The sequence below is a fragment of the Pseudomonas sp. LP_7_YM genome (genome assembly GCF_004364435.1).
In the GTDB taxonomy this organism is placed as follows: domain Bacteria; phylum Pseudomonadota; class Gammaproteobacteria; order Pseudomonadales; family Pseudomonadaceae; genus Aquipseudomonas.
In genome coordinates this window covers 115,344-173,014 of sequence record NZ_SOCT01000007.1, presented here as the reverse complement: position 1 = coordinate 173,014, position 57,671 = coordinate 115,344, and the positions used below count along the sequence as shown (strand labels likewise).

The 57,671-nt window shown below is 57.6% G+C and carries 52 protein-coding genes, 2 tRNA genes and 1 pseudogene (2 of these 55 cut by a window edge); 20 read left to right on the top strand and 35 right to left on the bottom strand.

Features of this window, described 5'->3' with window-relative positions:
• The 7 genes from ruvB to EC915_RS17545 form a co-directional block, all read right to left on the bottom strand.
• Positions 1-312, bottom strand: partial view of a Holliday junction branch migration DNA helicase RuvB gene (ruvB, locus tag EC915_RS17575; protein ID WP_133751796.1) — the 5' end (the start) only. 744 nt of this gene lie to the left of the window's left edge; the window shows 312 of its 1,056 coding nt (coding positions 1-312); it begins with the start codon at positions 310-312; its stop codon lies beyond the left edge, outside the window.
• Positions 313-921 (bottom strand): Holliday junction branch migration protein RuvA, encoded by a 609-nt coding sequence (gene ruvA, locus EC915_RS17570; RefSeq protein ID WP_133751795.1) that lies wholly within the window; start codon positions 919-921, stop codon positions 313-315.
• A gap of 115 nt (positions 922-1,036) precedes the next feature.
• Positions 1,037-1,561: a crossover junction endodeoxyribonuclease RuvC gene (gene ruvC, locus EC915_RS17565; RefSeq protein ID WP_133751794.1), complete on the bottom strand. Its 525-nt coding sequence runs from the start codon at positions 1,559-1,561 to the stop codon at positions 1,037-1,039.
• A 126-nt stretch (positions 1,562-1,687) separates the two neighbouring features.
• The gene (locus EC915_RS17560; protein WP_133751793.1) at positions 1,688-2,434 is read right to left on the bottom strand and encodes a YebC/PmpR family DNA-binding transcriptional regulator; all 747 of its coding nucleotides are present in this window, start codon (positions 2,432-2,434) and stop codon (positions 1,688-1,690) included.
• A 129-nt stretch (positions 2,435-2,563) separates the two neighbouring features.
• Entirely contained in the window at positions 2,564-4,339 is a 1,776-nt protein-coding gene (gene aspS / locus EC915_RS17555; RefSeq protein WP_133751792.1) for an aspartate--tRNA ligase, read from the bottom strand.
• Positions 4,340-4,618: 279 nt separating this feature from the next.
• On the bottom strand, positions 4,619-4,960 hold the full coding sequence (locus EC915_RS17550; RefSeq protein ID WP_133751791.1) for a ribbon-helix-helix domain-containing protein: 342 nt from the start codon (positions 4,958-4,960) through the stop codon (positions 4,619-4,621).
• Between the two features lie 422 nt (positions 4,961-5,382).
• Entirely contained in the window at positions 5,383-5,856 is a 474-nt protein-coding gene (locus tag EC915_RS17545; protein ID WP_133751790.1) for a Dps family protein, read from the bottom strand.
• A 459-nt stretch (positions 5,857-6,315) separates the two neighbouring features.
• Here EC915_RS17545 and EC915_RS25475 point away from each other — a divergent pair.
• A pseudogene (locus EC915_RS25475) lies at positions 6,316-6,591 on the top strand (cold shock domain-containing protein membrane protein); the annotation flags it as partial.
• 90 nt (positions 6,592-6,681) lie between these two features.
• On the top strand, positions 6,682-6,921 hold the full coding sequence (locus EC915_RS24995; RefSeq protein ID WP_177413394.1) for a cold-shock protein: 240 nt from the start codon (positions 6,682-6,684) through the stop codon (positions 6,919-6,921).
• 65 nt (positions 6,922-6,986) lie between these two features.
• Here EC915_RS24995 and EC915_RS17535 read toward each other — a convergent pair whose 3' ends face one another.
• The gene (locus EC915_RS17535) at positions 6,987-7,193 is read right to left on the bottom strand and encodes a SlyX family protein (RefSeq protein WP_133751788.1); all 207 of its coding nucleotides are present in this window, start codon (positions 7,191-7,193) and stop codon (positions 6,987-6,989) included.
• A complete protein-coding gene (locus tag EC915_RS17530; protein WP_133751787.1) occupies positions 7,190-7,621 on the bottom strand; it encodes an HIT domain-containing protein in 432 nt (143 codons plus the stop codon). The genes EC915_RS17535 and EC915_RS17530 overlap by 4 nt, the downstream gene beginning before the upstream one ends.
• Positions 7,622-8,615: 994 nt before the next feature.
• On the opposite strand from EC915_RS17530, the gene EC915_RS17525 reads away from it, so the two are divergent.
• The 3 genes from EC915_RS17525 to EC915_RS17515 all read left to right on the top strand — a co-directional run bounded on the left by EC915_RS17525 (position 8,616) and on the right by EC915_RS17515 (position 12,861).
• Positions 8,616-9,941, top strand: coding sequence for an OprD family porin (locus EC915_RS17525; RefSeq protein ID WP_133751786.1), 1,326 nt, complete (start codon positions 8,616-8,618; stop codon positions 9,939-9,941).
• 172 nt (positions 9,942-10,113) lie between these two features.
• Positions 10,114-11,829 carry a proline--tRNA ligase gene (locus EC915_RS17520; protein WP_133751785.1) on the top strand — a complete coding sequence of 572 codons (1,716 nt, stop codon included), beginning with the start codon at positions 10,114-10,116 and terminating at the stop codon, positions 11,827-11,829.
• Between the two features lie 75 nt (positions 11,830-11,904).
• A complete protein-coding gene (locus EC915_RS17515) occupies positions 11,905-12,861 on the top strand; it encodes a hypothetical protein (RefSeq protein ID WP_133751784.1) in 957 nt (318 codons plus the stop codon).
• Between the two features lie 8 nt (positions 12,862-12,869).
• Here EC915_RS17515 and dinB read toward each other — a convergent pair whose 3' ends face one another.
• Entirely contained in the window at positions 12,870-13,928 is a 1,059-nt protein-coding gene (gene dinB / locus EC915_RS17510) for a DNA polymerase IV (RefSeq protein WP_133751783.1), read from the bottom strand.
• Positions 13,929-14,161: 233 nt separating this feature from the next.
• Between dinB and EC915_RS17505 the strand changes: the two genes are divergently transcribed.
• From EC915_RS17505 to EC915_RS17490, 4 genes are all read left to right on the top strand, one after another.
• A tRNA-Met gene (locus EC915_RS17505) sits at positions 14,162-14,238 on the top strand.
• Positions 14,239-14,475: 237 nt separating this feature from the next.
• A tRNA-Met gene (locus EC915_RS17500) sits at positions 14,476-14,552 on the top strand.
• 322 nt (positions 14,553-14,874) lie between these two features.
• Positions 14,875-17,517, top strand: a complete 2,643-nt coding sequence (mprF, locus tag EC915_RS17495; protein WP_133751782.1) for a bifunctional lysylphosphatidylglycerol flippase/synthetase MprF — start codon at positions 14,875-14,877, stop codon at positions 17,515-17,517.
• The gene (locus tag EC915_RS17490; RefSeq protein WP_133751781.1) at positions 17,517-18,818 is read left to right on the top strand and encodes a virulence factor family protein; all 1,302 of its coding nucleotides are present in this window, start codon (positions 17,517-17,519) and stop codon (positions 18,816-18,818) included. Before mprF ends, EC915_RS17490 begins: the two co-directional genes overlap by 1 nt.
• Positions 18,819-18,910: 92 nt before the next feature.
• Here EC915_RS17490 and EC915_RS17485 read toward each other — a convergent pair whose 3' ends face one another.
• Positions 18,911-20,809, bottom strand: a complete 1,899-nt coding sequence (locus tag EC915_RS17485) for a potassium transporter Kup (protein ID WP_133751780.1) — start codon at positions 20,807-20,809, stop codon at positions 18,911-18,913.
• Positions 20,810-21,079: 270 nt separating this feature from the next.
• On the opposite strand from EC915_RS17485, the gene rimO reads away from it, so the two are divergent.
• Together rimO and EC915_RS17475 are read left to right on the top strand one after the other, a co-directional pair.
• Entirely contained in the window at positions 21,080-22,417 is a 1,338-nt protein-coding gene (rimO, locus tag EC915_RS17480) for a 30S ribosomal protein S12 methylthiotransferase RimO (protein WP_133751779.1), read from the top strand.
• Positions 22,418-22,546: 129 nt separating this feature from the next.
• Positions 22,547-23,002, top strand: coding sequence for a GNAT family N-acetyltransferase (locus tag EC915_RS17475; protein ID WP_133751778.1), 456 nt, complete (start codon positions 22,547-22,549; stop codon positions 23,000-23,002).
• Positions 23,003-23,059: 57 nt separating this feature from the next.
• Here EC915_RS17475 and EC915_RS17470 read toward each other — a convergent pair whose 3' ends face one another.
• Positions 23,060-24,028, bottom strand: coding sequence for an alpha/beta fold hydrolase (locus tag EC915_RS17470; protein ID WP_133751864.1), 969 nt, complete (start codon positions 24,026-24,028; stop codon positions 23,060-23,062).
• A 189-nt stretch (positions 24,029-24,217) separates the two neighbouring features.
• Between EC915_RS17470 and EC915_RS17465 the strand changes: the two genes are divergently transcribed.
• The 3 genes from EC915_RS17465 to tsaA all read left to right on the top strand — a co-directional run bounded on the left by EC915_RS17465 (position 24,218) and on the right by tsaA (position 26,191).
• Positions 24,218-24,928 carry an rRNA pseudouridine synthase gene (locus EC915_RS17465; protein WP_133751777.1) on the top strand — a complete coding sequence of 237 codons (711 nt, stop codon included), beginning with the start codon at positions 24,218-24,220 and terminating at the stop codon, positions 24,926-24,928.
• A gap of 66 nt (positions 24,929-24,994) precedes the next feature.
• The gene (locus EC915_RS17460; protein WP_133751776.1) at positions 24,995-25,456 is read left to right on the top strand and encodes a DUF1456 family protein; all 462 of its coding nucleotides are present in this window, start codon (positions 24,995-24,997) and stop codon (positions 25,454-25,456) included.
• A gap of 30 nt (positions 25,457-25,486) precedes the next feature.
• Positions 25,487-26,191, top strand: a complete 705-nt coding sequence (gene tsaA, locus EC915_RS17455; RefSeq protein WP_133751775.1) for a tRNA (N6-threonylcarbamoyladenosine(37)-N6)-methyltransferase TrmO — start codon at positions 25,487-25,489, stop codon at positions 26,189-26,191.
• 251 nt (positions 26,192-26,442) lie between these two features.
• Here tsaA and EC915_RS17450 read toward each other — a convergent pair whose 3' ends face one another.
• Positions 26,443-27,222, bottom strand: a complete 780-nt coding sequence (locus EC915_RS17450; RefSeq protein ID WP_133751774.1) for a ferredoxin--NADP reductase — start codon at positions 27,220-27,222, stop codon at positions 26,443-26,445.
• A gap of 120 nt (positions 27,223-27,342) precedes the next feature.
• Here EC915_RS17450 and EC915_RS17445 point away from each other — a divergent pair, with 120 nt between their 5' ends.
• Positions 27,343-28,269, top strand: coding sequence for a LysR family transcriptional regulator (locus tag EC915_RS17445; RefSeq protein WP_166651015.1), 927 nt, complete (start codon positions 27,343-27,345; stop codon positions 28,267-28,269).
• A 23-nt stretch (positions 28,270-28,292) separates the two neighbouring features.
• On the opposite strand, the gene EC915_RS17440 is transcribed toward EC915_RS17445, so the two are convergent.
• The 3 genes from EC915_RS17440 to EC915_RS17430 all read right to left on the bottom strand — a co-directional run bounded on the left by EC915_RS17440 (position 28,293) and on the right by EC915_RS17430 (position 30,250).
• Positions 28,293-28,661 carry a diacylglycerol kinase gene (locus EC915_RS17440; protein ID WP_133751773.1) on the bottom strand — a complete coding sequence of 123 codons (369 nt, stop codon included), beginning with the start codon at positions 28,659-28,661 and terminating at the stop codon, positions 28,293-28,295.
• 107 nt (positions 28,662-28,768) lie between these two features.
• Positions 28,769-29,416 carry a response regulator transcription factor ErdR gene (erdR, locus tag EC915_RS17435; RefSeq protein WP_133751772.1) on the bottom strand — a complete coding sequence of 216 codons (648 nt, stop codon included), beginning with the start codon at positions 29,414-29,416 and terminating at the stop codon, positions 28,769-28,771.
• 123 nt (positions 29,417-29,539) lie between these two features.
• Complete coding sequence (locus tag EC915_RS17430) at positions 29,540-30,250, bottom strand: tRNA-uridine aminocarboxypropyltransferase (RefSeq protein ID WP_133751771.1); 711 nt, start codon at positions 30,248-30,250, stop codon at positions 29,540-29,542.
• 217 nt (positions 30,251-30,467) lie between these two features.
• Between EC915_RS17430 and EC915_RS17425 the strand changes: the two genes are divergently transcribed.
• Together EC915_RS17425 and EC915_RS17420 are read left to right on the top strand one after the other, a co-directional pair.
• Complete coding sequence (locus EC915_RS17425; RefSeq protein WP_133751770.1) at positions 30,468-30,893, top strand: PA3611 family quorum-sensing-regulated virulence factor; 426 nt, start codon at positions 30,468-30,470, stop codon at positions 30,891-30,893.
• Between the two features lie 466 nt (positions 30,894-31,359).
• Positions 31,360-32,430 (top strand): LOG family protein, encoded by a 1,071-nt coding sequence (locus EC915_RS17420; RefSeq protein ID WP_133751769.1) that lies wholly within the window; start codon positions 31,360-31,362, stop codon positions 32,428-32,430.
• Positions 32,431-32,527: 97 nt separating this feature from the next.
• Here EC915_RS17420 and recX read toward each other — a convergent pair whose 3' ends face one another.
• The 3 genes from recX to EC915_RS17405 all read right to left on the bottom strand — a co-directional run bounded on the left by recX (position 32,528) and on the right by EC915_RS17405 (position 34,651).
• Complete coding sequence (gene recX / locus EC915_RS17415; protein ID WP_133751768.1) at positions 32,528-32,995, bottom strand: recombination regulator RecX; 468 nt, start codon at positions 32,993-32,995, stop codon at positions 32,528-32,530.
• Positions 32,996-33,003: 8 nt separating this feature from the next.
• Positions 33,004-34,065, bottom strand: a complete 1,062-nt coding sequence (recA, locus tag EC915_RS17410; protein WP_133751767.1) for a recombinase RecA — start codon at positions 34,063-34,065, stop codon at positions 33,004-33,006.
• A gap of 85 nt (positions 34,066-34,150) precedes the next feature.
• Positions 34,151-34,651, bottom strand: a complete 501-nt coding sequence (locus tag EC915_RS17405) for a CinA family protein (RefSeq protein WP_177413391.1) — start codon at positions 34,649-34,651, stop codon at positions 34,151-34,153.
• Between the two features lie 518 nt (positions 34,652-35,169).
• Here EC915_RS17405 and mutS point away from each other — a divergent pair.
• Positions 35,170-37,737, top strand: coding sequence for a DNA mismatch repair protein MutS (gene mutS, locus EC915_RS17400; RefSeq protein ID WP_166651019.1), 2,568 nt, complete (start codon positions 35,170-35,172; stop codon positions 37,735-37,737).
• 230 nt (positions 37,738-37,967) lie between these two features.
• The gene (gene fdxA / locus EC915_RS17395; RefSeq protein ID WP_133751764.1) at positions 37,968-38,291 is read left to right on the top strand and encodes a ferredoxin FdxA; all 324 of its coding nucleotides are present in this window, start codon (positions 37,968-37,970) and stop codon (positions 38,289-38,291) included.
• 584 nt (positions 38,292-38,875) lie between these two features.
• Here the strand turns inward: fdxA and rpoS are convergent.
• The 8 genes from rpoS to EC915_RS17355 all read right to left on the bottom strand — a co-directional run bounded on the left by rpoS (position 38,876) and on the right by EC915_RS17355 (position 46,296).
• Entirely contained in the window at positions 38,876-39,880 is a 1,005-nt protein-coding gene (gene rpoS / locus EC915_RS17390) for an RNA polymerase sigma factor RpoS (protein WP_133751763.1), read from the bottom strand.
• Positions 39,881-39,984: 104 nt separating this feature from the next.
• Positions 39,985-40,881, bottom strand: coding sequence for a peptidoglycan DD-metalloendopeptidase family protein (locus tag EC915_RS17385; protein WP_133751762.1), 897 nt, complete (start codon positions 40,879-40,881; stop codon positions 39,985-39,987).
• Positions 40,882-41,072: 191 nt separating this feature from the next.
• Positions 41,073-41,750, bottom strand: coding sequence for a protein-L-isoaspartate(D-aspartate) O-methyltransferase (locus EC915_RS17380; protein ID WP_133751761.1), 678 nt, complete (start codon positions 41,748-41,750; stop codon positions 41,073-41,075).
• Entirely contained in the window at positions 41,750-42,499 is a 750-nt protein-coding gene (gene surE / locus EC915_RS17375; protein ID WP_133751760.1) for a 5'/3'-nucleotidase SurE, read from the bottom strand. Before surE ends, EC915_RS17380 begins: the two co-directional genes overlap by 1 nt.
• Entirely contained in the window at positions 42,487-43,545 is a 1,059-nt protein-coding gene (gene truD / locus EC915_RS17370; protein WP_133751759.1) for a tRNA pseudouridine(13) synthase TruD, read from the bottom strand. Before truD ends, surE begins: the two co-directional genes overlap by 13 nt.
• Positions 43,542-44,015 carry a 2-C-methyl-D-erythritol 2,4-cyclodiphosphate synthase gene (gene ispF, locus EC915_RS17365; RefSeq protein ID WP_133751758.1) on the bottom strand — a complete coding sequence of 158 codons (474 nt, stop codon included), beginning with the start codon at positions 44,013-44,015 and terminating at the stop codon, positions 43,542-43,544. The genes truD and ispF overlap by 4 nt, the downstream gene beginning before the upstream one ends.
• A gap of 203 nt (positions 44,016-44,218) precedes the next feature.
• The gene (gene fghA, locus EC915_RS17360) at positions 44,219-45,067 is read right to left on the bottom strand and encodes an S-formylglutathione hydrolase (RefSeq protein ID WP_133751757.1); all 849 of its coding nucleotides are present in this window, start codon (positions 45,065-45,067) and stop codon (positions 44,219-44,221) included.
• A 116-nt stretch (positions 45,068-45,183) separates the two neighbouring features.
• Positions 45,184-46,296, bottom strand: coding sequence for an S-(hydroxymethyl)glutathione dehydrogenase/class III alcohol dehydrogenase (locus EC915_RS17355; RefSeq protein ID WP_133751756.1), 1,113 nt, complete (start codon positions 46,294-46,296; stop codon positions 45,184-45,186).
• Positions 46,297-46,399: 103 nt separating this feature from the next.
• On the opposite strand from EC915_RS17355, the gene EC915_RS17350 reads away from it, so the two are divergent.
• Positions 46,400-47,296, top strand: a complete 897-nt coding sequence (locus EC915_RS17350) for a LysR substrate-binding domain-containing protein (RefSeq protein WP_133751755.1) — start codon at positions 46,400-46,402, stop codon at positions 47,294-47,296.
• Between the two features lie 125 nt (positions 47,297-47,421).
• Here EC915_RS17350 and ispD read toward each other — a convergent pair whose 3' ends face one another.
• The 8 genes from ispD to dnaE form a co-directional block, all read right to left on the bottom strand.
• Positions 47,422-48,132 carry a 2-C-methyl-D-erythritol 4-phosphate cytidylyltransferase gene (gene ispD, locus EC915_RS17345; protein WP_133751754.1) on the bottom strand — a complete coding sequence of 237 codons (711 nt, stop codon included), beginning with the start codon at positions 48,130-48,132 and terminating at the stop codon, positions 47,422-47,424.
• Positions 48,133-48,143: 11 nt separating this feature from the next.
• Positions 48,144-48,422 (bottom strand): cell division protein FtsB, encoded by a 279-nt coding sequence (gene ftsB / locus EC915_RS17340; RefSeq protein ID WP_074752716.1) that lies wholly within the window; start codon positions 48,420-48,422, stop codon positions 48,144-48,146.
• Positions 48,423-48,578: 156 nt separating this feature from the next.
• Positions 48,579-49,865, bottom strand: a complete 1,287-nt coding sequence (eno, locus tag EC915_RS17335; RefSeq protein ID WP_133751753.1) for a phosphopyruvate hydratase — start codon at positions 49,863-49,865, stop codon at positions 48,579-48,581.
• A 168-nt stretch (positions 49,866-50,033) separates the two neighbouring features.
• Entirely contained in the window at positions 50,034-50,879 is an 846-nt protein-coding gene (kdsA, locus tag EC915_RS17330) for a 3-deoxy-8-phosphooctulonate synthase (protein WP_133751752.1), read from the bottom strand.
• Positions 50,880-50,894: 15 nt separating this feature from the next.
• A complete protein-coding gene (locus EC915_RS17325) occupies positions 50,895-52,526 on the bottom strand; it encodes a CTP synthase (RefSeq protein WP_133751751.1) in 1,632 nt (543 codons plus the stop codon).
• Positions 52,527-52,793: 267 nt separating this feature from the next.
• Positions 52,794-54,131, bottom strand: coding sequence for a tRNA lysidine(34) synthetase TilS (tilS, locus tag EC915_RS17320; protein WP_133751750.1), 1,338 nt, complete (start codon positions 54,129-54,131; stop codon positions 52,794-52,796).
• Positions 54,132-54,183: 52 nt separating this feature from the next.
• Positions 54,184-55,131, bottom strand: coding sequence for an acetyl-CoA carboxylase carboxyl transferase subunit alpha (gene accA / locus EC915_RS17315; RefSeq protein WP_133751749.1), 948 nt, complete (start codon positions 55,129-55,131; stop codon positions 54,184-54,186).
• 113 nt (positions 55,132-55,244) lie between these two features.
• Positions 55,245-57,671, bottom strand: partial view of a DNA polymerase III subunit alpha gene (dnaE, locus tag EC915_RS17310; protein ID WP_133751748.1) — the 3' portion only. It continues 1,095 nt past the right edge of the window; the window shows 2,427 of its 3,522 coding nt (coding positions 1,096-3,522); the start codon falls outside the window, past its right edge; it ends in the stop codon at positions 55,245-55,247.

Sequence of the window (57,671 nt, the reverse complement as noted above, 5' to 3'; positions counted from 1 at the left end):
GAGATTGGTCAGAATCGCCGCCAGATCACCGGGACGTTCAAGCACCGGCCCCGAGGTACTCTTGATCGAAACCGACATCTCTTGCGCGATGATGTTGGCCAGCGTCGTTTTACCCAGCCCCGGTGGGCCGAAGATCAGCGTGTGGTCAAGCGCTTCGTTGCGCCCGCGAGCGGCCTGGATGAACAGCTCCATCTGCTCCCGGACGGGAGGCTGGCCGATGTAGTCCGCAAGACTCAACGGCCGGATGGCTCGATCCAGTTGCTCGTCACGGTCGCGGCCGGTAGCGGCGATCAGGCGGTCGGCTTCGATCACTTACATCATCCCCTTGAGTGCGCGGCGAATCAGATCTTCACTGCTCAAATTCTTGTCTTTTATGGCGGTTACAGCCTTGCTGGCCTCCTGAGGTTTATAGCCCAGGGAGATCAGTGCACTGACCGCGTCGTCCTCGGCAGTCGCCACTGGCACCGCGCCACCCGGACCTTCGGAAACCAGCGCAAATGTGCCGGGCAGCGCGTCCCAGGCCTTGAACCGGTCCTTGAGTTCGACCAACAGACGTTCTGCGGTCTTTTTGCCGACGCCCGGTACGCGCGTCAGCGCCGAAGTGTCCTGCGCCTGAACGCAGCGCACCAGTTCATCGACTTCCAGCGTAGACATCAGCGCCAGCGCCAGCTTGGGTCCGACCCCGTTGAGACGGATCAGCTCGCGAAACATCTGGCGGTCACGCTTCTCGTAGAAGCCGAACAGCAGATGCGCGTCTTCCCTAACCACCAGATGAGTGTGCAGAGTCACCGCCTCGCCCAAGTGTGGCAGGCGATAAAGCGTTGTCATGGGGACTTCTATCTCATAGCCCACACCATTGACATCGAGCACCAGGTACGGAGGCTGCTTTTCGACCAGCGCACCGCGCAAACGTCCAATCACGTATCAGATCCTTTCAAATAACCTGGCACTGCCAGAAACACGGTCAAAACCCTGGTCGCCATGTTTGCAGGACTCACATGAGCTGCAAGTGAAAACTTATAAGCGAATGATGCTATCAGAGCCGCAGGCGACCACCACGGCTGCGCGCAGTCGTCAGACCGTGGGGAATCAGACTGGAGCGGGTATGAGCGTGACACAAGGCAATTGCCAGTGCGTCAGAGGCGTCGATCTGCGGCTTCTTGGTCAACTTAAGAAGGTGCATGACCATCATCATCACCTGATCCTTGTTCGCCCCGCCCGTTCCCGCGACAGCCTGCTTGACTTGCGTCGCTGTGTACTCTGCGATCTCCAGACTTTCTTCCGCACCTGCGACGATCGCTGCGCCTCGCGCCTGACCCAGCTTGAGCGCCGAATCTGGGTTACGCGCCATGAACACTTTCTCGATCCCCATGGTCACCGGGCCGTAAGTCTGGATCACCTCGCGCACACCGCGATAGACAATCTGCAACCGTTCATGCAACAAACCGCTGCCGGTGCGAATACAACCCGAGGCCACGTATTCGCAACCACGCCCGGTGTCGCGTACAACGCCAAAGCCGGTAATTCGCGAACCGGGGTCGATACCTAAAATAAGAGTCATAACGCCTGCAGCTTGAGAAGTGACGCGCACAATTGAACGCAGCATAAAGGCAGAAGCCGGAGGCCGATAGCGCTGATCGAATCAGCGCTTCGTACCCCCGGCCTCAGGTCCTGACGAGAATGAGTGTCAGCCAAGCTGCTCCATCACCTCATCCGGGATATCCGCATTGGAATAAACGTTTTGTACGTCATCCAGGTCCTCGAGCATATCGATCAGCTTGAGTACCTTTTCCGCCATCTCAAGATCAAGCACGGCACTGGTGGTGGGCTGCATGACAATTTCCGCGTCCGCCGCCTTGAAACCTGCAAGTTCCAAGGCATTGCGCACGGCATAGAAACCGGCGAACGATGTAAAGACGTCGATGGACCCATCTTCATGGGTCACGACATCATCGGCATCCGCCTCCATTGCCGCTTCCATGAGTGCGTCTTCATCAGTGCCGGTCGCGAAGGATATCTGCCCCCTGCGCTCGAACAGATACGATACCGACCCATCGGTCCCCAGGTTGCCGCCACACTTGCTGAACGCATGGCGAATGGCAGCTGCAGTGCGATTGCGGTTATCCGTCATCGCCTCGACCATGACCGCCACGCCCCCAGGGCCATAACCTTCATAGCCCAGCTCGACCATATCGTCGGCATCGGCGGCACCCGCACCGCGAGCAATGGCCCGGTCGATGATGTCGCGGCTCATGTTCGCAGCAAGCGCCTTGTCCTGAGCCAGACGCAAGCGCGGATTCGATGCAGGATCACCGCCACCCTGGCGGGCAGCGACGGTCAGCTCACGAATCCACTTGGTGAAAATCTTGCCCTTCTTGGCATCCTGACGCTCTTTGCGATGCTTGATGTTCGCCCACTTGGAATGACCAGCCATAACACGCTCCAAACTTTGAAACACGCACGTCACGCTCGATCAATAGACCGTAACGCTTCACTCGAATCTTTACTCGGCCAGATGAAGGGGCAGAGCGAATCGCCCTGCCCCCTTTGCGCAAAAGCTGTATTACTCGGCCTTCGGCGTTTCACGCAGGCGAATGTGCAATTCGCGCAGCTGCTTGGCATCGACCAGTCCCGGCGCCTGAGTCATGACGTCCGCAGCGCTCTGGGTTTTCGGGAAGGCAATGACTTCGCGAATCGACTGAGCACCCGTCATCAGCATGACCAGACGGTCCAGACCGAATGCCAGACCGCCGTGCGGCGGCGCACCATACTTCAGGGCATCAAGCAGGAAGCCGAATTTCTCCTGTTGCTCACCTTCGGAGATGCCCAACAGACGGAATACCGCCTGCTGCATTTCCTTGCGGTGGATACGGATCGAACCGCCCCCCAGCTCAGTGCCGTTCAAAACCATGTCGTAAGCGCGCGACAAAGCGGTAGCCGGGTTGGCTTCCAGTTCTTCGGGCGAGCACTTGGGTGCCGTGAACGGATGGTGCAATGCGGTGAAGCTGCCGTCCTCGTTCTCTTCGAACATCGGGAAGTCAACAACCCACATCGGCGCCCACTCACAGGTAAGCAGATTGAGATCGTGACCGAGCTTGATACGCAGCGCACCCAGCGCTTCGCTGACGACCTTGAACTTGTCGGCACCGAAGAACACGATATCGCCGTCCACTGCACCAACGCGATCCAGGATCACGTTCAGGTTGGCTTCCGGAATGTTCTTGACGATAGGCGACTGCAGGCCTTCGACGCCTTTGGTGCGCTCGTTGACCTTTATGTAGGCCAGCCCTCTGGCGCCGTAGATGCCGACGAACTTGGTGTAGTCGTCGATCTTGCTGCGAGGCATGCTCGCGCCGCCCGGAACGCGCAATGCAGTCACACGGCATTTAGGATCATTGGCCGGGCCACTGAATACCTTGAATTCCACGTCCTTGAGCTGGTCGGCGACGTCTACCAGTTCCAGAGGGTTGCGCAGGTCTGGCTTGTCGGACCCGTAACGGCGCATGGCTTCTTCGAAGGTCATGTGCGGGAAGTCGCCGAACTCCAGGTCCAGAACTTCCTTGAACAGCTTGCGAATCATGCTCTCGGTGAGACCCATGATGTCGGATTCGTTAAGGAAGCTGGTCTCGATGTCGATCTGAGTGAATTCAGGCTGACGGTCGGCACGCAGGTCTTCATCCCGGAAGCATTTGGCAATCTGGTAATAGCGGTCAAAACCGGCAACCATCAACAGCTGCTTGAACAGTTGAGGTGACTGCGGCAGAGCGAAGAAACTGCCTGCATGCGTACGGCTCGGTACCAGATAGTCGCGAGCACCTTCCGGGGTGGCCCGAGTCAGGATCGGGGTTTCGACATCAAGGAAACCGTGGCCATCCAGGAAGCCACGGATGCTGGAAGTGATGCGCGAGCGCAAACGCAGCTTCTCGGCCATTTCAGGACGACGCAGATCGATGAAGCGATAGCGCAGGCGCGTTTCTTCACCAACGTCGGAGTATTCGTTCAAAGGGAACGGCGGAGTTTCCGACTCGTTCAGGACTTCGAGTTCATAACCCAGGACCTCAATGGCACCAGAAGCCATGTTCGGGTTGACGGCGCCAGCCGGGCGAGCGCGGACCTTGCCGGTCAGTTTGACGACGTATTCACTGCGGACACGGTCAGCAATGGCAAAAGTATCAGCGCGATCCGGATCGAAGACCACTTGAGCCAAACCCTCACGATCGCGTATGTCGAGGAAAATCACACCCCCGTGATCACGACGGCGGTGGACCCATCCGCAAAGGGTAATTTCCTGACCTTCCAGGCTTTCGTTCAGTTGGCCGCAATAATGGCTGCGCATCATGATCGTGTATTCACTTCTCTTAATTCGGAATTCAGTGGAGCTCTCGCCCGTCGCCAGTGCGCAATGGTGCAGGAGCCTTGGCGTGCAGTTCAACCCGACGGTCAGTTCCTGCGCTCCATAGTTAGGCGGGGGATTATATAGGGTTAATCAAGGCTGTGCAGCCGCACCGGGCGCCAGGGATGAAGAAGTCGCCCGCAGCGGGTATTTCCCGCTCCCGGACGACCGCCGTGTTACACGGGCCCGCCGTTCGCGTACCCGCAAGAATGAGCGCCTTCGAGTTCAGGCAGACGAGAGTCGAAAGCCTTCGGCCTTCAAAAGGTGCGTGACGCACACCACACGAATCAACCCGCTGAAATTCTTCACACCGCCGTAACGCAGGTGCACTTCTCGATCAACGTAGGACAAAACCGCATTAATCGAACAACTATTACAACTTGCGATCTCCGACAGGATATTCCAGTAGACCCCCTCCAGGCGCAAACAGGTAGCCAGGCCGTTGAGCCTTACCGAGCGCGACTGTGGCTGAGCCAGGTCCATATTGAAGTTCTCGACGAACGGATCACTGAGAATTTTGCTACATCGGTGTACATCCTTGACCTCCCTTGCGGCATTTTGACTCATAAAAACCCCCTTGATGCAATTTCTAGCAGAGCGACAGAAACATTTGAAAATCAAATAAACGACATGTCTATCAAGCCCTATTCACAGGGGGTTAACCAGTGGAAGTAACACTTATGAAATGTAGGACATCACCACAATTACAAGGCGAAAACCGAATGATCACTAAGCGAAGCCAGCGGAATATAAAAATGGTGTTACATATGTATGCCTTGGGGAATGATGACCAAGTGGCAGGACTGAAGAATAGTTCTAATTAATCAGACGTTATCGGTCACTAAATCGATTCAGCTAAAAGCTTTACTTATGAAACTTCCAAAAAAGTATGCTCATTGCCTGAAACGGCTTAGGCGCGAGGCCCAAGGGAGTCGTCATCGAAAGGCGGGGGGCTGTGAGCGGCATTACCCACCGCTCACAGTGGACAGTTACTTGCTTTCGAGCATCGCACGCAACATCCACGCGGTCTTTTCATGGACCTGCATGCGCTGGGTCAGCAGGTCAGCCGTAGGTTCGTCGCTAACCTTGTCCAGCAACGGGAAGATCCCGCGGGCCGTACGCGTGACGGCCTCTTGCCCGTTTACCAGCGAACGGATCATGTCCTCGGCACCGGGAACACCCTCTTCTTCCTTGATAGAGGACAGACGCGCATAAGTCGAGTACGTCCCGGGAGCCGGAAAGCCCAGTGCACGGATGCGCTCTGCGATCAGGTCAACCGCCAGTGCCAGTTCGTTGTATTGCTCCTCGAACATCAGGTGCAAGGTGCGAAACATAGGGCCTGTGACGTTCCAATGGAAATTATGGGTTTTCAGATACAACACATAGGTATCTGCCAGCAGGCGTGAAAGGCCGTCCACGATTGATTTGCGGTCTTCCTCGCTAATGCCGATATCAATTGCCATGCTAATTCCTCTTCATATGATGACGTTTCAAGAAAGCTGCTGACACTCTAGCAAGACGTGAGAAACCGCGCAGCCATCTGTAAGGAGTCGCATTGCGCCAGACACCCGCACATGCCCTTTGCGTGGGATGCTGACCGGCGGCGAAGGAATTGGCAGACAGCCGCAACGCTCTCTGGCAGATATCCTGACTGGCGACCGAGAGGGCTCTGGAACACGCCTCCAGCCAGCTGCCATGAGCGCCATGCAATCGTCGGTGTGTTCCGCAATCGGGGGCGCTAAGCGCTTGATTTGAGTAGCTCTGCGCTTTGCTGTTAAATACAGATGTGTCGTTACTGAAAAGCCAACAGGCTGTAGCGCATAGGCTGAGTCGGCGCTCGTGCATCACGCCTCCCTTTTTTCAGAAGCGTACCGGGAGTCGCCAGCTTCTTCTTTTGTTCCATCTTAATGTGAGTCATTGAAATGTTGAAAATAGTCCACTTGCTAACGGGCGCAGCTGCCCTGCTGCTGTCATTCATACCTAGCCTGCGTAGTGAAGCGCTGTCTTCTTACCTGTCCCAACCGGATGCGCTGTATCTTGCCCTCTTCGGCCTGATCAATCTGGTCATTGCACCTGTGATTCCTTACTGGAACAGAGGCCTGCGCCATCAACTGCAAAATCTGGTCAGCGTGCTGCTGGTGCTGGCCGTTGTTCTTCAAATCCTCACGCTGCTCGTTCCGCTCGAAACCATTGCTGGCCAACCTGCCGTACTCGTCAGCCTGCTGGCGATCGTGGTCGCTGTGGCAATCCATTTGGGTGTCAGTTTTTACCGATCTTCACCTTCGGTGATTCCACAGCAACATGAAGCGGGCCAGCGCGATACCGGCACAGTGAAGTGGTTCAATACTTCCAAGGGTTTCGGCTTTATCTCGCGCGACTCGGGTGACGATATCTTCGTGCATTTTCGCGCAATTCGCGGTGAAGGTCATCGCGTGCTGGTCGAGGGTCAGCGTGTCGAGTTTTCCGTAATGAACCGCGACAAGGGCTTGCAGGCTGAAGACGTCATCGCAGCGCTTCCGCGCCGCTAACCGTGAAAAAAACGCGCTCTGAGAGCGCGTTTTTTTGTGCCTTTGCTTTCTTTGTGCCTTTGCTTTCAATAATGCGGCGGCGGCGCGTCCTCTTCGAAAGCCTCGAACTGCCCGCTCATTTCTTCCTGGCGCTTGAGCAAGGCCGCCATCTGCAATTGCATGCGCTCGACGCTTCGTTGCTGGGCGACCAGCACATCGTTGAGCGCCTGGATAGTGTCATCCTGAAATGCCAGGCGACTTTCGAGATCCATCACTCGCTCTTCAAGATTCATGATTGCAGCTCTTCAAAAGACAGATCGTCGGTAAAGGTTGCCTTCACTCGGGTAATAACGTCGCCTGAATGTTCAGCAGAATAAGGCACTGCGGGAAACTTGCCCCAGACCGGAGCAGGCCATGCGACATCATGTTTATGACGGACAATGACATGCATGTGCAACTGACTCACCACGTTCCCCAGCGCCGCGACATTCATCTTATCGGCGACGAAAACCTGCTCAAGCGTACTGGACAGTGCAGTGGTTTCTTTCCACAACTGCAACTGCTCCGTGTCGGACAGCTGGAATATTTCCGTTATGTCCGGCTTGCGCGGTACGAGAATAAACCAAGGGTATTGGGCGTCGTTAGACAATAGCAGTCGACAAAGTGGGAAGTCTCCCACCGGCACGGTGTCTTGCACTAATCGCTGATCCAGAACAAACACGCATCAACTCCTGATCACGGGTTGGGTTTCGATGTTTTCGCGTAATGCTCGAACACCTCAATGCTGAGCAGGATACTAGGGAATAGAAAGTGAATCACCTCGATGCGTCTTATGAGGCCATTCTGCGTAATCGCTGTTGGTTTCGGGACAGCCGTCCCACGGCAACGCCTGCACCAGTAACGTCCGCTTTTCCCGGGGGTGCACACAGTTGAGGCAACCATTGCGAAGACCAGGGTCGGCTGTTGCAGCTCCCACAAAAAATCATGCACCTACTTACTCAAAAAACTTAAGTCGCTGCCATGTCTCGCCCTCCCTATCCATCAGTCACATCAGCCTGACCAACTACGACAGCTGTACCAAATACAGGCGGAAATCGCGGCGTGCGCACCAAAAAGACTCACCTCGGAGGACACACCCTGCATTACCTATCCGTGATTTACCCACATTGCGGGGCTCACAGGTAACGTCAGTGACATTTTTGAGCGTTAAGCTGCTTCTCAATCAAGCAACAATCGACTTCCATAGATGTTTTTTGTCATTAAATTACAAGGAGTTAGCCAGAATTTTGAATGCATTTACACCCCTGACGACATTTTTTTCACACCCTGTGGAGCTTTGAGCACGGTTGTTGCTTTGTCACACACAGGATCGCAGCGCCAGCTTCCAATAGCAGGTATGCAGGCCGGGAAGGCGTCGTACAAGCAAATGGACGTTCGAAAAAACGACGGGAGCCAGGTCACTGCGCACATGAATCCAAAGGAACGGAGGGCCGTGTTGCAGTTGCTTATTTTTAGAGCATGAACAGCTCGGTAGCGACACAGAAGTAACTGTTCTGCGACATGGCCGTAAAGAATTTGAAAGGATAGGTTCGTAACTGTCGTCAACAATGTCAGCGTGATATAAGTTCCGCCGACGCCAAAAAAGAAAGAGCCGACCAGATAAAAAAACAGGTGGACGGCAGTACTCTTCATAAAACCAAAGGAGCAAAGTCACGATGAGAGTGATGAAGTGGAGCGCAATCGCCCTGGCAGTTACTGCGGCCAGTATCCAATTGGCATCGGCTGCGGCATTCGTAAGCGATCAGTCCGAAGCAACTGGTTTTGTTGAAGGTAGCAAGCTTGACGTCAAGGCCCGCAACTACTATTTCAACCGTGATCGCAAGAACGGTGGCGTTGATTCCAAAGACTGGACTCAAGGTTTCTGGGGCAACTACAGTTCCGGTTACACCCAAGGGCTGATCGGCGTAGGTATTGACGCGTTTGGCTATGCGGGATTCAAGCTTGACGGTGAAAACCACTACTCGGGTTCCGGCAACCTGTCGACCGACAGCGATGGCGACAACCACGACAGCTTTGGCAAAGCCGGCGCCGCCGTTAAGTTCCGCATCTCGAAAACCGAGCTGAAAATCGGCGATATGCAGCCACAAGCGCCTGTATTCGCAGTTGGCGGCTCCCGTCTGTTGCCACAGACGGCTACCGGCGTCTCCCTGCAGAGCAGCGAAATAAAAGGTCTGGACGTAGAAGCAGGTCGCTTCACTTCCGGTACAAGCCAAGATGAAACGAATCGCGACGGTAATATCTGGGCTCAATACGCTAACGTATCATCCCGCTCGGCTACCTACGGGGGTGGCAAGTACTCGATAAACGATCAACTGGGTGTAGGCTTTTACTACGCTAAGCTGGAAGACGTGTGGAACCAGTACTATGGCAACGTCAACTACGCGCTGTCCTTGACCGACGATCAGTCTCTTGCGTTCGACGTCAACTACTACAACACCCAAGACACTGGCAGCAAGCGTGCCGGTGAAATCAACAACAATACCTACTCCGTATCCGCCGCCTATTCGTTCCTGGCTGCCCATACCCTGACCCTGGCTTTCCAGAAGGTGAATGGTGATACACCGTTCGACTACATCGGTATTGGCGACAACAACAGCGGTGGCGACTCGATCTTTCTGGCCAACTCCATCCAGTACTCCGACTTCAACGGTCCTGGCGAGAAATCCTGGCAAGCTCGTTATGACCTGAACATGGCGCCCTATGGTGTACCGGGCCTGAGTTTCATGACCCGTTATATCAGCGGTAAAGACATCGACGGCGACAAAATGGCGCTGAACAGTCCATATCGTGCGTACGGCTACGGTGCCGATGGCAGCCACCACGAGACCAACCTTGAAGCCAAATACGTCGTTCAGACCGGTCCAGCAAAAGACCTGGCATTCCGTATTCGTCAAGCGTGGCACCGCGCCAATGCCGATCAGGCTGAAGGCGATATCAACGAGTTCCGTCTGATCGTCGACTACCCGATTTCGGTTCTGTAATCGCGCTGTCTGACACTCGTTAAAGAAAAGCCCGGCCTTGTGCCGGGCTTTTTCATGTCTGCAAGAAGGCCAATCCGACCGCCTCCATAGGCCAGGCGCCCTGTACGCGACCGTAGCACCACCGTACAATGCCAGGTCATTTCCCAGTCACAGCAACCGACAACGGCCGACCATGCGTACCAGTCAATATTTGCTCGCCACACAAAAAGAAACGCCGAACGATGCGGTCGTGATCAGCCATCAGCTGATGCTCCGCGCCGGCATGATCCGCAAGCTGGCTTCTGGTCTTTACACGTGGTTGCCCATGGGCCTGCGTGTTCTGCGCAAGGTCGAAGCCGTGGTCCGCGAAGAAATGGATGCCGCCGGCGCACTGGAAGTATTGATGCCGGGTATCCAGCCAGCTGAACTGTGGCAGGAATCCGGCCGCTGGGAAGAATACGGCCCGGAACTGCTGCGATTGAAAGATCGCCATAATCGTGAATTCTGCGCGGGCCCGACCCATGAGGAAGTGATCACTGATCTGGCTCGCAATGAATTGAGCAGCTATAAACAGCTGCCGATCAACATGTACCAGATCCAGACCAAATTCCGTGACGAAATCCGCCCACGCTTCGGTTTGATGCGTGGTCGCGAATTCATCATGAAGGACGCCTATTCGTTCCATGCGAGTCAGGATTCCCTGCAGGAAACTTACGATCGCATGCATCAGGCCTACTGCAATATTTTCAGACGCCTGGGTCTGAATTTCCGTCCGGTGGTGGCCGATAACGGCTCGATTGGCGGCGCAGGCTCGCATGAATTCCATGTGCTGGCGGAGTCTGGCGAAGACGACATCGTGTTCAGCGATACCTCCGATTACGCCGCCAATATAGAAAAGGCCGAGGCGATCCCTCGCGAGACAGCTCGCGGCGCTGCGACTGAAGAACTGCGACTGGTTGACACACCTGATACGAAAACCATTGCTGCACTGGTTGAGAAATTCGGCCTGTCCATCGAAAAAACCGTGAAGACGCTGGTGGTCCACGCAGCCGAAGAAGGCAAACTGATTGCCCTCATCATCCGGGGCGACCATGAGCTCAACGAGATCAAGGCCTCCAACCACTCGCTGGTTGCCAGCCCTCTGGTCATGGCCAGCGAAGCTGAGTTGCGTGCGGCCATCGGCGCGGGTGCGGGCTCCCTGGGTCCATTGAACTTGCCGCTGCCGTGCATCATCGACCGCTCTGTGGAGCTGATGAACGATTTTGGCATTGGCGCCAACATCGACGACAAGCACTATTTCGGCGTGAACTGGGAACGTGACCTGCCTGTTCCGGAAGTCGCTGATCTGCGTAATGTCGTTGAAGGCGATCCAAGCCCGGACGGCCAAGGCACAGTGATCATCAAGCGCGGCATCGAAGTGGGACATATCTTCCAGCTGGGCACCAAGTACAGCGACGCGATGAAGTGTCAGGTGCTGGGCGAAAACGGCAAGCCGGTCAACTTGAGCATGGGTTGCTACGGCATTGGTGTTTCCCGTGTAGTCGCTGCTGCCATCGAGCAAAACAACGATGACAACGGCATCATCTGGAGCGATGCGCTCGCACCCTTCCAGATTGCTCTGGTACCGCTGCGCTATGAAACCGACGCCGTGCGCGAGGCGACCGACAAGCTCTATGCAGAGTTGACTGCTGCCGGCTTCGAGGTACTGCTGGATGACCGCGACAAGAAAACCAGCCCGGGCATAAAGTTCGCAGACATGGAACTGATCGGTATTCCGCATCGCATTGTCGTCAGCGACCGTGGCTTGGCAGAAGGCAATCTGGAGTACAAGAGCCGTACCGAGTCTGAAGCTCAGGCTCTGCCAGTGGCTGATGTGCTGTCGTTCATCAAGGGCCGGATCAACAACTGAGTCGACGACGCGCCCCAGGCGGGCGCGTCTTTTATCAAGCTGTGTTGTCGTGCCCTCCCCGCACCAAGAGATCCCATGTTCAAGCGAAGTTCCTCAAGCCTCGCGAGCGCCGCGCTGTGCAGCAGTCTGCTCGTCAGCGGTTGCGCCAACCACCTGTCTCAACGCAGCGAACACGAAGAGCGGGTCGATCGCAAACTGCTCGATCACAGCTTTCAAATAGACGTTGGCGAACCCGATACTCTGGAGTTGCCGCAGCGCCGTATCCGCATCCACGAGCTGAAAACCTTCGATATCACCGAGTACGAAGTCACTCGACATTACGACCGCTATACCCCGTACCAACCCTGGCGCGAAATCTACGAAATCCCGCTGGGTGCGGTGGCGATCGTCGCCGGCGTCGGGGCCAATGTAGTGAACGTACTGACATTCGGCAGCCTGCCGGACAGCGTGACCAAGGACTGGCTCAGCTATGGCATTGCGGGCATTAACCCGTTCATGAACGCTCCCTCCCACGGCCGCGCCCAGCAAAACCTGGCAGGCATAGAGGAAATCCAGCGGGATCACCGGGTCGAGCATACGAGCCTGCTGTGGAGCGAAAGCCCGGTCGAAGTCAAATCAGGAAAAAACACCAACGAACTGAACACTGACCGCAATGGCGTACTGCGCCTCAACCTGCTGGACAATCCGTTTGCCGAGCAAGACCTGAGGCACGTTACCCGACTGGAGCTCAAAGTGCAGGACGACCAATCCGACGTGCAGGCCAATGTCAGCCTGCCGCTGAGCAAATCATTACGCGGCAAGCTGATCGAGGCCCACGGCCTGATCTACGACGATCTCGAAGACGACGATGTGAATCAGTGGGTACACCGAGTCAAACGCCTGTCTGAACTCGGACTGGAAGAGGAGGCCAGCGACCTTGAGCAGTCACTGATCGAACTGACCCGTAACGACCCGCAGTTGCAGCACGAGTTTTTGCGCTCGCTGGCCAGAGACGCCGGGCGCCTGGTCGCGGTGCCCGCAGGCAGCGACTAAACAGTCCTTCAGGTAAATAGCTGCAGTTGCTCATGAGCACCGCGCAGATCATGCAAGCGCACACCTATACCCAGCAGTCGCACGGGTTTGCCGCCGCGTGCGAACGCTTGAGCCAGCAATTGTTGGTAACTTTCCAAATCCCTCCCCGCCCCCGCTTGCTCCAGCGTTGTCTGGGTGAAATCGTGAAATTTCACTTTCACGAAAGGCTTGCCTGGACGGTAGAGCGTATCGATTCGGGAGAGCCGCCCGTTAAGGTTTTCCAGTAAATCAGGGAGCTTCTCCAGGCAACTCGGCAAATCAGGCAGATCCGTATCGTAGGTATTTTCCACACTGACGGACTGACGCCGACTGTCGTTCTGCACTACACGCTCATCAATGCCGTGAGCCAGGTTCCACAGTCGCTCACCGAAGGAGCCGAATTCACGCACCAGTGATAACTTGCTCCAGCCCCGCAAGTCAGCGCAGCTGACGATCCCTAAACGGCCCAATTTATCGGCGGTCACCTTACCCACACCGTGCAGCTTGGAAACCGGCAGGTCAGCGACGAAGCCCTCTACCTGATCCGGCGTGATGACAAACAACCCGTTAGGCTTGCGCCAGTCGCTGGCGATCTTGGCGAGAAACTTGTTGGGAGCGACCCCGGCAGAAACGGTGATGTGCAGCTGGTTGGACACGCGCTTGCGGATGTCCTGGGCGATACGCGTGGCGCTGCCTGCAAAATGGCTGCACTCGGAAACGTCCAGGAAAGCCTCATCCAGCGATAAAGGCTCGATCAGATCGGTGTAATCGCGAAAGATCGTGAGGATTTCCTTCGAAGCTTCTTTATAAGCATCCATTCGCGGCTTGACGATGGTCAGGTCCGGACAAAGCGTCAAAGCATGCCGTGACGACATGGCAGAACGCACGCCATACGCCCGCGCTTCATAGTTACACGTGGCAATGACCCCGCGCCGGTCTGCTGACCCACCAACCGCCAACGGCTTGCCCGCCAGCTTGGGATCATCACGCATCTCAATGGCGGCATAAAAACAGTCACAGTCTATATGGATGATTTTGCGCTGCGGCATGACATGCGGTCGTGGGGAACGGTTGTGCAGTATCTCACTCAAGGGCCGATCTGACACCCGCAGTGCAAAACAGTACACTGATTTGACCACGCCCATGGGCTCGAGCCCCGTGCAACAAGGCCTATATGGCCTCATCACCCCTCGCCTTAGCGCTAACCGTTTGAAGAAAAAGCACTTTTTTTCACACTGTGCTTGACACTCCCGCGTTCCTCTGTAGAATGCCGCCACACAGACGCGGGATGGAGCAGTCTGGTAGCTCGTCGGGCTCATAACCCGAAGGTCGTCGGTTCAAATCCGGCTCCCGCAACCAAACATCAAAAAAGCCACTCAACAGAGTGGCTTTTTTGTGCGTGTATGAAAATCGTATCCCCTGAGCCAGGTGAAACATCTTTCATGACTGAAGATGCGACCGCCCTGCGCTTCGTACAGAAAAGCCTTGTACGACTGCAACTTAGGCATGCCGGCGCGACGAAGTCAGTTATTTTGCCAATATTTAGGTTTAAAGGTTGACAGCTTGTCGTTCGGCTGTAGAATGCCGCCACACAGACGCGGGATGGAGCAGTCTGGTAGCTCGTCGGGCTCATAACCCGAAGGTCGTCGGTTCAAATCCGGCTCCCGCAACCAACATCTAAAAAGGCTACTCGAAAGAGTGGCCTTTTTTTTGCTTCGGCAAAACGCGCCGAACAGCGCGGACAATTGCTTGTCCCATCCCGTTGTCGAATCAATTTCTTCACAACCCGTTTGTTACCATATGTTTCTCGACACAACAGATTCCGTGCCCGTTGCCGATAGGTAGGCGAGCAAACAGAATCCGATCATGAAACATGTTCTGCCGTATTCGCCCGTTAGACGTTGAAGCGCTAACATCCTGAATTATTTTTTGCGTAGGGATTGGTAACTTGGCTGTATACCTCCATTCTGTCGCGCACGATCCAAGGAGTGATTAATGCGCGCTAACCCATCCGACACAAACGAAGCAGTTCCGGAAGCTCCTCCGGCGCCCCCTGCCCGACTGCGCGTACGCGATCTAGTGAGCAAATATCGCCAACCGATCGGGCTGGCTGTGACCATCATTCTGTTCGCGCTGGCGTTGATCGCCTGTCGGCACATGCTCACCGAGCTCGACATTTATGCCCTGCAGGATTCCTTGCTGAGTGTGCCTATGCCCTCACTGGCCGGCGCGGTATTGGCGACGGTCATCGGCTTCACCATTTTGCTGGGTTACGAATGGTCCGCCAGCAAATATGCCAACGTCGACCTGCCTCGCAAATCCTTGGTGATGGGCGGTTTTTGCGCGTTCGCCATTGGCAACGCGGTGGGACTGTCGATGCTTTCTGGCGGGTCTGTGCGCTATCGCCTTTATTCACGCTTAGGCATTGGCGCGGGCGAAGTCGCTCATATGACCCTGTTCGCCAGCCTTTCGCTTGGCTGCGCACTTCCTCCCCTGGCCGCGCTTGCGACACTGAGCGACCTGCCGGCGGCATCGCTGGCGCTGCACCTTTCGGTTCCGCTGCTGGCAACGATTGCCATTGCAGTACTGGTGATCAGCATGATTATCGGGTTTGCCGTTTATCGTCGCCGATTACCCGAACAGACTATTGCGCATAACCTGCTGGTTCGTGCCGGTCGCCGCACCCTTCGTTTGCCAGGCTTGCGCCTGACCTTGATACAACTGGTCATCACTGCGCTGGACGTCGCCGCTGCTGCGGCGGTCCTTTACCTGCTACTGCCTTCCGCTCCACCGTTCGGTGCATTTCTGCTGGTGTATCTGTTGGCGCTGGCGGCCGGCGTTCTGAGCCATGTGCCCGGAGGCGTTGGGGTATTCGAAGCCATTCTGCTCACAGCCTTCGCCGACGAACTCGGTGCAGCGCCTCTGGCCGCAGCGCTGCTGCTGTATCGCTTGATTTACGTGGTGCTTCCGTTGTTGATCGCGTGCCTGGTGCTGTTGTTCAGCGAAGCCAAGCGGTTTCTGTTTGCCCGTCAGGCCATGCGTGTTGCCTCCGGCCTTGGCGCACCGATTCTGGCATTACTGGTATTTCTGTCTGGCGTTGTGCTGTTGTTTTCCGGTGCTACACCGGAGATCGACACACGCCTGGAAAGCCTGGGGTTCCTGATCCCTCATCGCCTGATCGATGCGTCACACTTTGGCGCCAGCCTGATCGGCGTGCTCTGCCTGCTGCTTGCCCAAGGCCTGCGTCGACGGCTATCTGCGGCGTGGATGCTGACCACCGTTCTGTTGTTCGTCGGCTCCATCCTCTCGATCCTCAAAGGGTTTGATTGGGCGGAAGCAAGCCTGCTACTCCTGACAGCCTGCTTGTTGGCCATCTTCCGTCGCTCGTTCTACCGTCCGAGCCGCCTGCTGGAACTGCCCTTTTCTCCGCTCTATCTGGTGGCGAGCATTTGCGTGCTAGGGGCTTCGTTCTGGTTATTGCTGTTTGCCTATCAAGACGTGCCGTACAGCCATCAGCTGTGGTGGCAATTCACCCTCGACGCCGATGCTCCGCGCGGCCTGCGCTCGGCTCTGGGCAGCGCGGTGCTACTGGTCATCGTCTCGCTGACCTGGTTGCTGCGCACGGCCCGCCCGCAGATCGACCTGCCCGACGACGCACAACTGGCCAAGGCCGCCGAAATCATCAAAGCCTCCAATCAGCCTGACGGCGGCCTCGTACTGACCGGCGATAAGGCCGTGCTGCTGCACCCGGATGGCAATGCGTTCCTGATGTACGCTCATCGCGGTCGCAGCCTGGTGGCGTTGTACGATCCCATTGGCCCGACCCAACAGCGCGCCGAGCTGATCTGGCAATTCCGCGACCTGTGTGACGTGCACCACGCCCGTCCCGTGTTCTATCAGGTACGCGCCGAAAATCTGCCTTTCTATATGGACATCGGCCTGACTGCCATCAAGCTGGGCGAAGAGGCCCGCGTCGACCTGCATAAATTCGACATCGATGCCAAGGGTAAGGAGATGAAGGACTTGCGCTACACCTGGAACAGGGGTGGTCGCGACGGTCTTTCGCTGGAAATCTACGAAGTCGGTCAAGCGCCGATGGATGAACTGAAGGTGATTTCCGACGCTTGGCTGACCGGTAAGAACGTGCGCGAAAAAGGCTTCTCACTGGGTCGTTTCAGCCTGGATTACCTTAAGCATTTCCGTATTGCCATCATCCATTTCGAAGGCAAACCGGTTGCTTTCGCTAACCTGCTGGAAACCTCACGCACCGACCTGGCGAGTCTGGACCTGATGCGCTCGCATCCGGAGGCGCCCAAGCTAACCATGGAGTTCATGATGGTTGGTCTGATCCTGCATTACAAAAAGGAAGGTTACGCGCGCTTCAGCCTGGGCATGGTGCCGTTGTCAGGCCTGCAGCCGAGACGTGGCGCACCCTTGACCCAGCGCCTGGGTTCAATGGTCTTCAGTCGCGGCGAGCAGCTCTACAACTTTCAGGGCTTGCGTCGATTCAAAGACAAATTCCAGCCTGACTGGGAACCTCGTTATATGGCCGTGCCCGCAGGACTTGATCCTCTGGTGGCACTGGCAGATACCGCCGCCCTCATCGCGGGCGGCCTGACTGGATTGGTGAAACGCTGATGATTCAACGCTACTGGCGCTTTTTGCTTGCAGCCCTGGTAATTCTGGTGGTGGCATTGGGTTTCTGGCTGTGGAACCGCCCCGCCGCGCAACCGACTCTGGAACACATGACACTGGAGAATGGCTCGGCACTGATTCGCGCCACTCCGTCGACCAAGGTCAAGACTCGAGTCGCTCTGGCCGTAACCAGCGATGACGCGATGACCGAGAAGCAGGTCCTGGCCCTGAGCTACGATGCATCGGCTCAGGTGATTCAGGTAATCCTGCCAAAAGACGACTGCCAATTGCAGGACAAAAGCTTCAACGCCGCGCTGCAAAAGCTCGATGGTGCCCCGGACGTGGTCGCGGGCATAAGCGCGGGCGGCTCTGTAGCGTGGGACTGGCTCGCGGGTCAGAACAACGACCAGGCTCGGGCCATTTCCGTGAATTTCGTTCTCAAGCAGCCGGACTGCAAAACACCGGCGCCAAAAGCTGCGGCCCATGGCAAATGGACCGTGGCCTGGAACGATGGCCCGGACGATGAGACTGCAGTGTTCGTGCGGGACACGCCCAACGCCGAAACCAGCATCAGCGACTACGACATCAAATACCCCCAGATTCTGAACACCGAAGTCCGTCATCTGCTGATTGCCGACGACGCCAATGGCGGGCTGAACATCCCTGTGGTGGAAGTGCCTTCCAGCCAGCCATCGGACACCGTCACGCTATTCCTCTCCGGCGACGGCGGCTGGCGCGACCTGGACAAGGACGTGGCAGGTGACATGGCGAAGTCGGGGGGCTACCCGGTCGTTGGCATCGACACCCTGCGTTACTACTGGGAACACAAATCACCGGAACAGACCGCAACCGACCTGAGCGAACTGATGGCGCACTATCGGCAGAAATGGGGTGCCAAGCACTTTGTCCTCGCCGGCTATTCCTTCGGCGCCGACGTATTGCCTGCCATTTACAACCGACTGCCGGAAGAAGACAAAGCCCGCGTCGACGGCATCATCCTGCTGGCCTTCGCACGCAGCGGCAGCTTCGAGATCGCAGTTGAAGGTTGGCTCGGCGCATCCGGCAAAGAAGCCGCTACCGGGCCGGAAATGGCCAAGCTGCCGGGTGACAAGGTGTTCTGCGTCTATGGCGTAGAGGAGAAGGATGAAAGCGGTTGTACCGAAGCAACTGCCCCCGGCCAGAAGCAAGAGCTACCGGGCGGGCACCACTTCGACGAGGACTACCCCGCCCTGGCCAAGCGGTTGATTGCCGTCATCGACAAGTGGAAAGGCAAGGAAGCGCCGGAATCGGCAAGCGCTGACTGACCTCACCATAAAAAATCCCCGCACTCTCACGACCGCGGGGATTTTTTATGTCTGGAGCCGTGGGCTTTCAAACTCCAGCGCGGCCTGTGCGCTTACATCTCCACCTGAGTGCCCAACTCGATCACCCGGTTGAACGGCAGCTTGAAGAATCGCAGGTTGCCGTTGGCGTTCTTCAACATGAAGGCGAACAGATTTTCACGCCAACGGGCCATCCCGACCAACTTGGACGACACCACGGTCTCGCGGCTCAGGAAGTACGTAGTGCGCATCGGGCTGAAGTCCAGCTCGGCCAGGTGACACAGCTTCAGTGCCGCTGGCACGTCCGGTTCGTCGATGAAGCCGAAGTGCAGGATCACCCTGAAAAATCCTTCGCCATAAGCTTCGACTTCGAAGCGCTGCGCCGCAGGAACGCGTGGGGTGTCCTCATAGACCACCGTCAGCAAAACGACCTGCTCATGCAGCACCTGGTTGTGCAGCAGGTTGTGCAACAGTGCATGAGGCACGGCATCAGGGCGGGCAGTGAGGAACACCGCAGTGCCCTGTACGCGATGGGGTGGCTGCACGCGGATGCTGCTGATGAAAATCGGCAGCGGCAGGCCACCCTCGTTAATACGATCCACCAGCAATTGCTTGCCACGCTTCCAGGTGGTCATCAGGATGAACAGGACGATCCCGGCCAGGAAAGGGAACGCCCCACCTTGTACGACCTTAGGCACGTTAGCGGCGAAGAACATGCCATCGACGAACAGGCAGCCCACCAGGATCGGCACTGCCAGCAACGGTGGCCATTTCCACGCCAGCAGCATGACCGACGCTACAAGGATGGTGGTACACAGCATCGTACCTGTCACGGCCACACCATAAGCCGAAGCCAGGGCACCGGACGACTCGAAACCCAGCACAAGCAGGATCACGCCGACCATCAACGCCCAGTTCACCGCACCGATATAAATCTGGCCCTGAGCATTACTGGAGGTGTGCTGAATGTGCATGCGCGGGATGTAACCAAGCTGAATCGCCTGCAATGTCATGGAGAACGCGCCGGAAATCACCGCCTGAGACGCAATAATGGTCGCCAGCGTAGAGAGGCCGATCAGCGGCAGGAGCGCCCAGCCTGGCGCCAACAGGTAGAACGGGTTGCGCACGGCCTCGGGATTCTCGATCACCACCGCGCCCTGCCCGAAATAGTTGAGCACCAAAGCAGGCAGCACCAGCGCAAACCAGGCCCGGGAAATCGGCTTGCGTCCGAAATGCCCCATATCCGCGTACAAGGCCTCGGCACCTGTCAGTGCAAGCACCACCGCACCCAGTACAGCGACGCCAATCCCCGGGTGATCGATGAAGAAGCGAAGCGCCCAGACCGGATTGATTGCGTGCAGCACTTCAGGTTGCTGAACGATCCCGTGGATGCCGAGTACGCCAAGGGTCACGAACCACAGCACCATGATCGGGCCGAACATCACGCCGATCCGGGCGGTCCCGTGGCGCTGGATCAAAAACAGACCCACCAGCACGATCAAGGCAATCGGCACCACCCAGTGGTCCAGGCCATCGAACGCCAGCTCCATGCCCTCGACCGCTGACAGCACGGAGATGGCCGGGGTGATCATGCTGTCGCCATAGAACAGCGCAGCACCGAACAGGCCGAAGACGATCATGGTCGCTTGCAGCTTCGGGTATTTCGAGGAGGCACGACGGGCCAGCGCCGTAAGGGCCATGATGCCGCCCTCACCGTCGTTATCGGCGCGCAGCACCAGCGCCATGTACTTGAACGAAACGACCCAGATCAGCGCCCAGAAAATCAGTGACAGAATTCCCAGCACCGAATCGTGCCCCGCCTGCACACCGTACCCGCCAGCGAACACTTCCTTGATCGTGTACAGCGGACTCGTACCGATGTCGCCATACGCCACCCCTACCGCTCCCACTAGCAGACTCAGTGGCTTGACCGAGGTATTTCCGGCCTCTGCCTGACTACTTGCGTGACCCATTTACCACTCCTGAACCATGACTCGAGCACCGCGACTGGCTGCTGCCGGATGGACCCGCAGCATACCGGTGAATTCCGATGCACCCGGCCGACAAGGGCCACCGGGTTCAACGCCGCGAAGCATAGCGCAGCACTCGTCGTAATTCTCGGTATAACGCTGGTCAATCGCTGCTCTCATCGCTAGAATTGCGCACTTTTTGATCAGAGGCGCACCAAGCGCCCAGTCAGTGCCGGGCCAACTGCCCAGGCATACCCACGCCGAGGTTAGTCAATGTCCACCGTCACCACGCCTGCCGCCCCCAAGGTCGGGTTCGTTTCTCTGGGTTGCCCGAAGGCGCTCGTCGATTCGGAGCGCATCCTCACTCAGTTGCGCATGGAAGGCTATCAGGTCGTGCCGACTTACGAGGACGCCGACGTGGTGGTGGTCAATACCTGCGGTTTCATCGACAGCGCCAAGGCCGAGTCCCTGGACACCATCGGTGAAGCCATCGCCGAAAACGGCAAGGTCATCGTGACCGGCTGCATGGGCGTGGACGAGAGCGTTATCCGCAGCGTTCACCCCAGTGTGCTGGCCGTCACCGGCCCGCACCAATACGAACAAGTGATCAACGCCGTGCACGATGCCGCACCGCCGAAGCTCGATCACAACCCGCTGATCGATCTGGTGCCGCCACAAGGAATCAAGCTGACGCCGCGTCATTACGCCTACCTGAAGATTTCCGAAGGCTGCAACCACAGCTGCAGTTTCTGCATCATTCCGTCGATGCGCGGCAAACTGGTCAGCCGTCCGGTGGGCGATGTGCTGGACGAAGCCCAGCGCCTGGCCAAGGCCGGCGTCAAAGAGCTGCTGGTGATCTCCCAGGACACCAGCGCCTACGGCGTAGATGTCAAGTACCGCACCGGCTTCTGGAACGGCCAGCCGGTCAAGACCCGCATGACCGAGCTCTGCCAGGCCCTGAGTTCGCTGGGTATCTGGGTTCGCCTGCATTACGTCTATCCGTATCCGCATGTCGACGAGATCATCCCGTTGATGGCTGAAGGCAAGATCCTTCCGTACCTGGACATTCCATTCCAGCACGCCAGCCCGAAAATCCTCAAGCTGATGAAGCGCCCGGCCTTCGAAGACAAGACGCTGGCGCGCATCAAGAAGTGGCGCGAGCAGTGTCCGGATCTGATTATCCGTTCGACCTTCATCGTCGGCTTCCCGGGCGAAACCGAAGAGGACTTCCAGTACTTGCTGGACTGGCTGACTGAAGCACAGCTGGATCGCGTGGGTTGCTTCCAGTACTCGCCGGTCGAGGGCGCGCCTGCCAACCTTCTGGACGCTGCAATGGTGCCGGAAGACATCAAGCAGGAACGCTGGGACCGCTTCATGGCGCACCAACAGGCCATCAGTGCTGCACGCCTGCAAATGAAGATCGGCAAAGAAATCGAAGTGCTGATCGACGAAGTCGACGAGCAGGGTTTTGTGGGCCGTTCATTCTTCGATGCGCCGGAAATCGACGGCAACGTATTCGTGGAAAGCGATCTGGACCTCAAGCCGGGCGACAAGATCATGTGCCGCGTGGTCGATGCCGATGAATACGACCTGTGGGCCGAGACGATCTAAAAGCGTGCTGACGAACTGATTCGTCACTTGCTGAGATCCACCTGACCCCGTCCAGTAACCGGCGGGGTTTGTTTTTTCTGGCTATCGTCTCCACATAAGGAAAAACGACAAGACAGGAGATGAGGCAACATGACCCAGCACCCGGTCATTTACCTGCCCAAAAAGCACGACTACGCTGAACTGACCCGTGTATGGGAAGCATCCGTTCGCGCGACGCATGATTTTCTGCCGGAGAACTACATCACGCTGCTCAGGAATCTGCTGGAGACCCAGTACCTGGACGCCGTAAACCTGTTCTGCACGCGCGATTCGCAACTGCACATCACCGGATTCGGGGGCACGACGCCTGGCAAACTCGAAATGCTGTTCATCGCGCCGCAATACCGGGGCATGGGACTGGGAAAAAAGCTGCTGGACTATTCCATCGAACACTTTCAGGTAACCGAACTGGACGTGAACGAACAGAATCCGCAGGCCTTGGGATTTTATGAAAAGCAGGGATTCGAGGTGACCGGCCGCTCCAAAGTCGATGGTTTGGGCAGGCCGTATCCGATGTTGCGGATGCGATTAAAAGCCATTCGATAGGCACATCGCCAATTCTGCTCGCAGGTTATCCTTGCTATGGTCGTTCACGGCTGAAAGCTATTGCCGCAAACTTTCCAACAACACCCGGTTGAACTGCTGCGGGTCCTGGATTTGCGGCGCATGCCCCAGCCCGGCGAATTCTATAAGCGTTGCCTGCGCGATACGCTTGGCAACCGCCTTGCCCAGTTCAGGGTAGTTGCCCAGCGTCTTGCGCAGCTCCTGGGGCGCAGCATCCTTGGCAATCGCTGTGTTGTCTTTCTGCCCGATGAACAGCACCGTCGGCATCTTCAACTTTTCGAAGTCATAGAACACCGGTTGGTTGAAAATCATCCCGTACGTCCGCGCCGACGCCCGAGCAACCTCCTCCTTGCCCTTGCCGTTGAACATTCCGGCCTGCATGTCGACCCAGCGATCGAATTCAGGTCGCCATTGGCCAGCGTAATAAGTGGACTGCTGATACTTGCGAATGCTCTCGGCATTGGTCTTCAGTTCCCGTGCGTACCAGTCATCGAAACTGCGATCCGGCACGCCCTTGGCCTTCCAGTCTTCAAGACCGATCGGGTTGACCAGCAGCAACTGCTCTACCTGATCCGGATACATCAGCGCGAAACGGGTCGCCAGCATACCGCCCATGGAGTGGCCGACCACAGTCACATGATCGATCCCCAGACGGGTCAACAGCGCTTTGGTGTTCTTGGCCAGCTGTTCGAAAGAATACGTATAATCCGCCGGTTTGCTGGAGCGGCAAAACCCGATCTGGTCTGGCGCGACCACCCGATAACCTGCCGCCGTGAGCGCACGGATGCTGCCTTCCCAAGTCGCGCCGCAGAAGTTCTTGCCATGCAGCATCAATACGCTTCGGCCATTAGACGTGCCGGTCGGCTTGATATCCATGTAACCCATTTGCACCTGGGCACCTTGGGACTCAAAATCGAAGTTCTGCGCCGGGAAGGGGTATTGAAAACCTTCCAGCTGCGGGCCATAGGACGGCGCCTGTGCTGCCATCAGCGGCAGGCTGACGCTCATCAGCAATGCAGATAGCCATTTGTTCACGGAAAAACTCCAGACAGAGTGGGAATCAAGAGCAGACCAGCGTCGCGCTCGAAAAAATCCCGCAAGTGAACGCTGATTCAAGAAGCATTTTCAATGTTGCCGCGATTAACGGTGTCCGCATAGGTACAATGGGCGCCTTTCCCTTCTGTTACGGCTTTTCTCATGACTGACCCCATTCGCCTCTCCAAACGCCTTATCGAGCTGGTCGGCTGCTCCCGTCGCGAAGCCGAGCTGTTCATCGAAGGCGGCTGGGTTACGGTGGACGGCGTTGTCGTCGACGAACCGCAGTCCAAGGTCGAGAACCAGACCGTCGTGCTTAACCCCGAGGCCAAGGCCGACACCCCGGAAGCCGTGACCATCCTGTTCAACGCGGCCGCTGGCATGAACCCGGAGCAGGCCTTGCCATTGATTACACCGGGCACGCTATCGCCCGAACACAGCATCGGTAAACGCCCACTCAAGGGCCATTTCCTGCGTTTGGAAGCGATCTCGACCCTGCAGACCAACGCCAGCGGCCTGATGGTGTTCAGCCAGGACTGGAAGATTTTGCGCAAGCTCACCGATGACCGCAGCAAGATCGAGCAGGAATACGTGGTGGAAATCAACGGCGAAATGGTTGCCCACGGCCTCAACCGTCTAAACCACGGCCTGATGTACAAGGGCAAAGAGCTGCCGAAGGTCAAAGCCAGCTGGCAGAACGAAAACCGCCTGCGTTTCGCCATGAAGAATCCGCAACCCGGTGTAATCGCGCTGATGTGCGAGGCCGTAGGGCTAAAGGTCGTGTCCGTGCGGCGCATCCGCATCGGCGGCGTCTCCATTGGCAAAGTACCGGAAGGCCACTGGCGCTACATGACCGACAAAGAAAAGTTCTGAACCTTTTTTTCAGCGCCGCCCTCCCCCTGCGTGCGCTTACACCCGATTGATCAGGAAACACGCATCATGATGAACAATGACGTACTGCGTAGCATCCGCTACATGCTCGATATCAGCGACACCAAGGTGGTGGACATTATCAAGCTGGGTGGCATCGACGTCACCAAAGCTCAGGTAATGGCTTTTATGAAGAAGGACGAGGAAGAAGGCTTCGAGCCCTGCAGCGACGAGGTTATGGCGCACTTCCTTGACGGCCTGGTGTTCTTCAAGCGCGGCAAGGACGAGAGCCGCCCGCCCCTGCCGATCGAAATGCCCATAACCAACAACATCGTATTGAAGAAATTGCGCGTAGCGTTCGAGCTCAAGGAGGAGGATATGCACGCGATCCTCAAGGCCGCAGAGTTTCCGGTGTCCAAGCCGGAGCTGAGCGCCCTGTTCCGTAAGGCCGGCCACAACAACTATCGTTTGTGTGGTGATCAACTGCTGCGAAACTTCCTGCGCGGCCTGACCCTGCGCGTTCGCGGTTGAGCATTAGCCCCCTGTGCTAAACCTGCCTCGATGAAGCAAAGCTACGGCGTTTCGCCCATTGGCTTCGTACGCTCCTGTTTCAAGGAGAAGTTCGCCATTCCGCGCCAGCCACAGCTGGCCCCTGCCGCACGGGGCGTCATGGAGCTGGTGCCGCCGTTCGATCAGGGCGGCGCGGTTCAGGGCCTGGAACAGGTCAGTCACGTCTGGCTGCTGTTCCTGTTTCACGAAGCACTGGAAGAAAAGCCGCGCCTCAAAGTGCGGCCGCCGCGCTTGGGCGGCAATCAGACCATGGGCGTGTTCGCGACCCGTGCCACACACCGTCCGAACGGTATCGGTCAGTCAGTGGTCAAGTTGGAGAGGGTCGAGCCCGGTCGTCTGTGGCTGTCGGGAATCGACCTGCTGGATGGCACCCCGGTTCTGGACATCAAACCGTACGTGCCCTACGCCGACATCGTCGTCGAGGCCAGCAACGACATGGCGGCAGCAGCGCCAGAACTGATCCCCGTTTACTGGGATGAAAGCGCCCTGTTACAGGCCCGCCAACATGCCCTGCGCCTGAGCGAGCCACTGGTGGAGTTGATCGAGCAGTGCCTGACTCAGGATCCGCGGCCGGCTTATCAAGTGCCTGCGCCTGAGCGTCGCTACGGCGCGCAGTTCTGGGATCTGGATGTGCGTTGGCATTATCCCCAAACGGGGCAGATACGCGTGCTGGAAGTCGTGCCTGCTGCCGTCTGAATCATGCCCACAAAAAAACCGCCTGGTCCGTGACCTCCAGGCGGTTTTTTTGTCAGGCGCTAAACCTCTAGCACCCGCACTGACCTCTTCGCGAGCAAGCTCGCCCTCACCGCGGACTCCTGATGAAGTCCAGACATTCAGCTACGCATAACCCTGTGAGACCGAGCTTGCTCGGGAAGGGGTGGCATCAGACGCTGAACGTCTTCAGTCAGAAAAATCTTCCGCAGATTCGAAAACCTGCGGGGTCAGTATTACTTCTCGACGAATGCCCGCTCGATCAGGTAATCACCCGGCTCGCGCATACGCGGCGAGACGATAAGGCCGAAGCTGTTAAGCACCTCGCTGGTTTCGTCCAGCATGCTCGGGCTGCCGCACAGCATTGCGCGGTCGTCCTGCGGGTTGATCGGTGGCAGACCAATGTCGCTGAACAGCTTGCCGTTGCGCATCAGGTCGGTCAGGCGCCCTTCGTTTTCGAAAGGTTCGCGGGTGACGGTCGGGTAGTAGATCAACTTGTCGCGCAGCGCTTGGCCGAAGAACTCGTTCTGCGGAAGATGCTCGGTGATGAACTCGCGGTAGGCGACTTCATTCACGTAACGCACGCCGTGGCACAGGATGACCTTTTCGAAACGCTCGTAGGTTTCCGGGTCCTGAATGACGCTCATGAAAGGCGCCAGACCGGTGCCGGTGCTGAGCAGATAAAGATGTTTGCCCGGCTTCAGGTCATCAAGAACCAGCGTGCCGGTAGGCTTTTTGCTGATGATGATCTCGTCGCCTTCCTTCAGGTGTTGCAATTGCGAGGTCAGCGGGCCGTCCGGCACCTTGATGCTGAAAAACTCCAGATGCTCTTCCCAATTCGGGCTGGCGATAGAGTAAGCACGCATGAGCGGGCGCCCGTTTGGCTGCTGCAGACCGATCATGACGAACTGACCGTTCTCGAAGCGCAGACCTGGATCACGGGTGCACTTGAAACTGAAGAGCGTGTCGTTCCAGTGATGAACGCTGAGGACACGCTCGTGATTCATGTTGCTCATGTACGTGGAAACTCCTGAAATGTGCGCACACCGGTCACGGCGTCATTGCGCGATATTCTAGTGGCAGACACAATATCTGTTAACTGGATTATCAAGATATGGGTTATCGGTTATATAGATATGCGATTCACTCTCCGTCAGCTACAAGTATTCGTCGCCGTCGCCCAGCAGGAAAGCGTTTCCCGCGCTGCCGTGCACCTGTCGTTATCGCAATCTGCGGCCAGTACGTCCATTACCGAACTTGAGCGCCAGTCCAGTTGCCAGCTGTTTGACCGCGCGGGCAAACGTCTGAGCCTGAATGCCACCGGGCGGCAATTGCTGCCTCAGGCCGTTGCCCTTCTGGATCAGGCCAAAGAGATCGAGGACCTGCTCAACGGCAAGGCCGGCTTCGGCTCGCTGGCCGTCGGAGCGACCCTGACCATTGGCAATTACCTGGCGACGCTGCTGATCGGCAGCTTCATGCAGCGTCATCCGGAAAGCCAGGTGAAGCTGCATGTACAAAACACAGCCAATATCGTGCAGCAGGTCGCGCACTATGAAATAGACCTTGGGTTGATAGAGGGCGACTGCAGCCACCCCGATATCGAAGTGCAGACGTGGGTCGAAGATGAACTGGTGGTGTTCTGTGCGCCTCAGCACCCGCTGGCCAAACGAGGGCATGCGACGCTGGCCGAGCTGACTCAAGAAGCCTGGATTCTGCGCGAACAGGGTTCGGGCACGCGCCTGACCTTCGATCAATCCATGCGTCATCATCTCAACAGCCTGAACGTACGTCTTGAGCTTGAGCACACCGAAGCGATCAAGCGTGCCGTCGAGTCAGGTCTGGGGATCGGCTGCATTTCCCGGCTGGCGCTGCGCGACGCATTCCGCCGGGGAAGCTTGGTGGCAGTGGAGACGCCTGAACTGGATCTGGTGCGCCAGTTCTATTTCATCTGGCACAAGCAGAAGTACCAGACTTCAGCTATTCGGGAGTTTCTCGATCTGTGCCGCGCGTTCACTGCGGGAGTCCGACGCAGCGACGAGATTGTGCTGCCCAGCATTGCCTGAAGGGCTTGCGAGATAAAACGCGATTAGCCGAGCAAAATCAGCGCCCATACCGCAGCAACCAGGACCAACGCGACGAACTGTGCCGCGCTGCCCATGTCCTTGGCATTCTTGGACAGTGGGTGGCGGTCCAGAGAAATCCGGTCGATGGCCGCTTCAATGGCCGAGTTCAGCAATTCCACAATCAACGCCAGCAGGCATACGGCAATCAGGATTGCCCGTTCGCCGCGACTGACGTGAAACACGAACGACAGCGGTATCAAGATGACGTTGAGCAGCACCAACTGACGAAACGCAGCCTCACCCTTGAAGGCAGCGGTCAGACCGTCGAGTGAATAACCGCAAGCGTTAAGAATACGTTTGAGGCCGGTGTGGCCCTTGAAAGGTGAGGTCATAAAGGGAACTACTGATCCATGAAGACGGTGCAGACTAGTTCAGCGGCGGTCAAAAAAGTGTGAAGAACAGCCGCTGGACATCCTTGTAAAGCGCCGGAACAGGGGCATCAGTTCGGCGAAATCGATTCCAGCTGTTGCAACAGCAATGCCGCCTGGGTCCGGGTACGCACGTTCAGCTTGCGAAAAATCGCCGTTACGTGCGCCTTGATGGTCGCTTCAGACACGCTGAGCTCATAGGCAATCTGCTTGTTGAGCAAGCCTTCGCAGACCATGGTCAAAACGCGGAACTGCTGAGGGGTCAGGCTGGCGAGTCCTTCGCTGGCTGCTTTCGCCTCCGGCGAGACATTGACACTTTCGTTAACCTGCGCCGGCCACCAGACGTCGCCATCGAGCACCGTGCGCACGGCTTGCTGGATGGTTTCCAGCGAACTGGATTTGGGGATGAAGCCGCTCGCGCCGAATTCGCGGGATTTGACCACGACTGCCGCCTCCTCCTGAGCCGAAACCATCATCACCGGCACTTGAGGGTACTGACCGCGCAGCAGGACCAGCCCGGAGAAGCCGTACGCGCCGGGCATGTTCAGATCCAGCAGTACCAGATCCCAATCGGACTTTTCGGTCAGGCGTGCTTCCAGATCAGCAATGCTTTCCGCCTCGACCAGCCGGGCGTCGGGGCCCAGGCCGATGCTCAGTGCTTGATGCAGGGCACTGCGAAACAAGGGATGGTCATCGGCGATCAGGATTTCGTAATTCATTTCATGATCCTGTTTATAAGGAAGCGCTGACGGATTCAGGCCGCACGCCGCGAACAAGCTCGCGGGTGCGGCCTGGCGCTAAAATCAAAAGCGGCCAATCCGGTGAACGTAAAGCCACCCGGTTTATATAAAACCTTTCAAATAGCTGTGCGGCGCATCGTCCGGGTCGACCGGCAGTTGAAACTTCGCGCCCAGATAATGAGCACTGAATACATCCAGATACGCATCCAACACCCTGGCCGCCTGCTGATCGTCCGCGAGTTCCAAACACAACGCCGCCACTTCAGCGGTGCAGAAATGATCGTCGCGCTTCGAACGTCGCAGACGATAACGCGACATCTGCTCCGGCTCCAGACTCAATACCGGCAAACGATCAAGATATGGGCTCTTGCGGAACATCTTGCGTGCCTCCGGCCAGGTCGCATCGAGCAGGACAAACAGCGGGCGCTTGCCCGGAGCCAGATTGACCTGGGTTACGACACGTTCTGCAGCGACAAACTCGCCAGGAAACACGATATAGGGCTGCCATTGCGGATCGTTGAGCAACGCGGGGAGTTTTTCATCCACATCGATTCGAGACCAGCCGAAAGCCTCGGTTTCCTTGATCACGTCGGCGATCAACCAGCCGGTATTGGTAGGCTTCAGCGGCTCGGTGTCATACATCAATAGACACATTCCTGATTTAGCCGGGACGGTCGGTTTCCATGCACACAGGCAGTAACTTTCGATCACCCTACACCCGGGACAACGCGGCGCCCGGGAACCGCGAGCGATGAAGGGTTTGGTGCTGCGGGCCAGTCGTTCGGCGCGTAGACGTGAGACAGCGTGGCTCATGAGTCGCAGCACCTGCGCGACGAACCTGGGCGAAACAAAGGCAGCACCACGACGAATATCCGGCATTGAAATGTCGGCAGTCTACCAGAGCTGCCCGGTTCTCTGGTGTCTGTCGAGGCGACTCACCTATACTGCCCGACCTTCAAAGCCCCAACTCACCAGTGAACGCAAGCGGTTGCATCCGGTCCAACGACGTTCACTGCCCCAGGAGAGTCTAATGCTGCGCCTTATCGCCCCTACCCTCACGCTTTTGCTCGTCGCTCCGCTGTGCGCCAACGCGGCGTCCAAACAGGATTACGAACTGAATAAAGAGCTGGAACAAGTCGCGGCGAAAAGCAACGTCGGAAAGCCCAACGCCCTTAGCGAGGACATTCTTGACCAAGGTTACACCGTCGACGGGAAGATCCTGATCGACCACCTCAGCGTTCAAGCCGGCCAGGCCGAGCAAATGCGTGAGAACCCCGAACTTGTTGGTCGTCAATTGGGCACCAGCGTTTGTCGTAACACCGGCTATCGCCAGTTGATGGCCAAGGGCGCAATACTTCGCTACGAGTTCCGGGAATACAAAACCGATCACTTGATCACTACCCAGCAGATCACCGCAGCCGATTGCAACGCAAAACTGCCTGCCAGGAAAAAGTAATCGGTTGGTTGAACAAGCCGTGCGACAAGGCTAGTCCTTGGCACATAACCAACCGGCGCCTGACCCTCACAAGAATGCTTGCCGTTCTGACTCAGGCGCCTGATGCACTCCCGCTGCACATTCTGAAGTCCTCTACGCGCGGCCTCGGCCATTACGCGACCTCGGTATTGACCAACCGACTCGGCTCGCCCCTTCAAATGGGCATTGCCAGCATTTATGTTCCGGCACATCATCAGGCTTTTGCGAGCGCTCACGTTTCCGAGGCAAAAAAGGGTTGCCCGGCGCTGTCGTTGCGCTCAATGTTTCTTTATCCCAACCATGGACACAAGCAGAGTCACTGTGGCGCAACTCTGTCGCCAACCGTACCTGACCATTCTTAGAGTGGGCTAGCAGCAGCGATGCAGGATGCGTCGTGATCCTGTCGCCGTCGACAGGATTGTTGATTCTGCCCAAGGAGAAAGTTTGCATGCCTTACGTACCTAACGATGCGTTGTCTCTTCACTTCCAAAGCAACGGAGTCGACCTCAGCAAGATCGAGGAACAACTCAACCTGGTTGCACCCAACAGCCCCAACCTTCCGCTTTACCACGATATGATGCTGACCGTCCTGCGCATGGCTCACGATGATCGCAATCGCTGGAACGCCAAAATCACCTTGCAAGCCCTGCGCGAACTGGACAACGCTTTTCGCGTGCTTGAACAGTTCCGTGGACGGCGCAAGGTAACGGTATTCGGCTCTGCCCGTACGCCGCTGGAACATCCGCTGTATGCCTTGGCTCGCGAGTTGGGCACAAAGCTTGCGGCAGCTGATCTGATGGTCATCACCGGTGCCGGTGGCGGGATCATGGCGGCGGCCCATGAAGGTGCGGGGTTGGATCACAGCCTGGGCTTCAATATCACGCTGCCCTTTGAGCAACATGCCAATGCCACGGTCGATGGCACCGGCAACCTGTTGCCCTTCCACTTTTTCTTTACCCGCAAGCTGTTCTTCGTCAAGGAGGCCGACGCACTGGTGCTATGCCCTGGTGGTTTCGGCACGCTGGATGAAGCACTAGAGGTGTTGACTCTGATCCAGACTGGCAAAAGCCCGCTGGTGCCAATCGTTCTGCTGGATGCCCCCGGGGGCACGTTCTGGGAAGTGGCGTTGAGTTTCATCAGGAACGAGCTGGAGGCCAACCGCTATATCCTTCCAACCGACCTGAACCTGCTCAGGCTGGTCTACAGCGCAGAAGAAGCCGTAGCGGAGATCAATCAGTTCTACAGCAACTTTCATTCAAGCCGCTGGCTGAAAAACACCTTCGTGATTCGAATGCATCATGCGCTTAGCGAAACTGCCTTGGCCCATATGCAACGAGAGTTCGCCGATCTGCATCTGAGCGATGATTTCCAGCAGTACGGGCATCAGGACGAATACGATGAAGAGCAGTTCAGCCACCTCACCCGGCTCGCGTTCAAGTTCAATGGTCGCAATCACGGGCGCCTGCGAGCGCTGGTGGATTATATCAATTTGCGCGAAAACTGGGCACAGCCGTTGTAACCGCGGCCAGTCCGAGGCCGAGAACCAGTGAAGGCAACCGACTAGCTCTGGGGGTAACACTTGCGGTGCAGTAATCGAGTAATGCCGGGCGGCATCGTCAGTCGTCGTAGCCTTTGCCGCTCAGCAGCCGCCTGATCAGATCTGGAGGATAGCCGCGATAACTCAGAAATCGCATCTGCTGACCTCGCTCGCGCGCGTCTTTGGGGAGCCGCCCCCCAAACTTGCGATGCCAGGATTCCTGCAGCTTTTCTCGCCAGTCGACACCGCATTCGCGAAGTGCCAACTCGATGTCTGGACGCTGCAATCCGCGCTGCCCCAACTCCTCGCGAATACGCAATGGACCGTAGCCAGAACGAGCACGATAGGAAACAAAGCTTTCGAGGTAACGAGATTCGGATAGCAAACCCTCATCCGTTAGACGGTCGAGGGCAGCGTCGATCAATTCAGGCGGGGCGCCGCGCTGACGCAGTTTACGCGTCAGCTCGACCCGACCATGCTCGCGACGTGCGAGCAGGTCCATTGCAGTACGCCGTACGGCGAGGGGCGTGTCAAGCTCTACCGACATGACTGAAATCAGATGTCAGCATCTTCGACTTCGGCCACGTCGCCTTCAGCAACGCGAGACGATTGAGCTTTGACGTCAGGCTTGGCAGTCAGAAGCTTTTCACGGATTTGTCTCTCCAGGGTTGCACCGATTTCCGGATTGTCCTGCAGGAACTTGGCCGAGTTGGCTTTACCCTGACCTATCTTGTTGCCCTGATAGCTGTACCATGCACCGGATTTCTCCAGCAGACCATGCAACACGCCCAGGTCGATGATCTCGCCGTTACGGTAGATGCCCTTGCCGTACAGAATCTGGAATTCAGCCTGACGGAACGGAGGAGCGACCTTGTTCTTGACGACCTTGACGCGAGTCTCGCTGCCGACCACTTCGTCGCCATCTTTAACCGCGCCGGTGCGACGGATATCCAGACGAACCGAGGCATAGAACTTCAGCGCGTTACCACCGGTAGTGGTTTCCGGGCTGCCGAACATGACGCCGATCTTCATACGGATCTGGTTGATGAAGATAACCAGACAGTTGGCGTTCTTGATGTTACCAGTGATCTTGCGCAGCGCCTGGGACATCAGACGGGCTTGAAGGCCAACGTGCATGTCGCCCATTTCGCCTTCGATCTCGGCCTTCGGCACCAAGGCAGCCACAGAGTCGACGACGATGACGTCAATGGCGTTGGAACGCACCAGCATGTCGGTGATTTCAAGCGCCTGCTCACCGGTGTCCGGCTGCGATACCAACAGGTCGTCAACGTTGACGCCCAGCTTGCCAGCGTACTCAGGGTCGAGGGCGTGTTCCGCATCGACGAATGCACAGGTGGCGCCCATCTTTTGGGCTTCGGCAATGACCGACAGGGTCATGGTGGTTTTGCCGGAAGACTCAGGACCGTAGATTTCAACGATCCGGCCTTTTGGCAGGCCGCCGATACCCAGTGCGATATCGAGACCCAGCGAGCCGGTAGAGATAGCAGGAATAGCCTGGCGGTCATGGTCACCCATGCGCATTACGGCACCTTTGCCGAACTGGCGCTCGATCTGACCCAAGGCCGCAGCCAAGGCTTTCTTCTTGTTGTCGTCCATTGAAGTCCTCTCGTGATAGGTTAGGCCTGACGGCCGATATAACTGTATAAGTAGACAGTATTATTCCACAGGGTTAAGCGCGCGCCTACCCCCGATTTGGTATTTCTCCACACGTGAGCCGGATCAGCCCTTCCAGAGCGGACTTCACCGTCTGTCGACGCACCGCGTCGCGATCTCCGGTGAACTGAAAGCGCTCGGTGATCAGCTGTTCGTCCACGCCCCAACAAATCCATACGGTGCCCACCGGCTTTTGTGCAGAGCCACCGTCTGGGCCGGCGACGCCGCTGACCGCAACCGAGAACCGTGCGCAGCTGTTGACCTGGGCGCCCCGCGCCATGGCTTCGACGACTTCCCGACTGACGGCACCGACACGCCCAAATAACTCTCCATCGACACCGAGTTGGCAGGTCTTCTGCCGATTGGAGTAAGTCACATAACCGGCTTCGAACCAGGCCGAACTGCCGGCGATACGTGTAATGGCCTCAGCGATACCGCCGCCGGTGCAGGATTCGGCGGTGCTCACCTGCGCCCGGGCTTGCAGCAGGTGCTTGCCCAATGCAGCTGCCAGTTGAGTGATATTGTCCACAGAAACTCTCCGTAACATTAGAGCGACAGGGATACGCTACACGAGCGCAGCGCTTGCGCAAGACAGACGCGGCGTGGATGGCAACCGCGCCTGCCAGATCATCTAAGCAGACTCCTGTTGCTTGGCGAGCGGTTTCTTCTCTTTCGGACAGGGTTTCCTGACCGTTTCAACGATTGTTTCCCGAGGACGCTGCTGTGCCTCTTCAAGCGTGATGAAGCGCCCATTGGTTGCGTCCCTACCCCGTTTACGTCGCATATAAAGCTCCTTTTTTGACAACGCCGTTCCGAATCGGACAGCTGCCCCCGTAGCCTAGACAGCTACGCGAGCCTTATATAGAGGCTGAAACGAGTGGTGACGAATGAGCCAAACCTGCGGCTGACGAACGTGCGTGGTAACCTTGCGCCCATCGCAAAAGCAATCGGACCCGGCGTTGGCCCACGTAGGTGGCGTCCCACGCGGCACTCCCCATTTGCCCAAATCTTCCAACGAATTTGCCTAAAGAACTGATGAATAAAGCAATTTCCGATCTCTCTTCGCACACCCCAATGATGCAACAGTACTGGAGGCTGAAAAACCAGCATCCGGAACAGCTGATGTTCTATCGAATGGGCGACTTCTATGAAATTTTCTACGAAGACGCCAAGAAGGCTGCCAAGCTGCTGGACATTACCCTAACCGCACGCGGCCAATCGGCAGGCCAAAGCATTCCCATGTGCGGAATTCCTTATCATGCCGCCGAAGGCTATCTGGCCAAGCTGGTGAAGCTGGGCGAATCGGTGGTGATCTGTGAGCAAATCGGCGATCCGGCCACCAGCAAAGGCCCCGTCGAACGTCAAGTGGTACGTATCATCACCCCAGGGACTGTGAGCGATGAAGCCTTGCTCGACGAACGTCGCGACAACCTGATCGCTGCCGTGCTGGGTGACGAACGTCTGTTTGGCCTGGCGGTGCTGGACATCACCAGCGGTAACTTCACCGTTCAGGAAATCAAGGGCTGGGAGAATCTGCTGGCCGAACTCGAACGCATTAACCCGGTTGAATTACTTATCCCGGATGACTGGCCTCAGGGTCTGCCCGCCGAGAAGCGCCGGGGCTCTCGTCGTCGCGCGCCTTGGGATTTCGAACGGGACACGGCGCATAAGAGTCTGTGTCAACAATTCTCGACACAGGACCTCAAAGGCTTCGGTTGTGAAGCGCTGACCCTGGCCATCGGCGCAGCTGGCTGCCTATTAGGCTATGCAAAGGAGACTCAGCGTACTGCCCTACCCCACTTGCGCAGCCTGCGTCACGAGCGTATGGACGACACGGTTATCCTTGACGGCGCCAGTCGTCGCAATCTGGAGCTGGACATCAACCTGGCCGGAGGTCGCGACAATACATTGCAGTCAGTCATGGACTGCTGCCAGACCGCGATGGCGACCCGGCTGCTGACCCGCTGGCTGAATCGGCCGCTGCGTGATTTGAAAGTGCTACAGGCGCGGCAGGAATCGATCGGCTGCTTCCTCGAACGCTACCGATTCGAGAATCTGCAACCCCAGCTCAAGGAAATCGGCGATATCGAGCGGATTCTTGCCCGAATCGGTTTACGTAATGCCCGGCCACGGGATCTGGCGCGCCTGCGTGACGCCCTTGGGGCACTGCCAGAGTTGCAACTGGCGCTGGCCGAGCTCGAGGCTCCTCATATCCAACAGCTGGCCAAAACGGCTGGCACCTACCCGGAACTCGCCGATCTGCTGCAGCGGGCGATCATTGACAACCCACCTGCGGTCATCCGCGACGGTGGCGTGCTGAAAACCGGCTACGACGGCGAACTGGACGAATTGCTGTCGCTCAGCGAAAACGCCGGTCAGTTCCTGATTGATCTGGAAACCCGCGAGAAGGCCCGTACAGGACTTGCCAATCTCAAGGTCGGCTACAACCGTGTACACGGCTACTTCATCGAGCTGCCGAGCAAGCAGGCCGAGCAGGCGCCCGCCGACTACATTCGTCGCCAGACGCTCAAGGGCGCCGAACGCTTCATCACACCGGAGCTGAAAGAGTTCGAAGACAAAGCCTTGTCCGCCAAAAGTCGCGCTCTGGCTCGGGAAAAGATGCTTTACGAAGCACTGCTGGAGGACCTTATCGGCCATCTCGCGCCACTGCAGGACACTGCTGCGGCCCTGGCCGAACTGGATGTCTTGAGCAATCTTGCAGAGCGAGCGCTGAGTCTGGACTTGAACTGCCCACGCTTTACCGACGAACCCTGCATGCGCATCGAGCAAGGGCGTCATCCGGTGGTCGAACAGGTTCTGACGTCACCCTTCGTGGCCAATGATCTGGATTTGAACGACAACACCCGCATGTTAGTGATCACCGGTCCCAACATGGGCGGTAAATCCACCTACATGCGTCAGACCGCCTTGATCGTGCTGCTGGCCCACATCGGCAGTTTCGTTCCGGCCGCCAGCTGCGAGCTGTCCCTGGTCGACCGCATTTTCACCCGCATCGGCTCCAGCGATGACCTGGCCGGTGGCCGGTCGACATTCATGGTGGAAATGAGCGAAACGGCCAACATCCTGCACAACGCTACCGACAAGAGTCTGGTGCTAATGGATGAAGTCGGACGCGGGACCAGCACGTTCGACGGTCTATCGTTGGCCTGGGCGGCGGCAGAGTGTCTGGCCCAGCTTCGCGCCTACACCCTGTTCGCCACCCATTATTTCGAGCTGACAGTGCTCCCGGATAGCGAACCTTTGGTGGCAAACGTGCACCTCAACGCCACCGAACATAACGAGCGCATCGTGTTTCTGCACCGCGTGCTCCCAGGGCCTGCGAGCCAAAGCTATGGGTTGGCCGTGGCGCAACTGGCGGGGGTTCCAGCCAAAGTGATCACCCGCGCCAAAGAGCATTTGCAGCGCCTGGAAACAACCAGCCTGCCCCATGAGCAGCACAAACCAAAATCCGGTAAGGCGCCTGCACCGCAGCAGGCCGACATGTTCGCTGTCCTGCCGCACCCTGTCCTGGAGGAGCTGTCGACGCTGAAAATCGACGACATGACGCCGCGCCAGGCAATCGAATGGTTATATGGACTGCAAAACCGGATCTAACGGTATGCGCAACAAGCTGTTAGAATCCCGCGCGGTTTGGGTACGGTGCGGTCTTGCGCCTTACTGTACGGGTTCCGAGCCGCGTTCGAACATGGCGAACCAAACCATGCCCTTGTGTCCTGTTGACAGAGGGCGGGGCTGACTGTGTTCTGAATGGCCCGGGATCGATCCCAACCGAGCAACCCTGACGTGAAGGGCTCTGCTGCCGCCGCCTGAGGAGAAAATTAGAAATGACCTTCGTCGTCACCGACAACTGCATCAAGTGCAAGTACACCGACTGCGTAGAAGTCTGTCCGGTGGACTGCTTTTACGAAGGCCCAAACTTCCTGGTAATTCACCCGGACGAGTGCATCGATTGCGCGCTTTGCGAGCCTGAATGCCCTGCCGTCGCGATTTTCTCGGAAGACGAGATTCCGGCCGGCATGGAGAGTTTCATTGAGCTTAACGCTGAGCTTGCAGATGTCTGGCCCAACATTACCGAGAAAAAAGATTCACTGCCGGATGCTGCGGAGTGGGATGGCAAGCCTGGCAAGATCGCTAACCTGGAGCGATAAGCTCTTTAACGACGCCCGGAAATGTAAAAAGGCCCACCGGGGCCTTTTTACATTGAACCTGAGTCTGAGGTAACTCGCATCATGCGAGTAAGAAAAAGGGGCGGTTTGACCCGCCCACATTTTCCGTAATCCCTTCATTCCTTTTCCATCATCCTGATGAATCGCATCCTGCGATGTCCGTGAGCAGTCTTCCGTGACCGCCTGTACCCATCCGTTGGTACAGTTCCGATCTTAGTGAATTATCGGACCATGGCAATAGCCCGGAGTTTGCAAAACAATACCGGGATCCATTAATCGCAAAAAATAAATACGACCTAAATCAAACAGATACACCACATCGCTCTTTGCAAAGCGGCGCTCACTGGCAGGAAATAGTGCATTAACTGACACCTCACGTAAGAAGTTTCTCACAACCAAAGTTAGAAAAACTCACATCTGGACCGAGCATTGAGCCGACGTGATGGTTGAGCTTTTAAGTCTCCACACCACGTGTCCAGATTGATCAGCCACAATGAAAGAAGCCCCAACTAATTGGAGCTTCTGATGAGCTAATTCGCTATTAATTGTGGGAATGGAGTGCTAGTTCATTGGAAAAGGGACTCACTGGACAACCCGTTCTTTTCTAGAATTTCCCGTAAGCGCTTCAGCCCCTCGACCTGAATCTGCCGCACGCGCTCGCGAGTCAGGCCGATCTCAAGACCTACGTCTTCCAGTGTGCTGCTCTCATGCCCGCGCAAGCCGAAACGACGTATAACCACTTCACGTTGTTTGTCAGTCAACTCGGACAACCACTGATCGATGCTCTGGGAAAGATCATCGTCCTGCAGCAACTCGCACGGGTCGGTAGGCCGATCATCGGTCAGCGTGTCGAGCAACGTCTTGTCGGAGTCAGGGCCAAGAGACACATCCACCGAGGACACCCGCTCATTGAGGCCCAACATACGCTTGACTTCGCCTACCGGCTTTTCGAGCAGGTTGGCGATCTCTTCCGGTGAAGGCTCGTGATCGAGTTTCTGGGTCAACTCCCGCGCTGCCCGCAGGTAGACATTGAGCTCTTTGACCACATGAATCGGCAGGCGGATGGTCCGCGTCTGATTCATGATCGCGCGCTCGATGGTCTGACGGATCCACCAGGTTGCATATGTCGAGAATCGGAAACCACGCTCCGGATCGAATTTCTCAACCGCCCGGATGAGGCCAAGGTTGCCCTCCTCAATGAGATCCAGCAACGAAAGGCCACGATTGACATAGCGTCTGGCAATTTTAACCACTAGCCGCAGATTGCTCTCAATCATGCGCTTGCGCCCGGCCGGGTCCCCTTTTTGCGACAATCGCGCAAAATGAACCTCTTCTTCCGGAGACAGTAAAGGGGAGAAGCCGATCTCGTTGAGGTAAAGCTGCGTGGCATCCAGTGCCCGCGTGTAATCGATGTATTTGTGTTGCTTGAGTGCTGCGGAGTTTTTGGTCCTTGCACGAACAGAAGGTGTAGCTGGCTTCTCATCCGCTGCAGAATCCAGGACGATCTCGGGCTCCATAAGGAGAACCTCATCGTCTATGTCAAACTCCGGCAATTCTCTGTTGAGAGCCATTGTTATAGTCCTTTGGTGAGTTCGACCTCAAGCTCCAGTGGCGCCTTTTTCCTTGGCATCACCTGAGCCTGTCCCCTCTACGACAGGAACAGACTGGTAACCGATCAACGACGTGGCAAGAATTCCAGTGGGTCTACCGGCTTACCCTGACGGCGAATCTCAAAATGCAGCTTCACTCGGTCAGTCCCCGTGGACCCCATCTCGGCAATTGCCTGCCCTGCCTTGACCTGTTGCCCCTCCCGAACCAAGAGCCTGCGGTTGTGACCGTAAGCACTGACGTAGGTATCGCTGTGTTTGATGATGATTAATTCGCCGTAGCCCCGCAATCCACTCCCGGCGTATACCACTGAACCATCAGACGCTGCCAAAACAGGCTGTCCCAAATCACCCGCGATATCAATGCCTTTATTCAAACTACCGTTTGAAGAAAATTTACTGATTAAAACACCGCTCGCAGGCCACGCCCAACCGCTCGCCGACCGCGCTCCAGCAACGACCGGAGTGTTTACAGGCGTGTTTATCGGGCTTGTCGATGGCGCCCCATTGCCACCTGAACTGCCCTCAACAGGCCGTGTAATCACCGTGGTTTTAATTGACCCGGAAGCAGAGCTGGAATTGCCGGTGGTGGTTTGAGGAACAACCACCGGGGCGCCAACAACCGCGGTAGAAGATGAATTCGAACGCCCATCGAAGCGAATCGTCTGACCGACATGAATGGTGTAGGGCTCGGGAACATTGTTACGGGCGGCCAAGGCTTTCCAGTCCCAACCGTAACGGAAAGCAATGGAAAACAGCGTATCGCCGCGCTTAACGACATACTGACCGGTCGTCACGGGTTGCCGAGTGGGTGCCGCCGTTTTACCGCCATTGCGATCGACGACACGCACTCCTCCCTTTGGTGTGCTGGAGCAGCCGACCAGAAGGACACTCAGGGCAATGCCAATCACCAGACGTGGAAAACTTGCTGAAAACGTACGCTGCCGAATGACTGTGAGACTCACCCGCCACTCCCTTTACCGGTGACTGAATTAAAGCTGCCTATTGTGTCGTGAAGATGACGGGCAGCCATGGGGAAACTGATTACGAAAAACTTCAAGACGACGAGCGGCGAGTCGGCCAGGCCCTGATTGAAAATCGCCTGCCTGTAGACCGATGGCGCGTCGCGGAATTCATTGCAGCTGTAAAACAGTACTTATGCCAACGGGCCATTGAGCAATGGCACAAATCTCACCGCGCCCAGGACATGCCGGGAGAAGCCTTTGTCTTCGCGAATAATCAACATCAGTTGCTGTACTTCCCCTGATCCAACCGGAATCACCAGGCGCCCGCCCGGTGCCAGTTGGTCCAGCAGGGCCTGAGGCACATCGGTCGCCACCGCGGTCACAATAATGCCATTGTAAGGCGCCAGCGCTGGCCAGCCCTCCCAGCCGTCCCCCCAGCGAAACACCATGTTGCGCAGGTTGAGTTCGAGAAGACGCTCCTTTGCCCGGTCCTGCAACCCCTTGATGCGCTCGACAGAGAACACCCGCTCCACCAATTGCGCCAGAATGGCGGTCTGATAACCCGAGCCAGTACCAATCTCCAGCACCTTGTCCAGCGGTCCTGCCGCCAACAGCAGCTCGCTCATGCGTGCAACCATGTAAGGCTGGGAAATGGTCTGGTTGTTACCGATTGGTAAAGCGGTGTCTTCATAGGCGCGATGCGCCAGCGCCTCGTCCACGAACAGATGACGAGGCGTCTTGCAAATGACGTCCAGAACATCAGTGTTGCTGATGCCCTCTTCGTATAGCCGCTGAATCAAACGCTCGCGGGTGCGCTGCGAGGTAAACCCCACACCACGCCGTAACAGATCATCTTGTTCACGCGACATCAGGCCATTCCCTCAAGCCAAGCGTTCAGGCTGTTGAAACCGTCCTGATAGGTTCGATCCAGTTGTAACGGTGTAATCGAAACATACCCCTGCATCACGGCATGGAAATCGGTGCCCGGCCCGCCGTCCTCAGCATCGCCGGCAGCGGCAATCCAGTAACCGGCCCTGCCACGCGGGTCGACCACGCGAATCGGTGCCGCGGCGCGGGTACGATGCCCCAACCGAGTCAACTGGATGCCTCGCACGTGGTCAAGCGGCAAGTTCGGAATATTCACGTTCAATACGGTACGCGGTGGAAGGTCGAGTTGCTCGTGCGCCTCGACCAGAAGCCGGGCGTAGTGCGCGGCGGTTGCCAGGTTATCGACCTGACGTGACAGAAATGAAAAGGCGAACGATGGACGTCGCAGGAACCGCCCCTCCAGCGCCGCGGCCACGGTGCCGGAATACAGCACGTCATCCCCCAGATTGGCGCCCAGGTTGATGCCGGATACAACCATGTCCGGGTTATGCTCAAGCAGACCGTGGATGCCCAGATGTACGCAGTCGGTGGGCGTACCGTTGACGCTGATGAAACCGTTGTCCAACTGATGAGGGTGCAGCGGGCGATCGAGGGTCAGCGAACTGCTGGCGCCACTCCTGTCTCGATCGGGAGCGATGACCGTGCACTCGGCATAGTCCGCCAGCGCTTCATGGAGCGCAGTCAGTCCGGGTGCCGAGACCCCATCATCATTTGAAATCAGAATACGCATGGGCTGTCCGTCTGTCCTGCGGGCGCCAGATCGACGAGCTCGCGCACCAATGCGGTGGCGAAGCATCCGGCTGGCAGGACGAATTCCAGTTGCAGAATGTCAGGCTCGGGATAATGCCACGTCAACCGCCCGATGGGCAGTCGCAGGATGCGACGTTCGTGTTCCATTCCTGCCTTTATCAACCAGTTACAGAGCAAAGATTCACTCAGGGCGATACGGTTTTCCAGCTCGGCAGTGGCGCCAGCAGCCGGGGAGCCACCCTCGCCCCACTGTGGACCGGTGGGATGCAGATCGAGGATCGCCAGACGCGGGTCGCTGCACTCGGCCTCGCCGGCAGGAAAGAAGCTTCTACTGTCGGTAAATGCCAACAGATCGCCGACCTGGGCCCATTGCCAGCTGCCATCGGCAACCCGCGCGGCCAGCACTTTATTGAACAGATAACTGCGCGCCGTGGAGAGCAAGCGCGAGCGCACATTGCGCTGCTCCGGCAGGGCCTGGCGTTCGGCATAGTGCCGGGCCTCCCCGACGTTGCCGCCTTTGTAGCCAAAGCGCTGGGCACCAAAATAATTGGGGATGCCCCGCAGCTTGATGGTTTCCAGGCGCTTGTCGAGTTCGGTCCGGTCGCCCTTCAGCTGGGTCAAGCGCAGAGAAAAGCCGTTAGCGGCATGGGCGCCACGCTGCAATTTGCGTTTGTGACGCTTGCTGTCTAGGAGCTTCAGCGTTTCGTTTTCGGCGCTCGACATGTCGGGGTCGGCCTTACCCGGCAGCTGGATGCTGAACCACTGGCGCGTCAGCGCCTGGCGGTCCTTCAAACCTGCGTAAGCCACGGTGCGCAGCGGCACACCGGCAGCCTTGGCCAGACGGCGCGCAGCTTCTTCGGTGTTAAGCCCGCGCTTCTCGACCCAAAACCACAGATGCTCGCCGTCGCCGGACAACGGAATGTCCAGCACTTCATCTACCTGAAAATCTTCGGCAGTGGCTTTCAGCACTGCTGTGCCAAGCGTATCGCCATAGGCGCGCGGGCCCAGGAGTTCGGATTCGGTCATGCGGCGATCAACAATGCGACGGCGTGAACCGCAATGCCTTCCTCACGGCCGGTAAAACCCAGCTTTTCGGTGGTCGTCGCCTTGACGTTAACTTGATCGAGCTCTACCTGCAGGTCTTCGGCGATCAGCGCGCGCATGGTATCGATGTGTGGCGCCATTTTCGGGGCTTGAGCAACGATAGTGGCGTCGACGTTGCCGACCTTCCAACCCTTGGCCTTCACTTGCTTGAGCACATGACGCAGCAGCACGCGGCTGTCTGCGCCCTTGAACTGCGGGTCCGTATCGGGGAAATGCTTGCCAATGTCGCCGAGTGCAGCTGCGCCCAGCAAGGCATCGCTCAGTGCATGCAACAGGACGTCACCGTCGGAATGGGCGAGCAAACCGGACGTGTGCGCGATCCGCAGCCCACCCAAGGTAACGAAATCGCCTTCAGCGAAGCGGTGCACATCATAGCCGTGGCCAATACGCATAAAAAAACGCCCTGAAAAAGTCAGGGCGTGATTCTACCTACTTTGTTGACTATTAGGGCGTCCAGCTGCCTGAGACGCAGCTTGTCAGGCATTGACCCAGGCACCGTGGGAACACGCTCGCTCTCGAGGGCTAAGTTTGAGCCTCACATTCAAAGGAAAGATACTGGTCCTTCTCTCGATAGCAGCAAGTTCACCTCACCCACTCATCGCCCTGCCAGGGCCAGGGCGTGATAGCGCAGGTGATCTTCTATGAAGCTGGCGATGAAGTAATAGCTGTGGTCATAACCGGGCTGCAGACGCAGCTCAAGCGGATGGCCCACGGCTTTGGCCGCCTTCGCCAGCGCTTCGGGCTTGAGCTGATTGGCTAGAAAGTCATCACGATCGCCCTGATCCACCAGTAACGGCAGACGTTCGGTTGCCTCGGCGATCAGCACGCTAGCATCCCATTCGCGCCAGCGCGAGTGGTCTTCACCCAGATAGCGGGAGAACGCCTTCTGGCCCCAGGGACAGTCCATTGGGTTGGCAATCGGCGAGAAAGCCGATACCGATTGGTATCGCCCCGGATTGCGCAACGCGCAGACCAAAGCGCCATGACCGCCCATGGAATGACCGCTGATACTGCGGTTCTCCGAGGCCGGAAAGTGTGCTTCGATCAGCGCAGGCAGTTCGCTGACCACGTAGTCGTACATGCGGTAATGCCGAGCCCAGGGTTGCTGGATGGCGTTCAGGTAGAAGCCTGCGCCCAAACCGAAATCATAGGCGTTGTCCGGGTCATCCGGCACATCGGCGCCACGGGGGCTGGTATCCGGCACCACAATGATCAATCCGAGCTCGGCGGCGATGCGCAGAGCGCCGGCCTTCTGCATGAAGTTCTCATCGGTGCAGGTCAGACCCGACAGCCAGTACACCACCGGCAACCTGGCACCCTGCTCGGCCTGTGGCGGAAGATAAACAGCAAACACCATGTCGCAACCGAGCACATCGGAGTGATGTTTGTAACGCTTGTGCCAGCCGCCAAAGCTTTTCTGGCACGAAATGTTTTCCAGACTCATGGGTCGCTCCTCTCAGTTGCAAGCTTCGAGCAGTTGCAAGCTTCAAGCCGCAAGCTGCAAGAAGGGACAGCGGCGCGCCCTCTTGCAGCTGGAAGCTTGTAGCTCGTCACTGCTTCTCAGAAATGGATGACCGAACGAATGCTCTTGCCTTCGTGCATCAGGTCGAACGCTTCATTGATCCTGTCCAGGCCCATGGTGTGGGTGATGAAGGTGTCCAGCGGAATCTCACCCGTCTGCGCTTTTTCGACATAGCTTGGTAGCTCGGTACGGCCCTTTACTCCGCCGAATGCCGACCCGCGCCAGACGCGACCGGTAACCAGCTGGAACGGGCGGGTAGCAATTTCCTGACCCGAAGGTGCGACGCCAATGATGACTGACTCACCCCAACCCTTATGGCAGCATTCCAGCGCCGCACGCATGAGTTTCACGTTACCGATGCATTCGAAGCTGTAATCCACGCCACCGTCGGTCAATTCAACGATGACGTCCTGAATCGGCTTGCCGTGTTCTTTCGGGTTGATGAAGTCAGTGGCGCCCAGTTCGCGTGCCACATCGAACTTCGCCGGGTTGATGTCGATAGCGATGATGCGCGACGCCTTGGCCATTTTTGCGCCGATGATCGCCGCAAGCCCGATACCGCCCAGCCCGAAGATCGCAACGGTTGCACCCTCTTCAACCTTGGCCGTGTTCAGAACGGCACCGATACCGGTAGTTACGCCGCAACCGAGCAGGCAGACCTTCTCTAGAGGGGCTTCCTTGGGGATTTTCGCCAAAGAGATTTCCGGGACCACGGTGTACTCGGAAAACGTCGAGCAACCCATGTAGTGGTAAACCGGCTCGCCGTTGTAGCTGAAACGGGTCGTTCCATCGGGCATCAGGCCCTTGCCTTGGGTAGCACGTACTTTCTGGCAGAGATTGGTTTTACCGGACTTGCAGAATTTGCACTCGCGACACTCGGCCGTGTAGAGCGGAATGACGTGGTCGCCTACAGCCAGCGATGTCACGCCTGCGCCCACGGCCTCGACGATACCGCCACCCTCGTGGCCCAGGATGCACGGGAACACGCCTTCCGAGTCGGCACCGGACAGGGTATAGGCATCGGTATGACAGACACCGGATGCAACGGTACGAATCAGCACCTCGCCAGCCTTCGGCGCTTCAACGTCCACTTCGACGATTTGCAGCGGTTGGTTGGGCGCGAACGCTACGGCAGCACGTGACTTGATCATCATCATCTCCAGCGAGGTAAAAACAAGTCAGGAGTGTAAACCAGTGTCGTTTGATTAATAATCCTTCGAAAAGCAAAACATTAATGCTGTGTAGGGATAATCGATGTACACCAATCGCTGGCATGGACTGGACGAATTCGTCGCAGTGGCCGAATGCGGACAGTTTTCAGCAGCGGCCGAGCGCATGGGCGTCTCTTCCTCACACATCAGTCGACAGATTGCACGGCTGGAAGAGCGACTGCAGACACGCCTGTTTTACCGCAGCACACGCAAAGTGGTGCTGACCGAGGCCGGTCAGACGTTTTTGCACCACTGCCAACGGTTGCAAGATGGTCGTGAAGAAGCTCTGCGTGCAATGGGCGATCTGACCAGCGAGCCGAAAGGTTTGTTGCGCCTAACCTGTGCGGTGGCCTACGGCGAGCGCTTCATCGTGCCCCTGGTCAATCGGTTCATGGATGATTACCCACAACTGCGCGTCGATATCGAACTCACCAATAACACGCTGGATCTGGTGCACGAAGGGATGGACCTGGCAATTCGTCTCGGTCGCTTGCAGGAGTCGCGACTGGTGGCCACCCGTCTTGCGCCCCGACGCATGTACCTGTGCGCCTCACCTTCCTATGTGGAGCGTTACAGTCGGCCCCACAGTCTGTCGGAGCTAAACCGGCATAACTGCCTGATCGGCAGCTCCGACAGTTGGTTGCTACAGCAGAATGGGCGCGAGTTTTCCCAACGGGTGCAGGGAAACTGGCGCTGCAACAGTGGGCAGGCGGTACTGGACGCTGCATTGCAAGGCATGGGCTTGTGTCAGTTGCCGGATTATTACGTGCTGGAACATTTGAAAAGCGGAGCCCTGATCTCTTTGCTCGACGCCCATCAGCCGCCCAGCACGGCGGTATGGGCGCTGTACCCACAGCAGCGGCACCTTTCGCCGAAAGTCAGGAAGCTGGTGGACTGTCTGAAAACCGGGTTGGCGTTGCGGGACGAATACAGCCAGTGAAATCAGATGATGAATCCACTGGGAGCGAATTTATTCGCTGGAGGCCGGGACAAACAACCTATCCATGTCGTCTGGAAGATTTCGCGAATGAATTCGCTCCAGTAGTCAGTACAGCGGGATACCCATCAGCGGTTGAACTCACTGCGTCGCAGCCGCAGCCATTCCAGATCTTCCGGGCGGGTGATCTTGATATTGTCGGCGCGGCCTTCAATCAGCCGTGGCGACTGCCCAGCCCATTCAATTGCGGAGGCTTCATCGGTAATTGAAACATTCGACACCAGGCTGTCCGCCAACGCCCGATGCAAAACGCCCAGCCGAAACATCTGCGGTGTATACGCCTGCCAGATCAGACTGCGATCAACGGTTTCGGTCACTCGCCCATTGGCATCGGCACGCTTCAAGGTGTCTTTTGCGGGAACCGCCAACAGCCCGCCGACGGGATCATCCGCAAGCTCACTCAGCAGATTGTCCAGATCGGAGCGGGCCAGATTCGGGCGCGCGGCGTCGTGCACCAGCACCCAGTCACTGTCATCGGCGCCATTAGCGTGCAGATGCAGCAGTGCATTGAGTACTGAGTGCGCCCGCTCCTTGCCGCCAGCGACCTGCTGAATTCGCGAGTCAAGCGCACAAGGCAACGTGGGCCAGTAAGGGTCATCCACAGCCAGACTGATCACCAACCCCTTGAGGCGGGGGTGATCGAGAAAGCAAAGCAGGCTGTGTTCAAGAATTGTGAGGCCGCCCAATTGCAGATACTGCTTGGGACGATCCGCCGCCATACGGGCACCCACACCCGCTGCGGGAATCACTGCCCAGAAGGCAGGAAGGGATTGTGTCATTTACGCCAACATCACTGTGCCAACTGATAGAGAGTCTCGCCGTCCTTGACCATGCCAAGCTCGTGCCGAGCCCGCTCCTCAACGGTCTCCAGGCCTTTTTTCAACTCCAGCACTTCGGCGTCCAGGACCCGGTTGCGTTCAAGCAAAGCATCGTTTTCGGCGTGCTGATCGGCGATTTGCTGGGTCAGGCTCGCCACCTGTGCAAGACTGCCATTACCCACCCATAAGCGGTATTGCAGGCCTGCGAGCAGCAAGAGCAGAACGAGGAACAACCAGTTAGGACTGCGCATTATGAATATCTGTTACCCGGTGGAAAGACAGCAAATACCGACCATTTCAAATGCCCAAGAGCCCGGTGGTCGCCGGGCTCCTGGATCAGGGCATCAGGATAAAACGCTTTCAGCGAATTGCCCTACAGTGCCTGCTGCCTTTTTACCATCTTGCAATCAGCCGCGAAACTCACCGCGACCACGGTATACCGCTTTGGCGCCCAGTTGCTCTTCAATACGCAGCAACTGGTTGTATTTGGCAATACGGTCGGAACGGCTCAACGAGCCGGTCTTGATCTGGCCGGCAGCCGTACCCACAGCCAGGTCGGCAATGGTCGAATCTTCGGTCTCGCCGGAGCGGTGGGAGATTACTGCCGTATAGCCGGCGGCCTTGGCCATCTGGATGGCTTCAAGGGTTTCGGTCAGGGTGCCGATCTGGTTGAACTTGATCAGGATAGAGTTACCGATTTTCTTCTCGATACCTTCTTTCAAAATCTTGGTGTTGGTCACGAACAAGTCATCGCCCACCAACTGGATCTTGTCGCCGATCTTGTCGGTGAGCATCTTCCAGCCATCCCAATCGGACTCGTCCAGGCCGTCTTCGACGGAGATGATCGGGTGCTTGCTGACCAGATCGGCCAGATAGTCGGCGAAACCGGCGGAATCGTATTCGCCTTCTTCGCTGAGGGTGTACTTGCCGTCCTTGTAGAACTCGCTCGCTGCGCAGTCCAGCGCCAGGGTCACATCCGTGCCCAGCTTGTAGCCGGCGTTTTTCACGGCTTCGGCAATGGCGTCGAGGGCATCGGCGTTGGATTTCAGGTTCGGTGCGAAACCGCCTTCATCACCCACTGCGGTGTTCAGGCCGCGGGCCTTCAGAACAGCCTTCAGGTGGTGAAAAATCTCGGTGCCCCAGCGCAGGCCTTCGGAGAAGGTCTTGGCGCCGACCGGCTGAATCATGAATTCCTGGATGTCGATGTTGTTATCGGCGTGCTCGCCGCCGTTGATGATGTTCATCATCGGTACCGGCATCGAGTAAACGCCCGGCGTGCCGTTCAGATTGGCGATGTGCGCGTACAGCGGCAGATCCTGATCCTGAGCAGCGGCCTTGGCAGCGGCCAGGGACACGGCGAGGATAGCGTTGGCGCCAAGGCTTGCCTTGTTTTCGGTGCCGTCGAGCTGAATCATTGCGTGATCCAGGGCCTTCTGGTCAACCGGGTCCTTGCCCAGCAGCAGGTCGCGGATCGGGCCATTGATGTTGGCCACAGCCTTCAGAACGCCCTTGCCCAGATAACGGCTCTTGTCGCCGTCGCGCAGTTCAAGTGCTTCACGCGAGCCGGTAGAAGCACCGGAAGGCGCGCAGGCACTGCCGATGATGCCGTTGTCGAGGAGCACATCGGCTTCCACGGTGGGATTACCACGTGAGTCGAGAACTTCACGACCTTTGATGTCGACGATTTTTGCCATTGTTGTTAACACTCCAAGATTGACGAAAACGACGCAGCTGGGAAAAAACGACTGACATCAGGGGCACTAGACAGCGGGCAGGCCCCAGATGACAGAATTTCCCGACCCGTTGGTCGGGAAACAAACGAGCGGCACTGTACCGGAGGCCATCGTGCCGGAGAAGCGGGTTTATGCCGTTTCTATCGTCGGGAAAGCTTTGACCAGATCATCGAGCGCCTTGAGCTGGGTCAGGAACGGCTCCAGCTTGTTCAGGCGCAATGCGCAGGGCCCATCGCATTTGGCGTTGTCCGGGTCCGGGTGCGCCTCGAGGAACAGCCCTGCCAGACCCTGGCTGATACCAGCCTTAGCCAGATCCGTCACCTGCGCACGACGACCGCCTGCGGAATCGGAGCGCCCACCCGGCATTTGCAGCGCGTGGGTCACGTCGAAGAATACCGGGTATTCGAAGGCCTTCATGATGCCGAAGCCGAGCATGTCCACCACGAGGTTGTTGTAGCCGAAGCTCGAACCGCGCTCGCACAGGATCAACTGATCGTTACCTGCCTCTTCGCACTTGTTCAGGATGTGTTTCATTTCCTGAGGCGCGAGGAACTGGGCTTTCTTGATGTTGATGACGGCGCCGGTTTTCGCCATCGCCACCACCAGATCGGTCTGCCGGGACAGAAAAGCTGGCAGCTGGATGATGTCGCAGACTTCGGCAACGGCTGCGGCCTGGTGCGGCTCATGCACGTCGGTGATCACGGGCACGCCGAAGGTGCTCTTGATCTCTTCGAAGATACGCATGCCCGCTTCCAGACCAGGCCCCCGGTAAGACGTCACGGAAGAACGGTTGGCTTTGTCGAAGCTGGCCTTGAAGACGTACGGGATACCCAGCTTCTGGGTAACACGCACGTACTCTTCGCAGACCTGCATGGCCATGTCCCGCGACTCAAGGACATTCATGCCGCCGAACAAGACCATGGGCTTGTCATTGGCAATGTCGATGGAGCCGACGCGGATGATTTTCTGTGCCATGTAATGAATTCCCTATCAGGCGTTCTTCTGATGTTGAGCGAGCGCTGCCTTGACGAAGCCACTGAACAGCGGGTGACCATCGCGAGGCGTGGAGGTGAATTCAGGGTGGAACTGGCAAGCGACGAACCATGGATGATCCAGTGACTCGACCACTTCGACCAGCGCGCCGTCACCGGAGCGACCGGACACCTTCAGGCCAGCCTCGATCAGCTGTGGCAGCAGCTTATTGTTCACTTCATAACGATGACGGTGACGTTCGACGATCACCTCGTTGGCGTAGCAGTCGTGCACCAGTGAGCCCGGCTCCAGCTGGCAGTCCTGCGCGCCCAGGCGCATGGTGCCACCCAGATCGGATGTTTCGGTACGGGTTTCGACAGCGCCAGTGGCGTCTTCCCACTCGGTGATCAGACCGACCACAGGGTGCGGGCTGCTGCGATCGAATTCGGTAGAGTTGGCGTCCTTCCAGCCCAGCACGTTACGTGCAAACTCGATGACGGCCACTTGCATGCCCAGACAGATACCCAGGTACGGAACCTTGTTCTCACGCGCGAACTGAACGGCAGTGATCTTGCCTTCGACGCCGCGCAGACCGAAGCCGCCCGGTACCAGAATCGCGTCCACGCCTTCCAGCAGGCCGGTACCCTGATTTTCGATGTCTTCGGAATCGATGTAACGCAGGTTGACCTTGGTACGGTTGGTGATGCCGGCATGACTCATTGCTTCGATCAGCGACTTGTAGGCGTCCAGCAACTCCATGTACTTGCCGACCATGGCGATGGTGACTTCGTGCTCAGGATTGAGTTTGGCGTCGACAACCTTGTCCCACTCGGACAGGTCGGCGCCTGCACACTGCAAGCCAAAACGCTCGACGACGAAATCATCCAGGCCCTGAGAGTGCAGGATGCCCGGGATCTTGTAGATGGTGTCGGCGTCTTCCAGCGCAATGACTGCACGCTCTTCAACGTTGGTGAACTGGGCAATCTTGCGGCGCGACGATAGGTCGATGGCGTGGTCGGAACGGCAAACCAGCACGTCGGGTTGCAGACCGATGGAGCGCAATTCCTTTACCGAATGCTGAGTCGGTTTGGTCTTGGTTTCGCCAGCGGTAGCGATGTATGGGACAAGCGTCAGGTGCATCAGCATCGCGCGCTTGGCGCCGACTTCGAAGCGCAATTGACGGATGGCCTCCAGAAACGGCTGCGACTCGATGTCACCGACGGTGCCACCGATCTCGACCAGAGCTACGTCGGCATCGCCTGCGCCCTTGATGATGCGGCGCTTGATTTCGTCGGTGATGTGCGGAATCACCTGAATGGTCGCGCCCAGATAATCACCACGGCGCTCTTTGCGCAGGACGTGTTCGTACACACGGCCGGTGGTGAAGTTGTTGTTTTGGGTCATGGTGGTGCGAATGAAACGCTCGTAGTGACCCAGGTCCAGGTCGGTTTCGGCGCCGTCGTGGGTGACGAACACTTCACCGTGCTGGAACGGGCTCATGGTGCCCGGATCGACGTTGATGTAGGGGTCCAGCTTGAGCATGGTGACCTTAAGTCCCCTCGCCTCCAGGATGGCTGCCAATGAAGCCGAGGCAATGCCTTTCCCCAATGAAGAAACAACACCGCCCGTGACGAAGATGTAGCGCGTCATGAAAAACCCTAGAAGTCTGCGTTAAAGCGGTCAGAGCCGCCGGGGAAAGCGAAGGAAGGCCGAAGCCCCCGATGACCTGCGTGTTTTACAAAGCATTTCCGAATCTGCTGCGTTGATCGCGACTGGCCGTTTCCGAACCTGTCAGTGACTCGCCACATTTGAGAATTGCCCAGTAAAGACTGGCTGGTAATCGGCAACTTGCGTCGCTCCGAAAGGATCGACATAAGCTGTATCAAGAAGGGAGCGTAGTCTACCGGAAACGGGCTCTCATCTCAAACTGTGGTCGTTCGTCGGTGGCTGCCAGTGCAATCGCCAGTCGCCACGGGGGTCGGCGTCGAGCCCGGGCAGGTTGGCAACAGCCAGCAACTGCTCGCCTCGATACAGCAGCGGCAATCGGCCGCGGAGAAACACCGGTACGCCCTTCTCATTGAGCAGCCTTTTAAGATCCCGGCGCCCACGATCCGGCACCTCCAGTACCTCACCCCCCTGTCGATAGTGCACGTGCAATCCGCCGCGTGGAATATCCCCGAGAATCTGCAACATGCCATTACCCGGCAATTGCAGCGGCTGCGAGGCCGTGGACCAATACTGCGTGCCAGCAACAGCCTTGAGCCAGATGCCGGACAGCCACCAGATACGCCCTTCGGCACGGTGCAGCTGACCATCGGTGAGTCGCCAGATCGGCCGACCATCAAGCCCGGCGTCTCTTAACGAATCCCAACCGGCCCAATGGTCGCTGTCCGGCAGGCGGGTGAATGCGCTCAGCCAATGGCGCAAGGCATTGCGTTGGCGGGCAGCAGACAATGCCTCAAGCGGCGCCAGCTCCAGTGATGGCAGACCCAGCCAGGGCCAGGGACAAGGCGTATCGGCAAGCGATAGATCCTGCAGTGCAAGCTCTTCCAGCAAGCCTTGCGCCTCAGCCAGATGTGCGGCGCTGCGCGTCATGCTGAGCACCGACTGGGGCCAGCGGACATTCAGCATCGGCAGCACCTGGTTGCGCAGGTAATTGCGGGAGAAACGGCTGTCGCTGTTACTTGGATCTTCAATCCAGCTCAGGCCTTCCTCTTGCGCATAACGCTCGAGCAACGCACGCGGCTCGTCCAGCAAGGGTCTGAACAGACGCCCCTTGCCCAACTCGCGCTGCGACGGCATGGCTGCCAACCCTCGTACGCCGGCACCGCGTAACAGACGAAACAGCAGGGTTTCGGCCTGATCGTCTCGATGCTGGGCAGTCAGCAGCACCTCCCCGGTTTGCAGGACTTCATTGAACGCGGCGTAACGTGCATCCCGGGCAGCTTGCTCCAGACTTGCCCCGGCGCGCACCTGTACGTCGATTACCTGTAATGGCACGCCCAGAATCTGACAGACCTGGCGACAATGCCCCGGCCACGACGCAGCAACAGCCTGTAAGCCGTGATGGATATGGACAGCAATCAGAGGGGGTAGACGCTGGCGCCTGGAAAGCTCAGTCAGCAAATGCAACAGAACGGTGGAATCAAGCCCACCCGAGAAGGCAACGCGCCAAGCGGCTGCGTCGCGCCATGGATCAAGGCGCGACAGCAGTCGACTGGATAACGCTTTCTTGCAACTGTCCGCCTTGCTCATGCTGGGTAACCCTGGGCGTCAAGCTGGCCGGACCTCGTCGAACAAACTGCGATCAGATGCCGTAGCTCATCAAGCGATCGTAACGACGAACCAGCAGCTCTTCGTTATTGAATTGCTTGAGCATGGCCAACTGGCTGCTGAGCGCCTCACGAATGGATGCCGAGGCTGCGGCCGGGTCACGATGCGCGCCGCCCAATGGCTCATCAATCACCTTGTCAACAATACCCAAGCCTTTGAGACGTTCAGCCGTGATGCCCATGGCCTCAGCGGCGTCCGGTGCCTTCTCGGCAGTCTTCCACAGAATCGAGGCGCAGCCTTCCGGTGAAATCACCGCATAGGTGGAGTATTGCAGCATGTTCAGTTGGTCGCAGACGCCAATGGCCAGAGCACCACCGGAGCCGCCTTCACCGATTACGGTGGCAATGATGGGAGTCTTCAGACGCGCCATCACTCGCAGGTTCCAGGCGATGGCCTCACTCTGGTTGCGCTCTTCGGCGTCGATACCCGGATAGGCACCCGGCGTATCGATGAAGGTCAGGATCGGCATTTTGAAACGCTCGGCCATCTCCATCAGACGGCACGCCTTGCGGTAGCCCTCAGGACGCGGCATGCCGAAGTTGCGACGCACTTTTTCGCGCACCTCGCGGCCTTTCTGGTGACCGATCACCATGACTGGCTGGTCATCCAGCCGCGCGATGCCGCCCACGATGGCAGCGTCGTCGGAGAAATGCCGATCACCATGCAGTTCATCGAACTCGGTGAAGATGTGCTGGATGTAGTCCAGCGTGTACGGACGACGCGGATGACGCGCCATGCGCGCGATCTGCCAACTGGTCAGGTTGCCGAAAATGCTTTCGGTGAGCGTATTGCTCTTCTCTTGCAGTCGAGAGATTTCATCGCCGATGTTCAGCGAGTTGTCATTGCCAACCAGACGCAGCTCTTCAATTTTGGCTTGCAGGTCAGCAATCGGCTGTTCGAAATCCAGAAAATTCGGGTTCATAGGCATCCGTCTTGGGTCGACGGCCAAGAGGCCGGCCGGTTGATCCGTAAGCGCCATACCTTAATGGAGCAGGCGCCTTGCGGTCGAGTTTAAATAATTCGTAGGGTCAGCTTTCAGCGATACTGCAGGAAGACGTTCTCTCGTCCGAACTGGTCACGCAGCGCCTGAATCAGGCTGTCTGCGGGATCGATTCGCCACGCTTCACCAAACTGCAGCAGCGCCCGGGCCTCCTGCCCGGTGTAATCGAGCGTGATCGGACACGCTCCCCGATGCTTCTTGCACAGGTCTCCCAGCCAGCGTAGACGATCACCCTTGAGCGCCTCGCTACGCACGGCCAGGCGTAAACTTTCGGCAAGTCCCGTCCGCGCTTCCTCCAGACTCATGACGCGCTTGGCGCGCAGGCGCAAGCCACCGGAGAAATCATCGGAACTGACCTCGCCCTCCACCACCACCATTGCGTCGGTCTGCAACAGCGACTGAGCGGCCTGGAACGAGTCGGCAAACAACGATGCCTCGATCCGGCCAGAGCGGTCGTCGAGGGTGATGAAACCCATCTTGTCGCCTTTTTTGTTCTTCATGACCCGTAAGGCGATGATCAGGCCGGCAACGGTCTGGGTGTCACGGGCCGGTTTCAGATCGACGATGCGCTGGCGAGCAAAGCGACGAATCTCACCTTCATATTCATCGATCGGATGCCCTGTCAGGTACAGGCCCAGCGTCTCTTTTTCACCTCGCAGACGCTCCTTGAGAGTGACCTCCTTGGCACCGCGATGGTTCGCGTAAACGTCCGCGTCAGCTTCAACGAACAGTCCGCCGAACAGGTCTGCGTGGCCACTGTCATGGCTGCGCGCTGTCTGCTCGGCGGCCTGGATTGCCCCTTCCAGAGCTGCAAGCAGCACGCCGCGGTTGCGGTCGATATTGGCCTGGTACTGTTTTGGCTCATCGAAAAAGAACGGACCGAGACGATCCAGCGCACCACTGCGAATCAGGCCATCGAGGGTTCGTTTGTTGACGCGCTTGAGATCAACGCGCGCGCAGAAGTCGAACAGATCCTTGAATGGACCTGCCTGCCGCGCCTCGGTAATCGCCTCGACCGGGCCCTCACCTACACCCTTGATCGCGCCAAGGCCGTAAACGATGCGACCTTCGTCGTTCACGGTGAATTTGAATTCGGAGTTGTTCACGTCCGGCGCATCGAGGCGCAACTTCATGGTCCGCACTTCTTCGATCAAGGTCACGACCTTGTCGGTGTTGTGCATGTCCGCCGACAGAACCGCGGCCATGAAGGGTGCCGGGTAGTGCTTCTTCAGCCACGCCGTCTGATACGAGACCAGCCCGTAAGCGGCAGAGTGAGATTTGTTGAAGCCGTATCCGGCGAATTTCTCTACCAGATCGAAAATATTACCGGCAAGGTCGGGGTCGATATTGTTGGTCTTGCAGCCGTCGATGAAACCACCGCGCTGCTTGGCCATTTCCTCGGGCTTCTTCTTACCCATGGCGCGACGCAGCATGTCCGCACCACCGAGGGTGTAACCGGCCATGACCTGAGCGATCTGCATCACCTGTTCCTGATACAGGATGATGCCGTAGGTAGGCGCCAGCACGGGCTTGAGGCCTTCGTACTGGTAGTCGACGTGCGGGTAGGACAGCTCGGCGCGACCATGCTTACGGTTGATGAAGTCATCCACCATGCCAGATTGCAGCGGGCCGGGACGAAACAGCGCCACCAGTGCAATGAGGTCTTCCAGGCAGTCGGGCTTGAGCTTTTTGATCAGTTCCTTCATGCCGCGAGATTCAAGCTGGAACACTGCAGTGGTTTCAGCTTTCTGCAGCAGGTCGTAGGTCGGAGCGTCATCCAGCGCAATGAACGCGATGTCCAGTGGCTCCTCGCCGACCTTGGCGCGTTCGCGATTGATGGTCTTCATCGCCCAGTCGATGATGGTCAGCGTACGCAGACCGAGGAAGTCGAACTTCACAAGACCCGCCGCTTCGACGTCATCCTTGTCGAACTGGGTGACCAGGCCGCTGCCCTCTTCATCGCAATAAATAGCCGAGAAGTCGGTCAGCTTGGTCGGCGCGATGACCACACCACCGGCGTGCTTGCCGACGTTACGCACCACGCCTTCGAGCTTGCGGGCCATCTCCCAGATTTCCGCCCCTTCCTCATCGGTCTTGAGGAAATCGCGCAGGATCTCTTCCTGCTCGTAGGCCTTTTCAAGGGTCATGCCGACTTCAAACGGAATCATCTTCGATAGACGATCGGCCAGGCCGTAGGATTTACCCTGCACCCGCGCCACGTCGCGCACCACCGCCTTGGCTGCCATCGAACCGAACGTGATGATCTGGCTGACCGCGTTGCGGCCGTATTTCTCGGCCACGTAATCGATCACGCGGTCGCGACCGTCCATGCAGAAGTCGACGTCGAAGTCAGGCATGGAAACCCGCTCGGGGTTAAGGAAGCGTTCGAACAGCAGGTCATACTGCAGCGGGTCGAGGTCGGTAATCTTCTGCACATAGGCCACCAGCGAACCGGCACCCGA

Excerpts from the sequence above, each read along its gene's own strand:
- rimO (WP_133751779.1), top strand. The coding sequence starts at position 21,080 with ATGTCCACCGTCACCACGCCTGCCGCCCCCAAGGTCGGGTTCGTTTCT.
- EC915_RS17325 (WP_133751751.1), bottom strand. The coding sequence starts at position 52,526 with ATGACGCGCTACATCTTCGTCACGGGCGGTGTTGTTTCTTCATTGGGG.
- eno (WP_133751753.1), bottom strand. The coding sequence starts at position 49,865 with ATGGCAAAAATCGTCGACATCAAAGGTCGTGAAGTTCTCGACTCACGT.
- EC915_RS17470 (WP_133751864.1), bottom strand. The coding sequence starts at position 24,028 with ATGAGCGTCAGCCTGCCGCTGATGGCAGCACAGGCGCCGTCCTATGGC.
- dinB (WP_133751783.1), bottom strand. The coding sequence starts at position 13,928 with ATGCCGCAGCGCAAAATCATCCATATAGACTGTGACTGTTTTTATGCC.
- rpoS (WP_133751763.1), bottom strand. The coding sequence starts at position 39,880 with ATGGCTCTCAACAGAGAATTGCCGGAGTTTGACATAGACGATGAGGTT.
- surE (WP_133751760.1), bottom strand. The coding sequence starts at position 42,499 with ATGCGTATTCTGATTTCAAATGATGATGGGGTCTCGGCACCCGGACTG.
- ispF (WP_133751758.1), bottom strand. The coding sequence starts at position 44,015 with ATGCGTATTGGCCACGGCTATGATGTGCACCGCTTCGCTGAAGGCGAT.
- ispD (WP_133751754.1), bottom strand. The coding sequence starts at position 48,132 with ATGACACAATCCCTTCCTGCCTTCTGGGCAGTGATTCCCGCAGCGGGT.
- fdxA (WP_133751764.1), top strand. The coding sequence starts at position 37,968 with ATGACCTTCGTCGTCACCGACAACTGCATCAAGTGCAAGTACACCGAC.
- truD (WP_133751759.1), bottom strand. The coding sequence starts at position 43,545 with ATGACCGAATCCGAACTCCTGGGCCCGCGCGCCTATGGCGATACGCTT.
- recX (WP_133751768.1), bottom strand. The coding sequence starts at position 32,995 with ATGTCGGTAGAGCTTGACACGCCCCTCGCCGTACGGCGTACTGCAATG.
- erdR (WP_133751772.1), bottom strand. The coding sequence starts at position 29,416 with ATGAATTACGAAATCCTGATCGCCGATGACCATCCCTTGTTTCGCAGT.
- tsaA (WP_133751775.1), top strand. The coding sequence starts at position 25,487 with ATGAAGCAAAGCTACGGCGTTTCGCCCATTGGCTTCGTACGCTCCTGT.
- EC915_RS17430 (WP_133751771.1), bottom strand. The coding sequence starts at position 30,250 with ATGAGCCACGCTGTCTCACGTCTACGCGCCGAACGACTGGCCCGCAGC.
- EC915_RS17445 (WP_166651015.1), top strand. The coding sequence starts at position 27,343 with ATGCGATTCACTCTCCGTCAGCTACAAGTATTCGTCGCCGTCGCCCAG.
- ftsB (WP_074752716.1), bottom strand. The coding sequence starts at position 48,422 with ATGCGCAGTCCTAACTGGTTGTTCCTCGTTCTGCTCTTGCTGCTCGCA.
- EC915_RS17515 (WP_133751784.1), top strand. The coding sequence starts at position 11,905 with ATGTTCAAGCGAAGTTCCTCAAGCCTCGCGAGCGCCGCGCTGTGCAGC.
- EC915_RS17420 (WP_133751769.1), top strand. The coding sequence starts at position 31,360 with ATGCCTTACGTACCTAACGATGCGTTGTCTCTTCACTTCCAAAGCAAC.
- EC915_RS17450 (WP_133751774.1), bottom strand. The coding sequence starts at position 27,222 with ATGAGCAACATGAATCACGAGCGTGTCCTCAGCGTTCATCACTGGAAC.
- mprF (WP_133751782.1), top strand. The coding sequence starts at position 14,875 with ATGCGCGCTAACCCATCCGACACAAACGAAGCAGTTCCGGAAGCTCCT.
- tilS (WP_133751750.1), bottom strand. The coding sequence starts at position 54,131 with ATGAGCAAGGCGGACAGTTGCAAGAAAGCGTTATCCAGTCGACTGCTG.
- aspS (WP_133751792.1), bottom strand. The coding sequence starts at position 4,339 with ATGATGCGCAGCCATTATTGCGGCCAACTGAACGAAAGCCTGGAAGGT.
- EC915_RS17550 (WP_133751791.1), bottom strand. The coding sequence starts at position 4,960 with ATGAGTCAAAATGCCGCAAGGGAGGTCAAGGATGTACACCGATGTAGC.
- EC915_RS17485 (WP_133751780.1), bottom strand. The coding sequence starts at position 20,809 with ATGGGTCACGCAAGTAGTCAGGCAGAGGCCGGAAATACCTCGGTCAAG.
- EC915_RS17465 (WP_133751777.1), top strand. The coding sequence starts at position 24,218 with ATGACTGACCCCATTCGCCTCTCCAAACGCCTTATCGAGCTGGTCGGC.
- ruvC (WP_133751794.1), bottom strand. The coding sequence starts at position 1,561 with ATGACTCTTATTTTAGGTATCGACCCCGGTTCGCGAATTACCGGCTTT.
- EC915_RS17560 (WP_133751793.1), bottom strand. The coding sequence starts at position 2,434 with ATGGCTGGTCATTCCAAGTGGGCGAACATCAAGCATCGCAAAGAGCGT.
- EC915_RS17355 (WP_133751756.1), bottom strand. The coding sequence starts at position 46,296 with ATGATCAAGTCACGTGCTGCCGTAGCGTTCGCGCCCAACCAACCGCTG.
- EC915_RS17460 (WP_133751776.1), top strand. The coding sequence starts at position 24,995 with ATGATGAACAATGACGTACTGCGTAGCATCCGCTACATGCTCGATATC.
- EC915_RS17525 (WP_133751786.1), top strand. The coding sequence starts at position 8,616 with ATGAGAGTGATGAAGTGGAGCGCAATCGCCCTGGCAGTTACTGCGGCC.
- EC915_RS17520 (WP_133751785.1), top strand. The coding sequence starts at position 10,114 with ATGCGTACCAGTCAATATTTGCTCGCCACACAAAAAGAAACGCCGAAC.
- fghA (WP_133751757.1), bottom strand. The coding sequence starts at position 45,067 with ATGAGTCTGGAAAACATTTCGTGCCAGAAAAGCTTTGGCGGCTGGCAC.
- kdsA (WP_133751752.1), bottom strand. The coding sequence starts at position 50,879 with ATGGCACAGAAAATCATCCGCGTCGGCTCCATCGACATTGCCAATGAC.
- recA (WP_133751767.1), bottom strand. The coding sequence starts at position 34,065 with ATGGACGACAACAAGAAGAAAGCCTTGGCTGCGGCCTTGGGTCAGATC.
- EC915_RS17535 (WP_133751788.1), bottom strand. The coding sequence starts at position 7,193 with ATGAATCTTGAAGAGCGAGTGATGGATCTCGAAAGTCGCCTGGCATTT.
- EC915_RS17545 (WP_133751790.1), bottom strand. The coding sequence starts at position 5,856 with ATGGCAATTGATATCGGCATTAGCGAGGAAGACCGCAAATCAATCGTG.
- accA (WP_133751749.1), bottom strand. The coding sequence starts at position 55,131 with ATGAACCCGAATTTTCTGGATTTCGAACAGCCGATTGCTGACCTGCAA.
- EC915_RS17425 (WP_133751770.1), top strand. The coding sequence starts at position 30,468 with ATGCTGCGCCTTATCGCCCCTACCCTCACGCTTTTGCTCGTCGCTCCG.
- EC915_RS17440 (WP_133751773.1), bottom strand. The coding sequence starts at position 28,661 with ATGACCTCACCTTTCAAGGGCCACACCGGCCTCAAACGTATTCTTAAC.
- EC915_RS17350 (WP_133751755.1), top strand. The coding sequence starts at position 46,400 with ATGTACACCAATCGCTGGCATGGACTGGACGAATTCGTCGCAGTGGCC.
- EC915_RS17380 (WP_133751761.1), bottom strand. The coding sequence starts at position 41,750 with ATGTCGCGTGAACAAGATGATCTGTTACGGCGTGGTGTGGGGTTTACC.
- EC915_RS17475 (WP_133751778.1), top strand. The coding sequence starts at position 22,547 with ATGACCCAGCACCCGGTCATTTACCTGCCCAAAAAGCACGACTACGCT.
- EC915_RS17490 (WP_133751781.1), top strand. The coding sequence starts at position 17,517 with ATGATTCAACGCTACTGGCGCTTTTTGCTTGCAGCCCTGGTAATTCTG.